This is a genomic window from Kluyvera sp. EC_51, from assembly GCF_019584505.1.
GTDB lineage: Bacteria > Pseudomonadota > Gammaproteobacteria > Enterobacterales > Enterobacteriaceae > Kluyvera > Kluyvera sichuanensis.
On sequence record NZ_VDAG01000108.1, the window covers coordinates 1 to 54,592 of the forward strand.

Consider the following 54,592-nt stretch of genomic DNA (forward strand, 5'->3'; position numbering starts at 1 on the left):
TTACGCACCACCCCGTCAGTAGCTGAACAGGAGGGACAGCTGATAGAAACAGAAGCCACTGGAGCACCTCAAAAACACCATCATACACTAAATCAGTAAGTTGGCAGCATCACCGATAATGAGCTTTATTTTTAAATTCGCCTGTCAGTACGACTGCTCATCGCATCAATGATGCTTTCCCTGCGTGGGAAGTTTATGGTTACAAGCTCAGCGCAGTTGTTATGGTCAAAAGACAACCATGCCCTCAGGTTCAACCTGCATGATAGCTGAAGCAACATTAGCCAACTAAGCCGGATAATTCCGATAACATCCCGGTTTCGAGCGAAATAACCATACAGTCAGTAACGACAAAAACCCTCTTCCGATGGTTTTTCTGCCGCTATCATTCGCTATATCCCTTCTAACGTCCCCTAACTGGCTCAGGATAATATCCCTTTCACGTTGAAATAATCTGTTAACTTAATGACTTGTTATCAATCACGTTCCCTGTAAACTGATTATTCAGCTCGTCTGGTAAATGGATATTTGCATCGCATCATTGTGGTCACGATTAAATCGCTACCCGCCTGGCATTTAATTAAAAAAATAAAAATTCATGTGGTTTAATGTTACAAATGAAAACAAAATCGACAGAAAAGCAAAATAAAGACTCATTTATTACATCTCGTTACATAATACTCTGTCTGGGTATTCTGTTTTGCCTTGCCGTTTTACTGGTGCGAGTGGCGGATCTGCAATTTTTAAATCACCCGATGCTGGCACGCGAGGCCGATCAACGTTCGCTGCGTACCGTGGTGCTGCCAACAAACCGTGGAACGCTGGTAGACCGGAACGGTGAAGCACTGGCGATGAGCGTACCTTCGCGCGATGTGGTGGTCGATCCGGTAAAAGTGGTTGAGGATAGCCCTAATTTCCGCGATCCCAAATGGCAGTACCTCGCCTCGGCGTTAAATACCACGCCAGACCAAATTGCGAGCAAAATTTATCAGAACGCGCACCGTCACTTTCTTTTTCTCGGACGCAAAGTTGAGCTCGGTATCGCCAAAGATGTTGCTGACCTCCATATAAAAGGCATCAGCGAAATTTACGACGACAGCCGCTTCTATCCAATGGGTGAAGCCTCCGCCCCCTTAATTGGCATTGTCGGTGCGGATAATACCGGCCTGAACGGGGTGGAAAAAGGCTACGACAATATTCTGCAGGGTGAGCCGGGAAAAGAAATTTACCGTAAGGATGCCAATGGCGGCATTATCAGCGTATTAAATTACGATGCGCCAAAACAGGCACCGACGGTGCAGCTCAGTATTGATAAATTCGATCAGTACACGCTTTATAGCAAACTGCGCGACGGTGTCCTGCTGAATAAGGCGGATTCCGGCGCGGCGGTATTGGTCAAAATTGATACCGGCGAAATCCTCGCGATGGCCTCTTACCCTTCTTACAACCCGAATAACTTTGATAACGCCACCCAGACGCAGATGCGCGATGTGGCGATCAACGACAGCTTTGAACCGGGCTCTACGGTGAAACCGCTGGTGATTATTGAAGGGCTGGAACGCAATATCATCCAGCCTAATACGCTACTGAACACCACGCCGTATAGCGTGAATGGGCACCTGATCCGTGACGTCGGCCATTGGCCGCAGCTCACACCAACCGGTATTTTGCAAAAATCGAGCGATATCGGCGTATCCCATATTGCCCTGGCGATGCCGGCACAGGCGCTGGTCGACACCTATCAGGCGTTTGGCCTCGGTAAACCAACCGATCTTGGCCTGAGCGGCGAAAGCGTGGGCTACTTCCCGCTCCACCGCCAGCAGTGGGCTGACATTGAACGTGCTACCTTCTCATTCGGCTATGGTCTCCGCGTCACGCCGCTGCAAATTGCCCGAGAATACGCCACGATGGGCTCCTATGGCGTCTATCGCCCGTTGTCGATAACCAAAGTCACGCCGCCGGTCATGGGTCAGCAGGTCGCCGATCCGAACATTGTCAAAACCGTAGTTCATATGATGGAGAGCGACGTGCTACCCGGCGGCAGTGGCGTGAGAGCGGCCGTGCCTGGCTATAGATTGGCAACCAAAACCGGTACGGCAGAGAAACTGGGCGACAGCGGTAAATACGATGGCGGCTACGTGAACTACACCGCGGGCGTCGCACCGGTCAGCCATCCAGAAGTGGCGCTGGTGGTGGTGGTAAACAACCCAACCGCAGGCACCCACTTTGGTGGCTCGGTGGCAGCGCCTATCTTTGGCAATATCATGGGGCCAGTGCTGAAGAATATGAATATCGCGCCGGATGCGCTGTTACAGTAATGAGGCAGGAAACGGTATGGCTCCCCGGAATGGGAAGCCATACCGGCCGGTTAGACTAGACGACGGCGGTGGTTAAGCGCGACGAGCAGCATAAACGACCTTGCTCATCGAAAATTTCAATCTGCCAGACCTGATGACGACGACCCGCGTGCAGCGCTTTGCATACGCCGCGTACGCGCCCGCTGCGGGCCGAACGAATATGGTTGGCGTTCACTTCCAGCCCTACCACCCGGTCTTCCCCTTCGGTGCACAGATAGCCCGCCACCGAACCCAGCGTTTCCGCCAGCACCACTGAGGCACCGCCGTGCAACAGCCCAAACGGCTGGTGCGTACGGCGATCCACCGGCATCGTCGCCGCAATCGAATCGCCATCGATATGGTCAAACTGAATATCCAGCAGCCCCACCATATTGCCTTCACCCATCGCATTGAGGGCTTCGAGCGTTGTTTGTCGTTTCCAGATCATCCCATCATCTCCAGCAGCGCTTGCAGTGGATGGCGCACGCCGTTACCTTCCACACGTTTCACCTGGCTTCGACAAGAGTAGCCGGTCGCCAGGCAGCGATTACGGGGAAGCTTTTGCATCGCCTGATGCCAGGAAAGCTCGTAAATGCCCAGTGAATTGGCGTGGTTTTTGACTTCATGTCCATAGGTTCCTGCCATACCGCAGCAGCCTACGCTGACGTTCTCAAGCTTCGCGCCGAAATGGGCAAAGATTGAAGCCCACTGCTTAGGCGCGGTTGGCAGCGCCGTCACCTCGGTGCAGTGACCAAACAGATACCAGGGTTCACCGGACGGCAGCGCATTTTCTTTGCGCTCCAGCACCTGCGGTAGCCATTCGTGCACCAGCATGACGTTGAAGTCACCGCGCGTATCACCAAGCACCTGCTTGTACTCATCGCGATAGCAAAGCACCAGCGCTGGGTCGACCCCGACCATCGGCATATCCAATTCCGCCACACGGTTGAGGTAATCAGCGGTTTTTTGCGCCGTCTTCGTAAAGCGGCTGACGAAGCCTTTAATATGCTGTGCCTTGCCGTTCGGCGAGAACGGCAGCAGCACCGGCTGGAAGCCCAGTTTTTCAACCAGACGGACAAAGTCTGCCACCACCTGCGCATCGTAGTAGCTGGTGAACGGATCCTGCACCACCAGCACGGTCTGCGCTTTTTGTTCAGGCGCCAGCGACTCCAGTTGTTCAAGCGTCATATTTGCCGAACGGTGGGTCACCATCTGTTTTTGCAGCGACGGTACCGAAAGCAGCGGCAGATCGATCATGCCGATATGCTTTTCCGACAGCTTACGTACCAGTGGCTGGCTCATAAAGAAGTTGAAGGTTTTCGGCGCGCGTGCCATCAGCGGCGCATAGCTTTCAACCGTTGCCACCAGGTGATCGCGCACCGGGCGCAGGTAGCGGGTGTGGTAGAGCTGCAGGAAGCGAGAGCGGAACTCCGGCACATCAATTTTTATCGGACACTGAGTGGAACAGGCTTTACAGGCCAGACATCCGGACATTGCCTCTTTCACTTCATGCGAGAAATCGTATTCCCCTTTGCGGGCATGCCAGCTATTGCGCGTCCGTTCGATCATCGAGCGCAGGCTGGCGCGTTTCTCCGGCAGCTCTTTTTCCAGCAGCAGTGGGTCTACACCACGATCCGCCAGCAAACGCAGCCATTCACGCACCAGCGTCGCGCGGCCTTTCGGCGAATGCATACGGTTGTTGGTGATTTTCATCGACGGACACATCGGGCTTTTGGCATCAAAGTTGAAGCACAGGCCGTTGCCGTTGCACTCCATCGCCCCACGCCATGCCGAACGAACCGTCACCGGGATTTGGCGATCGTAGGTGCCGCGTTTTACCGCATCCACCTTCATCATTGGCGAATCCACGCCTTCCGGCGGGCAGATTTTCCCTGGATTCAGGCGGTTATCCGGGTCAAAAGCCGCTTTTACTTTGCGCAGTTCGCCGTAAAGCTGTTCGCCAAAGAACGCTGGGCTGTACTCGGCGCGGAAACCTTTGCCGTGCTCGCCCCATAACAGGCCACCGTACTTCGCGGTCAGCGCGACCACATCGTCGGAGATCTGTTTCATTAAGATCTCCTGCTGCGGGTCGCACATATCCAGCGCCGGGCGCACGTGCAGCACGCCAGCATCGACGTGGCCGAACATGCCGTAGCTCAGGCCATGGCTATCGAGTAGCGCGCGGAATTCAACAATATAGTCCGCCAGATGTTCCGGCGGCACACAGGTATCTTCCGCAAACGGAATCGGCTTGGCGGCCCCTTTGGCGTTGCCGAGCAGTCCGACCGCTTTTTTACGCATCGCGTAAATACGCTCGATGCCGTCCAGCTCGTTACAGCGCTGCCAGCCGATAACGCCCGCTTCCTGCTGGGCAATCAACTCGTCTAGCCGCTGGCAAAGCGCCGACACCTGGCCTTCAATCAGTGCTTCATCGTCGCCCGCGAACTCGACGATATTCAGGCCCAGCATCTCTTTGTCCGGCACGTCAGTAATCAGTTCATTTACCGAGTGCCAGACGATATCTTCCCGCGCCAGGTTTAGCACCTTTGAGTCCACCGTTTCAACGGACAGCGCACGCGCTTCAACCATAAACGGCGCGTTACGCAGCGCAGAATCAAAGGAGTCATATTTGATATTGACCAGCCTGCGCACCTTCGGCAGCGGCGTGATGTCCAGCCGCGCTTCAGTGATAAAGGCCAGTGTGCCTTCTGACCCCGTCAACACGCGCGTCAGGTCAAACTCGGTCATCTCGTCATTAAAGACGTGGCGCAGGTCGTAGCCCGTGAGGAAGCGGTTCAGTTTCGGGAATTTATCGATAATCAGCTGACGGTTTTCCCGACAGCGTTCATAAACGGTTCGGTAGATACGCCCCGCCGCCGACTGTTCTTTCGCCAACGTTTCAGCCAGCGCCACCGGCACCGGCTGGGTATCGAGAATATCGCCGCCCAACAGCACGGCGCGCACGCCTAGTACATGGTCAGACGTTTTACCGTACACCAGAGAACCCTGCCCGGAGGCATCGGTATTAATCATCCCGCCCAGCGTTGCGCGGTTACTGGTCGACAGCTCAGGGGCGAAAAAATAACCATGAGGTTTTAAATACTGGTTAAGCTGATCTTTAATGACTCCCGCTTCAACGCGCACCCACCCCTCTTCCGGGTTGATCTCAATAATGCGGTTCATGTAGCGAGACATGTCAATAATGATGCCCTGATTCAGCGCCTGGCCGTTGGTGCCAGTACCGCCGCCGCGCGGGGTGAAAATCAGGGACTGGAAGCGCTCTTCTGCCGCTAAACGGGCCAGAAGCGCAACGTCTGCGGTCGAACGCGGGAAGATCACCGCATCGGGAAGAAGCTGGTAGATACTGTTATCGGTCGCCATCGTCAGCCTGTCGGCATAGCGGGTGGCGGTGTCGCCGGTAAAGCCTTGTTGCTCCAGTGCTTGCAAATAATTCAGCACCAGCTGAACTACGCCAGGTGCCTGGGAAATCTGTGGGATCATTACTTGTGACCCTTTCTGAATGTTGTGTTGTACGCACAACATCTTGCCGGTTTACGCGAGGCAACAAGCGGCAAAGATGATGTGTAGAGAGTTATTAATCGTTTGCGTCGTGCAGTTATTCTTTTATCACATTTTTTTCTTATACGCCCGGTAGATTTTGTCGCAGAATCAGCGCCGGGAATTTATTGATATTATTATCAATGAACGGATTTACGCTGCGTCAACACGCTGACAAGCAACTGAAGGTAAAACTCATTTATGAACACGAATCCTCGGCCTCGTGATATTCCACAAATACTGCTATCCGTGCTGTTTTTGGCACTGATGATCATCGCCTGTTTATGGATAGTTCAGCCGTTTATTCTGGGCTTCGCCTGGGCATCGACTATCGTTATTGCCACCTGGCCGGTCCTGCTCTGGTTCCAGCGCAAACTTTTTGGCCGCCGTTCTTTGGCCGTACTGGTCATGACGCTGCTGCTTTTTTTACTGTTCGTTATCCCCATCGCGCTGCTGGTTAACAGCCTGGTTGATGGATCCACACCGCTGGTTCACGCCATTACCAGCGGTACGCTGAGCCTGCCCGATCTGGCCTGGCTGAACAGTATTCCCTTTGTGGGTGCCAAACTCTACAGTGGCTGGCACAGCCTGCTGGATATGGGCGGCAGTGCGCTGATGGCGAAAGTTCGCCCGTATATCGGCACCACGACCACCTGGTTTGTCGGTCAAGCCGCGCACGTCGGACGATTCCTGATGCACAGCACCCTGATGCTGCTGTTCAGCGCCCTGCTGTACTGGCAAGGTGAAAAGGTGGCGTTTGGTATGCGTTACTTCGCAACCCGCCTGGCGGCAAAACGCGGCGATGCGGCGGTGCTGCTGGCGGGCCAGGCGATTCGCGCCGTGGCGCTGGGCGTGGTCGTCACCGCGCTGACGCAGGCGGTGCTTGGCGGCATCGGCCTCGGTATCTCAGGTGTACCTTACGCTACGCTGCTGACCGTGGTGATGATCTTTTCCTGCCTGGTGCAGTTGGGGCCGTTGATCGTACTGGTACCATGCATTATCTGGCTCTACTGGACGGGTGATACCACCTGGGGCACGGTGCTGCTGGTCTGGAGTTGTGTGGTTGGGACGATGGATAACGTGATTCGCCCGATGCTAATCCGTATGGGTGCTGACCTGCCGATGATTCTGATCCTCTCCGGCGTTATCGGCGGCCTGGTCGCATTCGGCATGATCGGCCTGTTCATTGGCCCGGTGCTGCTGGCCGTCTCCTGGCGTCTGTTTGATGCCTGGCTGCACGAAGTGCCGCCGCCGTCACGAGACCCGGATCAGGTTCTGGAAGAGCTGGCCGAGCTTGAGCAGAATAACTATCCAAAACCGTAAGGTAAAAAAGGCGGGGCAACCCGCCTTATACTTAAGCAAAATTCACCGTTACCCCTTCTTGCCCAGCGCCTTTCCTTCGCTTCCTGCGACATGCTACGGAAATTATTCACATTTCTTTAACTATTGAGACGAATCTGATCGACGCTAAAACCGGGCATGGCCTAGTATAAGTTCCAAGGTACTAGATCAACCCCTTGATTTATATATCCCCTGAGAGAAACACCGAATTGCTGTGTGTAGTCTTTGCCCAACTCCCACGTTGGGCTTTTTTTTGTCTGTCATCTGGCAAAATCCCGGCGTCAGCGCCCTACACCGACTCCGGGCATAAGAGGAAATTAACGTACTTCGCAGCGGCTCATCATGCGCCAGTCAAATGGCAGCATGCGAGTTTCACCCGTCACCTGCACCGTTGCTCGCCCATGAATCTGCGCGCACGAGCTGCCCACCTGCAGTTCGAACTCACCGGGCTCAACAATGCGCTGACCGTCGTAGCTAGTGAAATTCAGCATATCAACCGGCACGGTGAAGGTGAGCGTGGCCTGTTCATTCGGTGACAACGTCACACGCTGGAAGGCTTTTAACTCCTGTAATGGGCGCACCATTGAGGCAACCTTGTCCCGCACGTACAGCTGAACCACGTCGCTGCCGCTGTGCTCGCCGTTATTTTTAACCGTGACGCTAAGGGTAATTTCACCGTCGATAGCGACCTGGTTTTGCAGTAACTGCGGCGTCCCGTAGCTAAATTCGCCCCAGCCCTTACCATAGCCAAACGGGTACAGCGTGCCGAAGTGGAAGGCAAACGGCGTGCCGCCGCTTTTCAGCTTGTGGTTATAGTAAAACGGCATCGCTCCTGCACTTTTCGGTACACTGACCACCAGACGCCCTTGCGGTTCGGCACGACCGGTTAAGACATCGGCAACAGCCCAGCCACCCTCCTGACCCGGCGCCCAGGCCAGCAGTAAGGCCGCCACTTTGGATTCTAACCCCTGAAGGTTGTATGGCCGACCGCCGGTCATCACCACAATTACCGGTTTACCGGTATCCACCAGCGCCTGCAGCAATTGTTGCTGCACGCCCGGCAGGTTCAGGCTGTCGGTATCGGAACCTTCCCCGACGGTGCCACTCTGGAATAGCCCGGCCAGATCGCCCACGCAGGCCACCACCACATCGCTACCCTTCGCGGCGCGCACCGCCTCCGGGATCAGACTCAGATCGTGCGAAACTGGAGAAGACTGCATCGGTTTACCAGAGCTATCTCCTGGGAAGACCGGCGCACCAGCCATACGCTGTTCAATGATATGACAGCCTTTGGCATAGCGGACGTGGTCATCCCCCAGATAATGGCGCAGCGCCGCCAGCGGCGTAGTAACCTGTGAGGTTTTCTCCATCATGTCGCTGATGATCAGATGCACCGGGAAACTGTAGCCGCTTAACAGCGCCAGCGGATCATCCGCCGTCGGGCCCACTACCGCCAGCGTCGGTTTACCGGTCAGCGGTAGGGCCTGACGATTTTCCAGCAGCGTCATGGAACGTGTAGCAACTTCGCGCGCCACCTTCCGGGTGGCATCAGACTGCAGCGAAATGGCGTCTTCATCGGTATACGGATGCTCAAACAGGCCGAGACGGAATTTCTCCGTCAGAGTACGCGCCACAATCTCGTCGATTTTCTCCGGCGTCATCAACCCGCGAGCGACCGCCTCCGCCAGATGACGCGCACAGTCGTCTTTTGGCAGTTCAACGTCCAGCCCGGCGTTGAATGCCAGCGCCGCCGATTCCGCCGCATCCTGCGCAACGCCGTGATGCTGATGCAGCAGGCTCACCCCGCCGTAATCCGCCACCACAATGCCGTCAAAGCCCCAGCGCTCACGCAGAACGGTGGTCAGCAGGAAGCTGTCACTGTGGCCCGGTTGATTATCAATATCATGATAGGCCGGCATCACCGAACCAGCATTGGCCTGCTTGACCGCCATTTCAAACGGCAGCAGGAAGGTATCGTTCAGTTCACGAAAACCCAGATGTACCGGCGCATGGTTACGCGCCCCTTCGCTAAACGAGTGACCAACGTAGTGCTTCAGCGTCGCCAGCACGTCTCGCTTTTCGCCCTGCAGGCCCTCAACATAGGCACACGCCATCACCCCCACCAGCCACGGGTCTTCGCCAAAGGTCTCTTCCGTGCGTCCCCAACGAACGTCGCGGGAGACATCAAGCACCGGGGCGAGCCCCTGCTTGCAGCCGGTAGAGCGCGCTTCTTCGCCGATTTGCTGGGCGGCACGCTTAACCAGTTCCGCATCCCAGGTGGATCCATAGTTCAGCGAGGACGGGAACAGCGTCGCGTCTTTACACAGCAGCCCAACCAGGCACTCTTCGTGGAACAGCGCGGGAATGCCTAGCCGCGTCTCTTCCATCATCATTTTTTGCAGACGGTTAGCCGCCCGAACGCCAGTTTTGGCATCCACAATATGGGTGCCCAGCGGGCGGGTGATTTGCCCGACGCCGAGTTTTAAACGCTCGTGCAGCGACGTCTGCTCGCTGACGCCAGCAAACTCATCGCTCATATCCGTTCTTTCACGGTGATTGCCGTCTTCCGATAGCACCAGCCACCAGGCATGCATCTGGGCATATTTTTCTTCGGGGGTCATGCGCGCCAGTAAGTCTGCCACGCGTTCCTGAATCGGGCGCTGAGGGTCTTTATAAATCGGGGTCATAGCCGTTCTCCTGAGTCGCTGATAAGTACCCGAAATCATTGGCTAATGATGAGGGGTAAGCACACGGTGTTAACATTTGCGAATCAGTATTCAGAAGTGATGCGTGGGGAACAATTGTAGAAATTGCCAGCAGATTTATGATTTTTGGTTTTCTTACCGGAGTGTGATCCGCCGCAACCCTATAGGTAAAAAAATCCCGGGACGATGCCCGGGATTTCAGTACGCGATGGCGTTACTTGTTCAGTTCCGCCAGGCTCAGCCAGGTCTGTACGACGGTGTCCGGGTTCAGCGACAGGCTGTCGATTCCCTCTTCCATCAGCCAGGCGGCAAAGTCTTCGTGGTCAGAAGGACCCTGACCGCAAATACCGACATATTTCCCCTGCTTCTTCGCAGCGCGAATCGCCATCGACAGCAGCGCTTTCACCGCGTCGTTGCGTTCGTCGAACAGCGCAGAGACAACGCCGGAGTCACGGTCAAGACCCAGCGCCAGCTGCGTCATGTCGTTTGAGCCGATGGAGAAGCCGTCAAAGTGCTCAAGGAACTGGTCCGCCAACAGGGCGTTAGACGGGATCTCACACATCATGATGATTTTGAGTCCGTTCTCACCGCGTTTCAGCCCCTGACGCGCCAGTTCGTCCACTACCGCTTTCGCCTGCTCCACGGTACGCACGAACGGCACCATGATCTCAACGTTAGTCAGCCCCATGTCGTTACGCACGCGCTTCACCGCATCGCACTCCAGCGCGAAGCAGTCGCGGAAGCTATCGGAAACGTAGCGACCAGCGCCACGGAAGCCCAGCATCGGATTCTCTTCTTCCGGCTCGTAACGCTCGCCGCCCACCAGGTTGGCGTATTCGTTCGATTTGAAGTCAGAGAGACGGACGATAACGCGTTTCGGGTAGAACGCCGCACCCAGTGTCGCGATCCCTTCGGTCAGACGGCCTACGTAAAACTCTTTCGGCGAGTCGAAGCCTTTCATCATCTCGCGGATTTCGTTTTGCAGCTTAGGCTCCTGGTCATCAAACTCCAGCAGCGCACGTGGGTGCACGCCGATCATACGGTTGATGATGAACTCCAGGCGCGCTAGACCGACGCCCTCGTTCGGCAGGCAGGCAAAGTCGAACGCACGGTCAGGGTTGCCGACGTTCATCATAATCTTCAGCGGCAGATCCGGCATGGTATCGACGCTGGAGCTTTTCACGCTGAAGTCCAGCAGGTCGGCGTAGACGTAGCCAGTGTCGCCTTCGGCGCAGGAGACGGTGACTTTCTCATCATCCTTCATGCGCTCGGTGGCGTCACCGCAGCCCACCACCGCTGGAATACCCAGTTCACGGGCGATAATCGCCGCGTGACAGGTACGACCGCCACGGTTGGTCACAATCGCCGCCGCTTTTTTCATGATCGGTTCCCAATCCGGGTCGGTCATGTCGGTGACCAACACATCGCCAGGCTGGATACGGTTCATTTCGCTGATATCGTGAATGACTTTCACCGGGCCTGCACCGATGCGATGACCGATGGCACGGCCTTCAGAGACAATACGCCCCTGGGAGTGCAGCGTGTAACGTTCCATCACCTGACCACGGGAACGCACGGTTTCCGGGCGAGCCTGAACGATAAACAGTTTGCCGGTGTGGCCGTCTTTTGCCCACTCGATGTCCATAGGACGACCGTAGTGTTTCTCGATCTGCACGGCCTGCTTCGCCAGTTCCTGCACTTCATCGTTGGTCAGTGAGAAAATGTCACCCTGCTGCTGCGGCACATCTTCAATACGTACCTGCTTACCGTGCTCCTGCGTAGGCGCGTAAACCATACGGATCTTTTTCGACCCCATGGTACGGCGCACAATTGCCGGGCGGCCTGCGGCCAGCGTCGGTTTGTGGACGTAGAATTCATCGGGGTTGACCGCGCCCTGTACGACCATCTCACCTAAGCCCCACGCAGAGGTGATAAATACCACCTGATCAAAGCCGGATTCAGTATCAATAGAGAACATCACACCAGAAGACGCGAGGTCAGAACGTACCATTAGCTGAACGCCAGCAGAGAGCGCGACGCCGCGGTGGTCATAACCCTGGTGAACGCGGTAGGAGATGGCACGGTCGTTGAACAGCGAAGCAAACACGTGCTTCACCGCCACCAGCACCGCTTCATAGCCCTGGACGTTAAGGAAGGTTTCCTGCTGACCGGCGAAGGACGCATCCGGCATGTCTTCCGCAGTGGCTGAGGAGCGCACGGCAAAAGAGGCGTTGGCGTTGTCGGCAGCCAGTTGGTTGTAGGCTTCGTGAATAGCCTGTTCCAGTTCGCTCTGGAAAGGTGTGTCGATGATCCACTGGCGGATCTGCGCGCCGGCTTTCGCCAGGGCGGTAACGTCGTCAATATCGGTGTTATCCAACAGTTGATAGATCTGCTGGTTCACGCCGCTCTGGTCGAGAAACTGATTAAACGCATCGGCAGTGGTGGCAAATCCGTTGGGTACAGAAACACCCATTCCGGACAGATTCGTAATCATTTCACCCAAGGAGGCATTTTTGCCTCCAACTCTGTCTACATCATTCATGCCGAGTTGGTTGTACCAAAGCACCAGCGGTGACGAGCCATTGTTGGACATCGAACAATCCTTTTTTGATTAAAGAAGCAGTGATAAGTAACGACTGACTACTTAAATTATCCTCGCATATTTAAACGGCTGAAAAAAACGGTGAATCGTGTAAGCAAATTATTTTTTTTACTTTTTCGGATTGATTCCAGGTTATTCATAACCTACTGATTCAGCTGAAAAGGCACAGCAACCAGCGGTCTATTGGTAGCTTTTGGAAATTGAAACGACCATTTCATTAAAAATAAAAATACCGTTTCATTTTTAAATTTAAGACAAATACCACGGGCTTGTGTTTAAATTTAATTTACCCTTTCAGGCAATTAATGGGAGTCAAGCAATATGGATAACGCAGTCGACAGGCAGGTGTTTTATATTTCTGACGGTACCGCCATCACGGCGGAAGTCCTCGGCCACGCGGTGATGTCACAGTTTCCGGTAGCGATAAACAGCATCACCCTGCCGTTTATCGAAAGCGAGAGTCGCGCCAGGGCGGTAAAGGAGCAGATTGACGCTATCTACCAGCAAACCGGTATTCGCCCGCTGGTCTTCTATTCCATCGTTATTCCCGAAATTCGTGACATTATTCTGCAATGTGAAGGGTTTTGTCAGGACATCGTTCAGGCGCTGGTGGCGCCATTGCAGGAAGAACTGAAGCTTGACCCGACGCCTATCGCCCATCGCACCCATGGCTTAACGCCTGGTAACCTGACCAAGTACGACGCCCGTATTGCCGCCATTGATTACACGCTGGCGCACGACGACGGTATCTCGCTGCGCAATCTCGACCAGGCGCAGGTTATTCTGCTTGGCGTGTCGCGCTGTGGAAAAACCCCTACCAGCCTATACCTGGCAATGCAGTTTGGTATCCGCGCCGCCAACTACCCGTTTATTGCCGACGACATGGATAACCTCGTGCTGCCCGCGTCGCTCAAGCCGCTGCAGCATAAACTCTTCGGGCTGACCATCAACCCTGAACGCCTGGCAGCCATCCGCGAGGAGCGCCGGGAAAATAGCCGCTATGCGTCAATGCGCCAGTGCCGAATGGAAGTCGCCGAGGTTGAGGCGCTGTACCGCCGACATCAGATCCCGTGGCTGAACAGCACCAACTATTCGGTTGAAGAAATTGCCACTAAAATCATGGACATCATGGGATTAAGCCGCAGAATGTACTAATACACTAGTACAATGAATCGAATTTGTTTATCATAGCAGTGTGATTGAGCGCACATTACGCGCCGCCCTTGAATTTAGCGGGGATTGGTTTATCGTGATGTGCATCACTTCCCAGCATATTGACTGGCGAAGCAACAAATTTCTGAGATATCCATGAATAAGACCGATGAACTGCGTACCGCTCGCATTGAGAGCTTGATTACGCCTGCTGAACTTGCTCAGCGCCACCCTGTATCAGCGGACGTTGCTGCGCACGTTACCGCTTCACGCCGTCGCATTGAAAAAATCCTCAACGGCGAAGATCGCCGTCTGCTGGCGATTGTCGGCCCTTGTTCCATTCACGACCTCGATGCTGCAATGGATTACGCTCGCCGTTTACAGGTGCTGCGTGAAAAACATCAGGGCGAACTCGAAATCGTGATGCGCACCTATTTTGAAAAACCGCGCACCGTGGTTGGCTGGAAAGGACTGATCTCCGATCCGGATCTAAACGGCAGCTACCGCGTGAATCACGGCATTGAGCAGGCACGCAAATTACTGCTGCAGGTGAATACCCTCGGCGTGCCGACGGCAACCGAGTTCCTCGATATGGTGACCGGTCAGTTTATCGCCGATCTCATCAGCTGGGGCGCTATTGGTGCTCGTACCACGGAAAGTCAGATCCACCGCGAGATGGCCTCTGCGCTCTCCTGCCCGGTCGGCTTTAAAAACGGCACCGACGGCAACACGCGGATCGCGGTGGATGCCATTCGCGCCTCCCGCGCCAGCCACATGTTCCTGTCGCCGGACAAAAATGGCCAGATGACCATTTACCAGACCAGCGGCAACCCGTACGGGCATATCATCATGCGCGGTGGCAAAAAGCCGAACTACCACGCCGACGATATTGCCGCAGCCTGCGATACGCTGCACGAATTCGACCTGCCGGAGCATCTGGTCGTCGATTTCAGCCACGGCAACTGTCAGAAACAGCACCGCCGTCAGCTGGAAGTGTGCGATGACATCTGTCAGCAGATCCGCAACGGCTCCTCGGCGATTGCCGGGATCATGGCCGAAAGCTTCCTGCGCGAAGGCACACAGAAAATCGTTGCCGACCAGCCACTGACCTACGGTCAATCGATCACCGACCCTTGCCTGAGCTGGGAAGATACCGAACTGCTGCTGGAAAAACTGGCTGCAGCCGTCGCCACCCGCCTGTAGTCTCCCCCGCCCGCTGTTTTACAGCGGGCAATAAATCCCTTATCACACAAAATGATAAATAACGCTTGCGGTTAATATAACGATTACTGATAATGGTTATCATTGTTACATTGATTTTCATTATGAAAAATGTCGCTAATGGATACGTGCGCAGCAGTGGAACCGCAAAAGGATAACACCCCTCGTCCTCTCCCTAACGATCGTCGGATTGATAGCCTTGCGCTATTAGGTCAGGAAGGTCGAGTCATCATCGAACACGGTGAACAGCAATATTTACTGCGCCAGACTCAGGCGGGAAAACTCATTTTGACGAAATAGCTGCGCCACCACCGGCAGCACAGCGTATTGATTAACTTGAACAGCTTACTTCCAGCCGTTTACCCCAGTCCGGCGGACGGCGGCTATAGTCATCTTCACGGTCGCTCCACGGATCGCGAAGCGCTTCATGCAGACGGTGCAACTCCTGATAATCGCCCTTTTCGGCCTGTTCAATGGCACGCTGCGCCAGCCAGTTACGCAGGACAACGGTAGGATTCACCTGCTTCATCGCCCGTTGGCGCTGGGCATCATCAACCTGCTCCTGCTGCAAGCGCGTGCGATACTGTGTAAACCACGCATCAAAGGCTGCGCGGTCAATAAACTCATCGCGCAGCGGTGAAGCAGCGTTCTGTTGCTCGGTTTCGCTCAGCATACGGAAGGTTCGCGTGTAGTCACTGCCCTCACGTTCCATCAGCGCGTACAGCCCGTTTAGCAGATCATTATCGCCGTTCTCTTCGCTGAAGAGTCCAAGCTTCTGACGCATCCGCTGACCGTATTCCCGGAACAGCACCGACTGATAGCTATCCAGCGCCGCGTTGAGCGTATCCACGTCAATCAACGGCGACAGCGCCTGCGCCAGACACTGCAGGTTCCACAGACCAACCGCAGGTTGATTATCAAAGCGATAGCGTCCCTGGTGATCCGAGTGGTTACAGATGTACCCCGGCTGGTAATCATCAAGAAAACCGAACGGTCCGTAGTCCAGCGTCAGGCCGAGAATCGACATATTGTCAGTATTCATCACCCCGTGGGCGAAGCCGACCGTTTGCCAGCGGGCAATCATGCGGGCAGTACGGGCGACCACGTCCTTGAACCACAAACCATAGCAGTCCGGCTCATCCTGTAAATGTGGCCAGTGGTGGCGAACGGTGTATTCCGCCAACTGACGAACGCGGTCCATCTCCCGGCGATAGTAGAAATGTTCGAAGTGGCCAAAGCGAATGTGGCTTTCGGCGATACGCATCAGCATCGCGCCAGACTCTATGGTTTCACGATAAACCGGCGTGTCGCTGGTGACGATCGCTAGCGCACGGGTGCCCGGAATGCCCAGGTAGTGCATCGCTTCAGAGGCCAGACTTTCCCGCAGCGTGGAGCGTAATACCGCGCGCCCATCCCCCATTCGTGAATAGGGCGTCAGCCCGGCACCTTTCAGGTGCCAGTCAACCGTTTTACCGTTTTCCAGCTGTTGCTCACCGAGCAGGATCCCGCGACCATCGCCTAGCTGACCGGCCCAGACGCCAAACTGGTGTCCGCTATAGACCTGCGCCAGCGGCAACATGCCCGGCAAGAGCGTTTCACCGCCCCAGACGCCAGCTCCGTGTTCAGGGGCAAATAGAGAATCAGGAACAGCGAGTTCGTGCGCCAGAGGCGCGTTATGCCAGATGAGACGGGCATTGGTTAACGGCGTCGGCTGTAGCGCACTGTAAAATCCCGGCAGCTCATCGCGCCAGCGAGTGTTAAATGACAGGTTCATGGTTCCTCCTGCCCGTAGTGTATTGGGTTACGGTACGTTAAACACCCGAGGAAACGCAGGGTTATTGTTGCACTAATGTTATTAATGAAGATTCCGATACCACCGGCCACAGCGTACCGAGCATCGCGCTAAATCCATAAGGAATAACGCGCTGGCGGATATTTTCATCATCAATGCCTGACACCATAATTCCCTGACAGTAAGGCTGAATCTGGCTCACAATGGCACGCATAAACGGCTCAAAAGAGAGTGATTTCAGCTGACGCTGCACAAAGCTCTTATCCAGCACGATGCGTTTGAATAGCCCGGCAAACACGGCCTTCGTGGACGCATTTCCCGCGCCAAAGTCGCTGAGTGCGAGCGGAAAACGTTGGCTCAAGCGGGTGAGCGAATGGTTTTCATCAATATCATTCAGACCTGGATACTGCTCACTAACGGCCAGTTCAAGAAAAGGTAAACGCTGAACGCTGGCGGCCAGTTCATCGTCGCTGAGTAGTGCTTCAACCACGCCCGGCGGGATCATTATCCATGCGGTTAAATTATGCTGCATAAAGAACAGCTGACAGGTGGTCAGCAAGGCCAGTTTTTCCTGAAACAACGTTATTTCTTGTTGTTGAGTAAGACGGGGTAACACCAGACTCGTGGGAATTCGGACGTGGTTATTAAGGCCTGTAAACTGGCACACCACCTTCAGACCAACAAGTTGCCCCTCGCTATTTCGGGCGGGAAGAAAATACAACTGAGAAGTATATGTATTATCCAGCGATACAATCATTGCGACTGCCCTTCACTTAAAGCCATGTCCGGGTTCCTGACGTCACAAAGCAAAAAACCTGCGGTGATGGAGACGGTATCTATTCCTTTCATCGGTTCCTTTTTATTTCATCAATCCGTCACTGGATCGTAATGATTGTAATCGAAAGTAATGGAATAACACAATCAACCTTAAGTTCTATGATCTTGCCTAACAAAATTATGAATATAGCAGGCTACTTATTATAAATTTCACAACCTATTAAAAGAAAAGGAGGCATTTCGCCTCCTTTTCTTTTTGATTAAATTCGCCTGGCTTGCCAGAAATTTTTTCGCCAGTAGACGTTATCCAGCGAGGACCGCGTCACGCCCTGGCTGGTCGAGGCGTGAATAAACTGGTTATCGGTATCGTAAATACCAACGTGTAGCCCACTTTCACCCGCTCCGGTTTTGAAAAAGACCAGATCACCGGGTAACAGATCGCCTTTGTCTATCTCAGTACCAATCTTCGCCTGTTGCCGCGTCTCCCTCGGCAGCTGCATTTCAAACTTATCGCGGAAAGTCATCAGCACAAACGCCGAGCAGTCCACACCACGGCGAGTCATGCCTCCGTAGCGATAAGGTGTACCGTGCCAGTTTTGTAGCTGGTCATTAAGACCGGCAATCACGGCAATAGAATCCGAAAGTCGGGGATTCGGCGGCGGCGCACGGTGGCTGCTACACCCTGCTAAAATGAATGCCACAAGAAAAAGAGTCCAGAAACGCATATCCAGCGCATCCTCTGTTTTTTAATCAGCTAACAAATTATATCGATTCGCGATCGGCTGGCAAGCAATGCCTATAGCGGCAAGAAAAGTATGGGTTAATTTTCGCCGTCATTGTCATAAATGAGCATTTGGTGACCAGCTATTTCCAGTTTCTGGAAAGTCATATTATAAGCGGCGGCTAAATAATCAGCCTGCAATACGCTTTCAGTTTCGCCACTGGCAATCATCTGCCCTTCACATAATAACCATGTGCGGTCAGCATGGCGCAGCGTGTAGTTGAGATCGTGACTGCTCATCACCACGGCGACGCCCGCAGCACACAACTCCACCAGCAACTTATCCAGCGCCGCCTGCTGGGCAACATCGAGGCTGTTCATCGGTTCATCCAGTAGTAATAGCTGACCGTCCGGGTTAGCAGCGGGATGAATCTGTAAAATCACTGCCGCCAGCCGTACGCGCTGCCACTCTCCGCCAGAGAGTTGGCTGACGTTACGCCCCAGCTTATTGCTTAGCCCCAGCGCCTGCGCCACGTAAGCAGACAAGGAAGCGTCCTGAGTCGTTGATTGATGCAGCATCAGAAACTGCCAGACCGGCATAGCGAACGGTGCAGACTGGTGTTGGGAAAGATAGGCACGATGACGTGCCAGTTGGGCGGCGGACCAGTCATCCAATGACTGACCGTTGAGCGTTATCACCCCTCTCCCCCGGCTGAGCCCGGCCACTCTCGTCAGCAACGTGCTTTTCCCGGCACCGTTTGGCCCCACCAGATGCACCATTTCACCGCGCTTAACGTCGGCGGTAATCCCCTGGAGTCTGCCGTTTTCACTGACGTCCTGAAGCTGCATCAAGGGCATCATGACTGCGCGAGAGCCTGCTTAATGGCTGAGGTCAGAATAGGATCGTCAGGCGTCATATCAGGAGAGAAACGATTAATCACCTCACCATCGCGACCAATTAAAAACTTCTCAAAGTTCCACAGGATATCGCCGGGCTGTGCGGGCGCACGGCCTTTGCTCGCCATACGCTCGTAGAAACCGCTGCCTTCTGGCGCAATGGCGTCTGGCGCTGCGCGCGTCAGCAGGCTATAGAGCGGATGGCGCTGCTCGCCGTTCACCTCAACTTTGCTAAACAGCGGGAAAGTCACGCCGTAAGTGGTGCTGCAGAAAGTTTTGATCTCTTCTTCGCTGCCCGGTTCCTGGCCCAGGAATTGATTACATGGGAAGCCCAGCACGGTAAAGCCTTCCCCCTGCAAAGACTCCTGCAGCGCTTCCAGCTGCTCATACTGCGGCGTCAGGCCACATTTCGAGGCCACGTTAACAATCAGCAGTACCTTGCCCTTATAGCCTTCCAGGGTGGTTTTTTCACCATCAATGGTGGTCACGGGGGTATTCAGAACATTGGTTTGCATAGCATCCTCTTTTCAGCGTGTTTGGGGTCTTATCGCCCGGCCTTTCATAATAGCCAGAGACGCGGGCGCGACACCAAGGCTTTTTAGCCAGGATGTTAATTCAGTATTTACCCGATTTAAGCAGCAGCCAGATAAACACCGGTGCGCCCAGGGTGGCCGTGACCACGCCAATCGGTAACTCAGCGGCGGACAGCGCCAACCTCGCCACGATATCCGCAAACAACAACGTGCTGGCCCCAGCCAGTGCGCTAGCTGGCAGCAGCACCCTGTGGTCGGTCAGGCCGCACAGGCGCAGCATATGCGGTACCACCAGCCCGATAAAGCCGATAGCGCCTGCCAGCGCCACACTGACGCCCACCAGCCAGCCGGTCGCCATCACCAGCAGTTTACGCCACAACGCGATAGGTACCCCAAGCTGGCGCGCGGAGGTTTCACCCAGCGCCAACAGGTTTAGCGGCTGCGATTGCCAACAAAGCCAGATTATCACCGGAACCAGTGCCCCCATCAGCCAGAGTTGCTGCCAGTCAACGCCGCCAAAACCGCCCATCATCCAGTACATCAACTGGCGCAGATCGAACGAGGTTGAGAAATAGACGGCCCAGGTCATCAGTGCGCTACAGATAATCCCAAGCGCAACCCCGGCAAGCAGCAGACGGCTGGTCGATAAATGTCGGCGAGCGAAGCGCATCAGAATCGTGGTGATGGTCAGGGCCCCAACGATCGCTGCCAGTCCTGGTCCCCAGGCCGGTAGCAGCCCTTGCCCCAGCATCACCGCGGCAATCAACCCTACACCTGCCCCGTTTGAAACCCCAAGCAAACCCGGCTCAGCCAGCGGGTTCTCAAACAGCGCCTGCATCACGGTACCGGACAACGCCAGCGCGGCCCCCACCAGCACCACCGCCAGCGTACGCGGCAGGCGGATTTGCCAGATAAAGAGCTGCCCTTTCGCCGTGAACCATTCACCTGGTGCAATCCATTGGTCGCCGGCGCACAGGCCGATAGCCAGCATAAACAGGAGAAGAAGCGACAGCGCGATGAGCCAGCGGCGGTGAAGCCGCTGCTGTTGGGATGCATAAACCAGCATAGTTATCCGTAAGCTCGTAGAGAAGCGTCTGATTTTACGGTGGTTCCGCCACCAGGAAAAGAAAAAGGCCGCATGCGCGGCCTTTTTAGTTAGTTCAGATTACTCTTCTTTGGGTGTTGCGTTTTCGACCCGGCTTTTTAACTTCTGTCCTGGTCTGAAGGTCACCACACGCCGGGCTGTAATGGGAATATCTTCACCCGTTTTAGGGTTACGTCCCGGGCGTTGGTTTTTGTCACGCAAATCAAAGTTACCAAAACCGGAGAGTTTTACCTGCTCACCGTTTTCAAGAGCGCGACGGATCTCTTCGAAAAACAGCTCCACCAGTTCTTTGGCATCCCGCTTGCTAAGCCCAAGCTTATCAAACAGATATTCTGACATTTCAGCTTTTGTAAGCGCCATAGGTTCAATCCCTCAATGATGCCTGGAATCGCTCTTTTAATGCCTCTACACATTTGGCGACGGTAGCGGCAATCTCCTCTTCTTCGAGTGTACGGCTGGTATCTTGTAGGATCAGGCTGATAGCAAGGCTCTTATAGCCTTCCGCAACACCCTTACCACGGTACACGTCAAATAAGTTTACGCCAACTACCTGATTTACGCCAACTTTCTTACATTCGTTTAAAATATCTGCTGCAGGTACGTTTTCAGCAACCACAACCGCGATATCACGACGGTTTGCCGGGAAGCGTGAAACGTCACGAGCCTGAGGAACCACGCGGTCTGCGAGCTTGTTCCACTCCAGTTCAAACACCAGAGTACGGCCGTTCAGATCCAGCTTACGTTCCAGTTCCGGGTGAATAACACCAATGAAACCAACGCGTTCACCTTTCAGATAAATCGCCGCAGACTGGCCCGGATGCAGGGCTGGGTTCGCTTCTGCCTTGAACTGAATTTCAGATAATTTACCGGTCAGGTCGAGAACGGATTCCAGATCGCCCTTCAGATCATAGAAATCAACGGTCTCTTTTGCCAGGTTCCAGTGCTCATCGTAGCGGTTACCGCAGATAACGCCACCCAGCATCACGTCCTGACGGATGCCCAGCGGTGCCTGAGTGTCCGGTACAAAGCGCAGACCGGTTTCAAAGATACGTACGCGGCTCTGCTGACGGTTCTGGTTATAAACCACGGTAGACAGCAGGCCGGTCCATAGGGACAGACGCATGGCCGACATTTCGCTGGAAATCGGGTTTGGCAGAATCAGCGCTTCTTCACCTGGGTGAACCAGCTGCTGAACTTTTGGATCCACGAAGCTATAGGTAATCACTTCCTGATAGCCTTTGTCGTTAAGCATGGTTTTCACACGCTTCAGCGACAGGTTAGCTTCTTTATGGCTGCCCATCACCAGACCAGCCTGTACCGGCTCGTTCGGGATGCTGTTGTAGCCGTAAACACGCGCCACTTCTTCGATCAGGTCTTCTTCAATTTCCATATCGAAGCGCCAGGTCGGTGCAACCGCCTGCCATTCGTCATTCCCCACTGTCACTTCACAGCCCAGACGAGTCAGAATATCGGTCACCTGTTCATCGGCAATATGATGACCAATCAGACGATCCAGCTTGCTACGGCGCAGGGTGATGGTCGCACGCTTCGGCAGCGTAGCGTCGTTAGTCACATCGATGATTGGACCCGCTTCACCGCCGCAGATGTCGAGGAGCAGGCCGGTAGCGCGTTCAATCGCTTTGTACTGCAGTACCGGGTCAACGCCGCGCTCATAACGGTGAGATGCATCGGTGTGCAGGCCATGACGGCGTGCACGGCCGGTAATAGACAGCGGGCTGAAGAATGCGGATTCCAGCAGCACGTTTTGCGTTTCATCGTTCACGCCAGAGTGCTCGCCGCCAAAGATACCGGCCATCGCCAGCGCTTTGTTATGGTCAGCAATCACCAGGGTATCGGCGTTCAGCTTCGCTTCGGTGCCGTCGAGCAGAACCAGGGTTTCACCCTCTTTTGCCATACGTACAACGATGCCACCTTCAATGCGATCTTTATCGAACGCATGCATTGGCTGGCCCAGTTCAAGCAGGACGTAGTTGGTGATATCAACAACTGCATCGATGGAACGAATACCGCAGCGACGCAGTTTTTCTTTCATCCACAGCGGGGTTGGCGCTTTAACGTTGATGCCTTTAACCACACGGCCGAGGTAACGTGGACACGCATCGGCAGCATCAACCTGAATTGGCAGCACGTCGGCAACGGTGGCGGCAACGGCGTTGATTTCCGGCTCGTTCAGCGGCAGCTTGTTCAGCACGGCAACGTCGCGCGCAACACCGATAATGCCTAAGCAGTCGGCGCGATTCGGGGTCACGCTGATTTCGATGGTGTTGTCATCAAGCTTCAGGTATTCACGGATATCGGTACCCAGCGGCGCGTTGGCCGGCAGTTCGATAATACCGCTATGGTCGTCGGAAATGCCCAGCTCAGAGAACGAGCACAGCATCCCTTCAGACGGCTCACCGCGCAGCTTAGCGGCTTTAATTTTGAAGTCACCTGGCAGTACGGCACCGATGGTCGCTACGGCAACCTTAAGGCCCTGACGGCAGTTTGGCGCACCGCAGACGATATCCAGCAGACGTTCGCCGCCTACGTTCACTTTCGTCACACGCAGTTTGTCTGCATTCGGGTGCTGGCCGCACTCCACCACTTCACCAACAACCACGCCGTTAAAGCTACCGGCAACGGCTTCTACGCCGTCCACTTCCAGACCAGCCATGGTGATTTGGCCCGACAGCGCTTCGCTATCAATCGCCGGATTCACCCATTCGCGTAACCACAGTTCACTGAATTTCATTGTTTTATCCTGCCCTTATTTAAACTGTTTGAGGAAACGCAGATCGTTTTCGAAGAATGCACGTAAGTCGGTGACGCCGTAACGCAGCATGGTCAGACGCTCCATGCCCATACCGAAGGCGAAGCCGGAATAAACTTCCGGATCGATACCGACGTTACGCAGGACGTTCGGGTGCACCATGCCGCAGCCCAGAACTTCCAGCCATTTACCGTTTTTGCCCATCACATCCACTTCAGCGGAAGGTTCGGTGAACGGGAAGTAGGACGGGCGGAAACGAATCTGCAGATCTTCTTCAAAGAAGTTACGCAGGAAGTCGTGAATCGTGCCCTTCAGATTAGTGAAGCTGATGTTCTTATCAACAATCAGACCTTCCATCTGATGGAACATTGGGGTGTGCGTCTGATCGTAGTCGTTACGATATACGCGGCCCGGCGCGATAATACGGATTGGCGGTTCCTGATCCTTCATGGTGCGGATCTGTACGCCGGAGGTCTGCGTACGCAGCAGACGGGTAGCATCAAACCAGAAAGTGTCGTGGTCAGCGCGTGCCGGGTGGTGCGCGGGAATATTCAGCGCATCGAAGTTGTGATAGTCATCTTCGATTTCCGGACCCGTCGCCACGGTAAAGCCGAGCTCACCGAAGAAACTTTCAATACGGTCGATGGTGCGAGTAACCGGGTGTAAACCACCGTTTTCGATACGACGGCCCGGCAGGGAGATGTCGATGGTCTCTGCGGCCAGACGGGCGTTCAGTACGGCGCTTTCCAGATCGGCTTTACGCGCGTTCAGTGCCTGCTGCACCTGCTCTTTCGCTTCGTTGATAACGGCACCCGCTGCTGGACGCTCTTCTGGCGGCAGTTCACGCAGTGTGGTCATCTGAAGGGTCAAGTGCCCTTTCTTACCCAGATATTCGACGCGGACATTGTCTAACGCGGCAACATCTGAAGCCTGGTTAATGGCTGCCTTGGCACTGGCAACCAGCTCTGCGAGATGTGACATGGTTTTCCTCATTATGTCGGTGCAGACACCGGTTTGGTGGACTTAATCTCGAATTCAGATACAAAAAAAGCCTCCATCCGGAGGCTTATTGGCGCTGATTTTTCGTTTCTTCTTTCACGCGCAAGCCTCCTGAGTTCAGGTGCTAAAGTAAAAGAAGAAGCGGAAAATAGCAGCATTCATGCTTGCGTTACCTTGTGTGGTAATAACCGTAGAGTCTTTATTGAAAGGTCTACGCTGATAAATGTCAATGCATTGATACGGTTAAAATGAAAAGAGGGAGACTAGCTCCCTCTTCCAACTGGCTTATGCCAGTGCTGCTTTCGCTTTTTCGACCAGAGCGGTGAACGCTACTTTGTCGAATACTGCGATGTCAGCCAGGATCTTACGGTCGATTTCAACAGAGGCTTTTTTCAGGCCGTTGATGAATTTGCTGTAAGAAATACCGTTCTGACGTGCTGCTGCATTGATACGTGCAATCCACAGCTGACGGAACTGACGTTTACGTTGACGACGGTCACGGTAAGCGTACTGACCAGCTTTGATAACAGCCTGGAAGGCAACGCGGTATACGCGAGAACGCGCACCGTAGTAGCCTTTAGCTTGTTTCAGAATTTTTTTGTGACGTGCACGAGCAATTACACCACGTTTTACGCGAGCCATGTGAGCTCTCCTGTATCTATATTCTTAGTAAAAAAAATTAAACGTTAACGGCTTATGCGTACGGCAGGCACGCGATAACCAGACCCAGATCGCCTTTAGACACGAGGCCTTTTGGACGCAGGTGACGTTTACGTTTAGTAGATTTTTTGGTCAGAATATGACGCAGGTTTGCGTGCTTACGCTTAAATCCACCACCACCGGTTTTTTTGAAGCGCTTAGCAGCACCGCGTACGGTCTTAATTTTAGGCATCTTAATAACTTCCACTTCGCATTGTTAATAAACGAAACGTAGGCGAACAATATCAGTGAAGCCCTAAGGCTCCACCAACATTGCTACTTGAAGGCCTTACTGTTTCTTCTTAGGAGCGAGCACCATGATCATCTGGCGGCCTTCGATCTTCGTAGGGAAGGATTCGACTACTGCCAGTTCACTCAGATCGTCACGGACGCGCGTAAGCACTTCCATACCGATTTGCTGGTGGGCCATTTCACGACCGCGGAAACGCAGTGTGATCTTAGCCTTATCGCCATCTTCGAGAAAGCGAACCAGGCTGCGGAGTTTTACCTGGTAATCGCCATCATCGGTCCCAGGACGGAATTTAATTTCCTTAACCTGGATAACTTTTTGCTTCTTCTTCTGTTCCTTAGAAGACTTACTCTTTTCATAAAGGAACTTGCCGTAGTCCATGATACGACAAACTGGCGGTTCGGCGTTAGGGCTGATTTCAACTAAATCTACTCCGGCCTCTTCAGCCTTTTCGATAGCTTCTCTCAGACTCACAATACCCAAAGCTTCGCCTTCCAGACCTGTCAAGCGAACTTCCAGGGCGCGAATCTCGCCATTGATACGATTCGGACGTGCCGTTTGAACTCGTTTTCCGCCTTTAATACCTTATTCCTCCAGTTGTTGAAGACTGCGGCTGCGAATCTCTTGTTGCAGCTTCTCAATCACTTCACTTACGTCCAGGCTGCCCAGGTCTTTACCACGGCGGGTGCGAACGGCAACTTTGCCAGCTTCCACCTCTTTGTCACCGCAGACCAACATATAAGGGACACGACGTAAAGTGTGCTCGCGGATTTTAAAGCCAATCTTCTCATTTCTCAAGTCCGCTTTTACACGAATGCCAGCATTTTGCAGTTTACGGGTCAATTCGTTAACGTATTCAGACTGAGAATCAGTGATATTCATCACCACAACCTGCACAGGGGCAAGCCATGTTGGGAAGAAACCAGCGAACTCTTCGGTCAGGATGCCAATAAAGCGCTCCAGAGACCCCAGAATTGCGCGGTGAATCATCACCGGTACCTGACGCTCGTTGTTCTCGCCTACATAAGAGGCGCTCAGACGAGACGGCAGAGAGAAGTCCAGCTGTACAGTACCGCACTGCCATGCACGATCGAGGCAGTCATACAGGGTAAATTCAATTTTCGGACCGTAGAATGCGCCTTCACCCAGTTGATATTCAAACGGGATGTTGTTTTCTTCCAGCGCAACCGCCAGATCCGCTTCAGCACGGTCCCACATTTCATCGCTGCCGATACGTTTTTCCGGACGCGTTGAAAGTTTGACCACGATTTTTTCGAAACCGAAAGTGCTGTACATATCATAGACTAAACGAATGCATGCGTTCACTTCATCACGCACCTGCTCTTCCGTACAGAAGATATGGGCGTCATCCTGAGTGAAGCCGCGTACACGCATCAAGCCATGCAGTGCACCTGACGGTTCATTACGGTGGCAGCTACCGAACTCCGCCATACGCAGCGGCAGGTCGCGGTAGGATTTCAGACCCTGGTTGAAGATCTGAACGTGGCCTGGGCAGTTCATTGGCTTGATGCAGTATTCACGGTTCTCTGAAGAGGTGGTGAACATCGCATCTTTGTAGTTGTCCCAGTGGCCGGTTTTTTCCCACAGCACACGGTCCATCATGAACGGGCCTTTCACTTCCTGATACTGGTACTCTTTCAGCTTAGAGCGTACGAAAGTTTCCAGTTCACGGAAGATAGTCCAGCCATCGTTATGCCAGAACACCATACCCGGTGCCTCTTCCTGCATATGATACAGGTCGAGCTGCTTACCGATTTTACGGTGATCGCGTTTTGACGCTTCTTCCAGACGCTGCAGATAAGCATTGAGGGCTTTTTTGTCCGTCCATGCAGTACCATAGATACGCTGCAGCATCTTGTTGTTGCTGTCGCCGCGCCAGTAAGCACCGGCGGTTTTCATCAGCTTGAAGTAGTGACAGAAACGCATATTCGGCACGTGCGGACCACGGCACATGTCGACGTACTCTTCGTGATGATACAAGCCAGGCTTGTCATCATGCGCGATGTTTTCATCGAGGATGGAAACTTTATAGTTCTCACCACGTTTGACGAAAGTTTCGCGGGCTTCGTGCCAGCTCACTTTCTTCTTGATGACATCGTAGTTTTTCTCGGCGAGCTCGTGCATACGTTTTTCGAGCGCGTCGATGTCTTCCTGGGTCAGCGTATGGTCAAGATCAACGTCATAATAGAAACCGTTGTCAATCACCGGGCCGATAGCCATTTTAGTGTTTGGCCAAAGCTGTTTGATCGCATGACCAAGCAGGTGGGCACAGGAGTGACGAATGATTTCCAGACCGTCTTCATCTTTTGCGGTGATGAGCGACAGGGTGGCATCGTTTTCAATCAGATCGGAAGCGTCAACCAGCTCACCGTTTACGCGCCCAGCGATGGTGGCTTTTGCCAGGCCAGGACCGATGTCCAGAGCAACATCCATTGGGCTAACGGCGTGGTCGTAATGGCGTTGGCTGCCATCAGGAAGAGTAATTACAGGCATTTAATGTCCTTATTTGCAGTGGTGCCCCACACGAAAGAGCACATACAAAACTATATGATTAAATTTATCAACAGGTTATGGATTGATTTCTGCTTCACTCTGCAAAAAATGAGGAGTGTGTACAAATTATGTACCCTGCTCCGCCTGCATCCGCCTGCCGATAACACCGTGGGTTAGTTTACACATCATCAGGACATGATAAAAGCCGCAATTACCCTATGGGGTACACACTGCTATCTTTACCAACAATTCTGATACACTACGTTTAATCTTAATGACATAGAGACAGAAAATGCCATCACATCGATTCGCGAAAAAACACTGGAAAATGGTACTGGTACTGATCGCTATCTGCGGCGCAATGCTTCTGCTCCGATGGGCGGCGATGATCTGGGGATAATGACGAGGGCGTTACGGTTAATAACGTGAGGCATTGAAGCCAATTTAACATTCTGGCCAGCACATTAAAATATATACAGAAAATGCTGTTAACGCAGATTAATTGACAATACGTGCGGCTAAATCCAATACAGATTTACATGTAAAATACAAAAATTGAAATTTGAATTTAAAATAATAGCAGCAAGAAAAACCGGTACCACTCTACCCGGTTTTCTCTGCCGGTATTAATAACTGAACAAAAATCAAATTATTACAGCACAGAAATATTAGGACCAACCGCCCGCAACCAGGGTGTGTACGTTAAATGCGTCATCCATAGACTGACCGGTAGACTGTGAGCCTGGCGCCATGTTAGAGCCTGCTTCAACGTCGTGCGCATTGGAGATACCGATGTGCTGTGCGGTAGTGGTGTTTGTAGAACTGGCAGGTTGAGTTACTGGTTCGGCAGCAAATACGCCGAAAGAGAGTGCTGACAGCAAAATAGCTGCAGATGCGATTTTGATATTTTTCATAATGTTTATTCTCTGACTTGATTAAGACTTTAGAACGCTAAGGCATCATTCCGCCCTTGAACATAGTCTAGATCCAGATCACACTTTTGCCTAGTCAAAATATTTAGCTATTCGTGTCAAATTTACTGAATATATGTCAGAAAGGTCGAATATGGAGATATTATGGAGAACTTGTATTTTTAATAAAATAAAACAGCCGTTGTTTTTAATAATAACACAAAACGATAAATTGAAAATACAGGCCGGGGATTCCCCAGCCTGTAAATGATTACATCGTGTAACCCAGGGTCAGCGATGTACGGCGATCGGTATGATTCGGCGCCGTTGCTGGTGGCTCAGAGTTCCAGGTCACGTTGTAAGCCACTTTCAAACCAAAGTGTGCGTTAATCGCAACGTTCAGCGCGGTTTCTGAGTTCACGGTGGTATCTTCAGCCCCAAGGACGGAAACGCCCTGAGTGAATTTAGCCGTGTCGGTCATCTGCCAGGCGTAGGTAGCGGAAGCGTAGCCCAGCGGCTGGGTTTCCGTATTGCCATCGGTATATTCGTCATAACGAACACCAGGACCGAATTCAAAACGGAAGCTGTGGATTGGCCCGTTCAGGAACTGGCGACCATAACCTGCCGTAAACACGTCGCGCTCATGGTAACCATTATAGCGATCGGTTAACCAGCTAGCCTGACCAAACAGGTAGTCTTCGTGTGTCATATTGTAACGGCTACGACCACCGACGGAGTATTTCTCGGAAGAACGTTCATCATTTGCAGAGGTGTTGCTGGCAGCGCCCCACAAGGACCATGCCGTCTCGCTACCGTACCATGTGAGCGTGGAATCTGCAGTCGCTGACGTACTTTTAGTGTTGCCAGACTGCGAGAGATAGCCCGCATTGACGTTGCCTTCAAAAGGCTTTTTAGCGGTAGTTGGGTCATCCATGACAGTAAAAACGGTATCACTGGCGGTTGCATACATAGACGCAAACACGCCCCCCAGCAGCACAACCGCTACCGGTACTGTCTTCAAAAGCTTCATTTATTAAAGGTCCGTACAACAAAATAGGAGACGATTCCGTCCCGGGAAACTTTCGCGAGGATCAACGATGGGGTGGTCCGTAGAAAGGCAACAAATTATAAAAAGGCACGTATAACATAGCAATCTATTCTTCTTTCATTTTTTGAATAAGAGCCCTCTCAAAGCACGTTTTATTTCATAATAAAAAACGACGACTTCTTTACACTTTTCTATAAAAATCAGTCCGTTGTTACTTTTCTTATCGATGAACCAGTGCCAGACTTAAACCCAACTGTGTTCAGAGCCGTTTGCCGGCTCATAAAGGGAGGTTATCGCTATGGTCCAGATCTACACGCTGACGCTCGCCCCTTCACTCGACAGCGCCACCCAAACGCCACAAATCTATCCGGAAGGTAAACTGCGCTGCAGTTCCCCTGTGTTTGAGCCCGGCGGCGGCGGCATTAACGTTGCCCGCGCAATTACCTTTCTCGGAGGCCGAGCTACCGCCATCTTCCCTGCCGGTGGTGCCACCGGCGAGCACCTGGTCGCCCTGCTCCAGCAGGAAAATGTTCCCGTTGAAAGTATCAATGCGCACGAGTGGACCCGCCAGAACCTTCACGTCCACGTCAATACCAGCGGCGAGCAATATCGCTTTGTCATGCCCGGTGCGACGCTCAACGAAGATGAACTGCATCAAATTCAGCAAAAGATCCTGCTGATTGCGCCTGACTCTCTGCTGGTTATCAGCGGCAGCCTGCCGCCCGGCGTTTCCCTGGAGCAGTTCACGACGCTCATTAAAACGGCTCAACACCATGGGCTGCGGTGCGTTATCGACAGCTCTGGTGATGCGTTGACCGCTGCGTTAGCCATTGGTCAAATCGAGCTGGTTAAACCGAATCAGAAAGAGTTGAGTGCGCTGGTCCAGCGTGAACTCATCCAGCCTGATGACGTCCGCAATGCCGCGCAGGAGATTGTCCGCAGCGGTAAAGCGCGTCGGGTGGTGGTGTCATTAGGGGCTCAGGGGGCGCTGGCAGTGGACGAGCAAAACTGCGTCCAGGTTGTTCCCCCGCCGATTAAAAGCCAGAGCACCGTGGGTGCGGGGGATAGCATGGTCGGCGCGATGACCCTGAAACTTGCTGAGCACGCTAGTCTTGAAGAGATGGTTCGCTTCGGGGTTGCCGCAGGCAGCGCTGCCACGATCAACCAGGGCACTCGCCTGTGCTCACGGGAAAATACCCAAAAAATCTACGATTATCTGCAACAGCACTAAATGTTCAAAAATCGGACTCGCGGAGCCCGCCGCGAGTCGCGAAATTGCCGTTATCGGCTATGCTAACAAAACTCCATTGTTAACAATGGTGTGCATCGCGATGGTGGAACCAACCATTGCCACGGGTGAGCCATCATGCGTTTGTCGCAGAAGGCATACGACCTTGCCTCTGCTTTCTACACTCTTTTTACCCGTTGTGCGGTCTAGCTCGTATTTTTACCCGGTCTTTATGCGCTAACCTTATGATATGGCAGAAAACATGGGGAGAGACATCATGTGGCAAGCGATCAGTAACCTGTTAGGCGAGCAACTTGGAAGTGGCGAAATCGATCAGCGTACTGAACTGCCCGGCGGAGAGATCCATGCCGCATGGCATATGCGCTATGCGGGTCGAGATTTTTTCGTCAAATGCGATGAACGAGAATTACTGCCCATTTTTACTGCGGAGGCCGACCAGCTTGAGCTGCTCTCTCGCAGCAAAACCGTGGCCGTCCCTGAAGTCTTCGTCGTCGGCTCCGATCGCGACTACAGCTTCCTGGTCATGGAGTATCTCCCGCCGCGTCCGCTGGATGCGCATAATGCTTTCTTGCTGGGGCAACAGTTGGCCCGCTTGCACGAATGGAGCGATCAGCCGCAGTTTGGTCTCGACTTCGACAACGACCTATCCACCACCCCGCAGCCCAACGCCTGGCAACGGCGCTGGTCCAACTTTTTCGCCGAACAGCGTATTGGCTGGCAGCTGGAATTAGCAGCAGAGAAAGGGATGGAGTTTGGGGATATCGATGCGATTGTCGACCACGTCCAGCAGCGCCTGAGTTCCCACCAGCCGCAGCCGTCTTTACTGCACGGTGATTTGTGGTCAAACAACTGCGCGCTGGGGCCAAACGGGCCATATATATTTGACCCTGCCTGTTATTGGGGAGACCGCGAGTGCGACCTTGCCATGTTGCCGCTGCATCCTGACCAGCCGCCGCAAATCTACGATGGCTATCAGTCCGTCTCACCGCTGCCGGCCGATTTCCTTGAACGCCAGCCGGTGTATCAGCTGTATACCCTCATTAACCGGGCCATTCTGTTTGGCGGGCAGCATCTGGTGATCGCGCAAAAGGCGCTGGATAACGTCCTTGCCGTATAACGACAAAGCCCCCTTTCGGGGGCTTTGCTTTAGTTCATCTGTACGCCCTTCAGGCGGAACTCAATATTCATAATCAGCCCCGTTCCCGGCTTACCAGATTCGTAGCGCCATTTGCGCATCGCCGTTTTCACGTCACGTTCAAACATGTTAGATGGCTGAGCGGAGAGAATTTCTACATTTTCAACGCGGCCATCGGCGGTCACGTCAAACTTCACTCGCACCTTGCCTTCAATACGTAATGCCTGCGCACGCGTTGGGTAACCCGGTTGCGGACGATTTAGCGCACGTGGGCCCGTTGGCGTATTCACCGAAGGCGCACTTGCCCCCGGCAGATTGTTAGCAACGGAACGCGCAGGCGGCGCATCGTTGTTCACCGTAGAAAGCGGACGCTGTTCAACCGGCTTAACTTCCGGTTTCGGCTGCTCGACCTTTTTCACCGGCTTCGGTTTAGGTTTCGGCTTAGGCTTCGGTTTATGAATAACGACCGGAGCCTGCGGTACTTCAGGGATCGGTTCCGGCTCTGGTTCGGGTTCAGGCTCGACGACCGGTTGTGGCTGAACCACCGCCTGTGGCGGCTCTAAATCGGCAGGCGCGACCATGGTAATGGTAATCGGCTGAGCGGGTGCGGGCAGTTCAATAACCTGATGTACCGAGGTATAAAGCAGACCAGCGACGACGGCACCGTGAATACCAACAGAGAGTAACGTCGGCCACGGAAAGCGGCGAGGTAAATCAAGGGTCATTGCAGTCATAGTCGTTACAGTTGAAAAATGAGACCCCGATTTTAAATGCAAATGACAATCATATTCAATAAGACATCTTATCTTCGATCAATTTTTTCCCCTTCCTGCCTAAAAAACCCCCGCCAAAACACAACTTTTCACGCCGCTAAAACTTTGCATTGCAGTCGCTGACGCTTTCCCTTACCGTAATTCGCAAATTATTTAAACAGGAGTTCCGCCCGTGCTTTACGTCATCTATGCCCAGGATATCGCCGACTCTCTTGAAAAACGTCTTTCCGTACGCCCTGCCCACCTCGCTCGCCTGCAGCTTCTGCACGACGAAGGCCGTCTGCTGACCGCAGGCCCAATGCCTGCCGTTGATAGCAACGATCCGGGCGCCGCCGGTTTCAGCGGTTCAACGGTTATTGCAGAATTTGAATCACTGGAAGCCGCGCAGTCATGGGCGCAGGACGACCCGTACGTTGCCGCGGGTGTATATCAGCAGGTTTCAGTAAAACCTTATAAGAAAGTATTTTAATAAAAGCAGGCTGGCACCTGCTTAAAAACTGAGGGCACCCTGACGGTGCCCTTTTTATATCATCAGAGATCGTAGATGGCGAACAGCAGGCAATTGCGCTGCCGACCGACAAGGCACTTTCTGATGGAGTGGATACGCATATTGCGGCGCGACTGAGCTTCCAGCCAACGCGACTTGCGACGGCTCGCTTGTCTCAGCATCCGCCAGCGTCCCACTTCCGGTCTACTACGCTTCATTTCTAACGCTCTTTCAAAAAAAGACGGACCATTATAGCCCCTCGCTTAGTGCTGACCAGCGCTTTCTCATGGTGTTTTTATTTGCCAGACGCCTCCTGATGCGTAAACTCTTAACAACTGGCATTCAAAAGGATTTTCGACATATGACAACCGTCTACACCGTAGTGAGTTGGATGGCAATTTTGGGGTATTGGTTGTTGATAGCCGGGGTAACGCTACGTATTTTAATGAAGCGCCGCGCCGTACCCTCAGCGATGGCCTGGCTGCTGGTTATCTATATTCTGCCGCTGGTTGGGATCATCGCCTACCTCTCTTTAGGGGAGCTCCATCTCGGTAAACGCCGCGCCGAACGCGCCCGCGCCATGTGGCCGTCGACGGCGAAATGGCTTAACGATCTCAAAGCCTGCAAACATATTTTTGCCGAAGACAACAGCCAGGTCGCCTCTTCGCTGTTCAAACTGTGCGAACGCCGCCAGGGCATTGCTGGCCTTAAGGGCAATCAGCTACAGCTGTTAACGGAATCCGATGATGTGATGCAGGCCATCATCCGCGATATTCAGCTCGCACGGCATAATATTGAGATGGTCTTCTATATCTGGCAGCCCGGCGGCATGGCCGATCAGGTTGCCGAGTCGCTGATGGCCGCTGCCCGACGCGGCGTGCACTGCCGCCTGATGCTCGACTCCGCCGGGAGCGTGGCATTTTTCCGCAGCCCATGGGCGGCGATGATGCGCAATGCGGGCATCGAAGTGGTGGAAGCCCTCAAAGTTAACCTGATGCGTGTTTTCCTGCGCCGTATGGACTTACGCCAGCATCGCAAAATGATCATGATTGATAACTATATTGCCTACACCGGCAGTATGAACATGGTCGACCCGCGCTTCTTTAAACAGGATTCCGGTGTCGGGCAGTGGATTGATCTGATGGCGCGAATGGAAGGCCCTATCGCCACCGGCATGGGGATTGTCTACTCCTGTGACTGGGAGATAGAAACCGGCAAGCGCATTTTACCGCCGGCCCCAGACCTCAACATTATGCCGTTTGAAGAGGCCAGCGGGCATACCATCCAGACCATCGCCTCAGGCCCGGGTTTCCCGGAAGATTTGATTCACCAGGCATTGCTGACGGCGGCATACTCTGCCCGTGAGTATCTGATCATGACCACCCCCTACTTCGTGCCGAGCGAAGACCTGCTGCATGCCATCTGTACTGCGGCTCAGCGTGGGGTTGATGTCAGCATTATTCTGCCGCGTAAGAACGATTCGGTGCTGGTAGGTTGGGCAAGCCGCGCCTTCTTTACTGAACTGCTGGCAGCTGGGGTGAAAATTTATCAATTTGAAGGTGGCCTGCTGCACACCAAGAGCGTGCTGGTCGATGGAGAACTGAGCCTGGTCGGCACCGTTAATCTTGATATGCGCAGCCTGTGGCTCAATTTCGAGATCACGCTGGTGATTGATGATGCCGGATTCGGCGCCGATTTAGCCTCCGTGCAGGACGACTACATTTCCCGCTCCCGGTTACTGGATGCGCGGTTATGGGTTAAACGTCCCTTCTGGCACCGCATTGCCGAACGTCTGTTTTACTTCTTCAGTCCGTTGCTGTAAAACGTGCCCAACAGAACTCAACAGGTAGCCATCATGGATATGGATTTAAATAATCGTCTTACCGAAGACGAAACGCTCGAGCAGGCTTACGACATTTTCCTCGAGCTGGCGGTTGATAATCTCGACCCCGCCGATGTTCTTCTGTTCAACCTGCAGTTTGAAGAGCGCGGCGGTGCCGAGCTGTTCGACCCCGCGGAAGACTGGCAGGAACACGTTGATTATGACCTGAACCCGGACTTCTTTGCGGAAGTGGTTATTGGTCTGGCGGACACCGACGGCGGCGAACTGAACGATATCTTCGCGCGCGTTCTGCTGTGCCGCGAAAAAGATCACAAGCTCTGCCATATTCTGTGGCGCGAATAAGTTATATGTTGATCAAAGGGCAGCGTAACGCTGCCCTTTTTTATGCCCCAAGCTCACGGGGAAGCGCTGTTCCACATCCATTGCAGTAACGCGCTTTCGGATCGTGATCTCGCTGTTTGCAGTGCGGACATACGCGTTCATGGCGGCGTTTTTGAAACTCGCTGGTCATCTGCGCGGTGATAATCCCGGTTGGGATAGCGATGACAGAGTAGCCGATTAAGATAAGAATCGAGGCCACCGTTCTGCCCGGTGCGGTATGCGGCGTAATATCGCCATAGCCAACCGTTGTCACCGTGACAATCGCCCAATACACCGAGGTGCTCAGCGTGGTAAAGCCGTTTACCGGCCCTTCTATGCCGTACATCAGCGCGCCCGCAACGACCATGACAATGCCAATAAAGGCGTAGAACAGAATCAACTGATGCCGCGAATTAACGATAGCACTCCACAAACTGTTCAGCGCAGGCATCAAGCGAAGCAGTTTCAGAATACGTAATACGCGGATCACGCGCATCGCGCGCCAGGCGAACAAATATTCCACGCCAATCTCTGGCCACAGTAAAATAACGTACAGCGGCAGAATGGTCGCGAGATCGATAAACCCCCAGAAGCTGAACACGTAGCGCGCCGGTTGCGGCCAGCAGCACACCCGCAGAAGGTATTCCAGGGTAAACATAAGGGTAAATCCGACTTCCAGCAGCATGAATGCATGCCATTCGTCGAACGTCAGATGGTAGGTTGTGCCAATCCCTGATTCGATAAAAATAACAATAACGCTTAAGAGCGCAAACAGTCCGCACAGCGCTTCAAACCGTCGGCCGGTGCGCGTACGTTGATCGAATAAGAAATGATAAAGACGATGGCGCAAAGCGCTAATAGCCACCACGTTATCTCCTCGTCAAAATAAAAGGGCTGGCAACTTGCCAGCCCTGACGATTATAACGGGTCAACCTTGAGACAGGAAACCGCGTGACGGAAACTCCCTTCCAGAAGTGGACGCGTTTTCGCACATTCTGGCCCTGCCAGCGGACAGCGCGTACGGAATACGCAGCCTGACGGCGGGTTAATCGGCGACGGCAGTTCCCCTTCCAGCAGTTGGATAGTTTTGTTCTGCTCTAGATCCGGGTCCGGAACCGGCACCGCGGACATCAGCGCCCTGGTGTACGGATGAAGTGGATTGTTGTACACCTCATCGTAGGTACCAAGCTCCACCGCGTGCCCCAGATACATCACCAGTACGCGGTCAGAGATATGCTTCACCACCGCCAGATCGTGGGCGATGAAGATAAGCGACAGCCCCATCTCACGTTGCAGTTGCTGCAGCAGGTTCACCACCTGCGCCTGGATTGAAACGTCCAGCGCCGACACCGGCTCATCACAGATGATCAGCTTCGGCTCGAGGATCAGCGCGCGGGCAATACCGATACGCTGACACTGACCACCGGAAAACTCATGCGGGTAACGGTTGACGAGGTTCGGCAGCAACCCCACCTTCATCATCATGGTTTTCACTTTATCGCGCACTTCCTGACGCGGCATCTTCGGATAGTAGGTGCGCAGCGGTTCGGCGATGATCTCGCCGATGGTCATACGCGGGTTCAGCGAGGCCAGCGGATCCTGGAAAATCATCTGGATATCGCTACGCACGGCGCGCCACTCATCCGGTTTCATTCCCAGCAGGTCTTTACCAAGCCAGGCCACTTTGCCTTCCGTTGCCTTCACCAGGCCGATAATGGCGCGCGCGAAGGTTGACTTCCCGCAGCCTGACTCACCCACCACGCCCAGCGTTTCGCCTTCATACAGACGCAGGGTCACGCCGTCGACTGCTTTCAACGTTTTTGGCGGCTGCCAGAACCACTGTTTCCCATCTTTGATCTCGAAGTGGACCTTTAAGTCCGCAATTTCGAGCAGCACTTTTCTTTCGTCAGTCACGGCGCTCATACCAGTTCCCCCACGTTTCTAAAGCAGGCACGTAAACGGCCCGGCGCAAACTCTTCCAGCGGCGGCGCGCTATTGCAGGCCTCCATCGCATGTGGACAGCGAGGTTGGAACGGGCAACCGGTCGGCAGGCGCAGCAGGTTTGGTGGGTTACCAGGGATAGTCAGCAGCGACTCACCCTCGGCATCAAGACGTGGAACGGCATTCAGCAAGCCAATAGAATACGGGTGTGCAGGCTGATAGAACACATCGCGCGCCTTACCGTATTCCATGGTCCGCCCGGCGTACATCACCAGCACCTTATCGCAGATCCCGGCAACAACGCCCAGATCGTGGGTGATCATGATAATCGCCGTATTGAACTCGCGCTTCAGCTCGTTCAACAAGGTCATAATTTGCGCCTGAACGGTCACGTCCAGCGCGGTGGTTGGTTCATCGGCAATCAGCAGTTTTGGTCGACACAGCAGCGCCATGGCGATCATCACGCGCTGACGCATACCGCCGGAGAACTCGTGCGGGAACATTTTCATGCGCTTACGCGCTTCCGGCATTTTGACCGCGTCCAGCATTCTGACCGACTCTTCAAACGCTTCGGCCTTGCCCATGCCTTTATGCAGCATCAGGACTTCCATTAACTGCTCGCCGACGCGCATATACGGGTTCAGCGAGGTCATTGGGTCCTGGAAAATCATCGAGATCTGCTCGGCGCGCAGCTTGTTAAGCTGATGTTCAGGCAGGTTAAGGATCTCTTTACCGTTAAACAGCGCCGAACCGCCAATACGCCCGTTACTGGCCAGCAGCCCCATCAGCGCAAACGCAGTCTGCGACTTACCGGAACCCGACTCGCCAACAATCCCCAGCGTTTCGCCCGCACGCAGGCTGAAGTTGAGGTCGTTCACGGCGGTCACATCGCCGTCCGGGGTTTTAAAGGTGACGCGCAGGTCTTTAACGCTAAGCAACCGCTCAGATGCCGTTGCCGTTTCAATTGTGCTCATGGCAACTCTCCTTAACGGTCTTTCGGGTCGAGGGCATCACGCAGGCCATCGCCGATAAAGTTAAAACAGAACAGGGTCACAACCAGGAATCCCGCCGGGAACAGCAGCAGCCACGGCGATACTTCCATTGAGTTCGCGCCATCGCTTAATAACGCACCCCAGCTACTCAACGGCTCCTGGGTACCCAGGCCGAGGAAGCTCAGGAAGGATTCAAACAGGATCATGCTCGGCACCAGCAGCGAAGCGTAAACCACCACCACACCCAGCACGTTCGGCACGATATGGCGAACCACGATATTGACGGTCGATACACCGCCGACCTGTGCCGCTTCGATAAACTCCTTGCGCTTAAGACTGAGGGTCTGGCCACGCACGATACGCGCCATATCCAGCCAGGACACCATCCCGATAGCCACGAAGATCAGCAGGATGTTTTGCCCAAAGAAGGTCACCAGCAGGATCACAAAGAACATGAACGGGAAGGAGTTGAGGATTTCCAGCAGGCGCATCATCACCGAATCGACTTTACCGCCCAGATAACCGGACAGTGAGCCATACAACGTGCCCACAATCACGGCCACCAGCGCCGCAGCGATCCCGACCATCAGGGAAATACGCCCACCGATAGCGACGCGAACCAGCAGGTCACGCCCGGAGGAGTCGGTGCCGAAGTAGTGCCCTGAGGCCATATCCGGCGCGTTGGACATCATGCCCCAATCGGTGTCGAAGTAGGAGAACTGCGACACGACAGGTGCCAACGTTACGAACAGTGCAATCAAGACCAGCACAACCAGGCTGGCAACCGCCGCGCGGTTGTGCATGAAGCGTCGACGCGCATCCTGCCAGAGGCTACGCCCTTCAACTTCCAGCTTCTCACTGAAGTTTTCCAGCGCCTCGCTGTTTTTTTTACTTAACATCATGGCGAACTCCAGCCTTAGTAACGGATTTTCGGGTCAATCACGGCGTAGAGTACATCTACCACCGCGTTAAACAGGATCGTCAGTGCGCCAACCAGAATGGTCAGGCTCAACACCAGGGAGTAATCGCGGTTAAGCGCCCCGTTAACGAACAGCTGTCCAATCCCCGGCAAACCGTAGATTGTCTCGATAACCATCGAACCGGTAATGATACCGACGAAGGCTGGCCCCATATAAGAAAGCACCGGCAACAGCGCAGGTTTTAACGCATGGCGGAAAATAATCCGACGCATCGGTAACCCTTTCGCCCGTGCGGTACGGATGAAGTTTGAATGTAAAACCTCAATCATTGAGCCGCGGGTAATACGCGCAATGCTGGCAATATAGGCCAGAGAGAGCGCTACCATCGGCAGGATCATGAATTGAATCGCCCCGCCGTTCCAGCCCCCACCGGGTAGCCAATGCAGCGTGATCGCGAATATCATCACCAACAGCGGTGCGACAACGAAGCTCGGTATGACCACCCCGGTCATTGCCACCCCCATTACCGCGTAATCCCATTTGGTGTTCTGTTTTAAAGCCGCAATAACCCCGGCAGTCACTCCGAATATAACGGCCAGCAGGAACGCCGCGGCGCCCAATTTAGCCGATACAGGGAAGCTCACCGCCACCAGATCGTTAACGGTATAATCTTTGTATTTAAAGGAAGGGCCGAAATCACCGTGAGCAAGCTGCTTCAGGTAATTACCGTACTGAACCAGAATTGGATCGTTTAAATGATATTTCGCTTCGATGTTCGCCATCACTTCCGGCGGGAGCGTACGCTCACCCGTAAACGGGCTTCCCGGCGCAAGGCGCATCATAAAGAAGGAAATAGTAATAAGAATAAATAGCGTCGGAATCGCTTCCAGACAGCGGCGTAATATAAATTTTAACATTGCCCGTACCTTCTGGCATGTGCCTTTGCACTGCTCTCAAATAAGACACGATGGGGCGAGCCAGTACTCGCCCCACGTATTGCCATTAATGCTTGATAACGTAGAGATCTTTAGTATAAACGTTATCCATCGGGTCTTTACCGGTGTAGCCGCCAACCCATGGTTTCACCAGACGGGCGTTCACATAGTAATAGACCGGTACGATCGCGGTATCTTTATCCAGCTGTTGTTCAGCTTTCGCATACGCGGCAGTACGCTGCTCTTCGTTAGACGCTTTCACTGACTCAGCCATGATCTTATCGAACGCTTCGCTCTTATAGTGCGCAGTGTTCATAGAGCTACCAGACAGCATGGTGTTCAGGAAGGAAGTTGGTTCGTTGTAGTCCGCACACCAGCCAGCGCGTGCTACGTCGTAAGTCCCCTGGTGACGCGTGTCGAGGAAGGTTTTCCATTCCTGGTTCACCAGCTTCACTTCTACGCCCAGGTTTTTACGCCACAGCGAGGCCGCCGCAATCGCCAGCTTCTTGTGCAGATCGGAAGTGTTGTACAGCAGGTTGAAGGTCAGCGGCTTATCCGCGGTATAGCCCGCTTCGGCCAGCAGTTTCTTACCTTCTTCGTTACGTTTTTCCTGTGACCACTTGAACCATTCTGGTTCGGTCAGCTTCGCGCCATCGGTATACGGAGGGGTATAACCATAGGCTGGCAGGTCGCCCTGGCCTTTCACTTTGTTGGCGATAATATCGCGATCCAGACCCAGCTTCAGCGCGGTACGAACACGTGCGTCGGTAAACGGTGCTTTCTGGTTGTTAATTTCATAATAATAAGTACACAGATACGGATCGACGTGAACTTCGTTCGGGATCTCTTTTTTCAGCTTCTGGAACAGTTCAATTGGCAGCTGGTTATAGGTCATATCCAGCTCGCCGCTACGATAGCGGTTAACGTAGGTAACTTCAGAAGACGTTGGCAGCCAGGTGACTTCATCAACGACGGTTTTGGCGTTATCCCAGTACTGTGGGTTACGTTCCATCACGATACGCTCGTTAACAACCCAATCTTTCAGGGTGTATGCGCCATTGGTCACGATGTTGCCAGGCTGGGTCCATTTTTCGCCGAATTTTTCAATCGCTGGCTTGTAGACCGGAGACATTGCTGGGTTAACCAGCAGTTTATAGAAGTAAGGCACTGGCTCACTCAGAGTGACTTCCAGCGTGTGGTCATCTAACGCTTTCACGCCCAGCTCGCTCGGCGCTTTTTTGCCGTCGATAATATCATCAACGTTCACGATATGACCGTACTGCGGATAGCTGGCGTATGGGGATGCGGTTTTCGGATCCACCAGACGCTGCCAGCTATAGACGAAATCTTGTGCGGTAACCGGTTGGCCGTTAGACCATTTAGCGTCTTTACGCAGATGGAATGTCCAGACTTTAAAGTCTTTATTATCCCAGCTTTCTGCAACGCCCGGAATCGGGTGACCGTCTTTCGGAGAGGTATTCAGCAACCCTTCGAACAGGTCGCGGCTAATATTTGCCTCTGGAACGCCTTCAATTTTATTCGGATCGAGGGACTGTGGTTCTGCACCACTGTTACGCACCAGCGTCTGCTTGCTTGCCAACTGTACGCCTGCAGGAACATCTGCAGCCATGACATTACCCGCGATCAGTGCGGTAAGAATGCCTGCCGCAACCAGGCTTTTTTTTGTGATGATGGACATTGTGTTGATACTCCGTTCATTATTATTACTGACTCACGCCAGCCTGTTTAATCCCGTTTCGGGTTCCCGTACAGCGCAGGAGATTTTTGCGTCTGCCGGGTCGTTTTACTGCTGCTATCACCGACTTTTTTATTACGGTTGCTCTTATTGGCAACCTGACGTCGATTCATTAAAAGCTTCCCCCCTGTCGGGAAACTTTTCTTATCCGTTAATAACTGCTTACAACCAGAAACAGTTACCGTTTACAAAATTTTATCTTGCGAATAACTCAGGCCGGAAAGTACCAAATGCCTATCACTGCCGCCAATATAATTTGCAAATTTGTTAAGCAATTCTCTTTTGCTCAACATACTGTGCGCTGCCCGGTAGCGTAATCGCAAAATTAACCTATCTGAAATCAATATTTTTCAATTAGATAGATTAAAACCAGCGCCCTGCACATGTGCGCTCTGCAAAGGTGTGCGTTTTTTGTACGAAAATTTAACAGTTGCTTATTTTTTAGCACATAACTCTGCGTTGAAACTGAAATTACTAATATCATTTCAATTATCTAACAGCAAGCGCCAGAGTATGGTGTGAGAGAAATAACATATGAGTTGCTGAGAAAGCAGACAGGTGGAGAGAGTATCTGATTGATTAAAGTCAATTTTTTAAAACATTCAAATTAATTATGTATAGCTTACAACAAAAGTTTAAGAATATGTTTTTCCGATAGTCACGGCGGTAATCGCGACCACAACGCCACTACCGCCGCAGCATAATTAACCGACCAGGCCGGGAAAGATAGATTTGATGCCGGTCACAATAAACTCAATACCGAGCGCCATCAGCAGCAGACCCATTATACGCGTCACCACGTTGATCCCCGTCTGCCCCAGCATACGCACTAACCACGGCGAAATACGGAAAATCCCCCAGCAGCAGTATGCAAACAGCGCGATGGACAGCGAGAAGCCAAGTAAATAAGGAAGAGAGTGGAAGCGCGTACCCCACACAATGGTCGAACTGATCGCCCCCGGCCCGGCCATTAACGGCAAAGCCAGCGGTACCACACCCAGGCTTTCGCGCACCGAGGTTTCCGATTTCTCCTGCTTATTCTGTTTGTCCTCTCCTAGCTTGCCGCTAATCATCGACATCGCGATGCTCACCACCAGAATCCCACCGGCGATGCGGAAGGAATCAATGGAGATCCCAAACAGTTGCAGAATCAGGTCGCCAAGGAATAAAGACGTCAGCAGGATAATGGCGACGGAAAGGCTCGCCGTCAGGTTGGTTTTATTTCGCACCATCGCCGTCTGATTGCTCGTCAGACTGATGAAAACAGGAATCAGCCCCACCGGGTTGACCAGCGCAAACAGGCCGATAAAGAACTTAAAGAAGATAGGAAAATCAAACAGCGTTTGAATCACGTTAACCCCAGAGCATCATTAAAAGTTAGTAGTTGACGAACGGCAAACCATAATTTGCGCTGACAATACCCTGTTTAGGCTTTAGGTTCATCTGAATTATCCATAAAACCGGGTACAAAACAGAGTGTTACCGAGTTGTATAAAATATGCTAATGTTAAGCCCACAACTACTCACGATTGATTAACGGCATTTATAATTTGCTAAAAGCGCCCTGCTGAAAGGTGTCAGCTTGGCTTAAACTTGATTTAGATCATGCAAATCGTACTCAGAAGTGGGTAATCTGCTTACACCGAAAGGGAAACGCCTTCATAAAAATAGCGTATCCTGGCCGGTGAGCTCCTTGGCTAAATCGAAGCTCTTTTAGTAAATCAGTGAATCAGTTCGTGGATAACACCTTGTTTCCTTAACTTTTTCGCCAGCTGCAGGCGATTTGTCTATACTGACTTGTCGAGCAGATGATTCACTAAAAAAGTTTAACATTATCAGGAGAGCATTATGGCTGTTACTAATGTCGCTGAACTTAACGCACTCGTAGAGCGCGTAAAAAAAGCCCAGCGTGAATATGCCAGTTTCACTCAAGAGCAAGTTGACAAAATCTTCCGCGCCGCCGCTCTGGCCGCTGCAGATGCTCGAATCCCTCTCGCAAAAATGGCCGTTGCCGAATCCGGCATGGGTATTGTTGAAGACAAAGTGATCAAAAACCACTTCGCTTCAGAATATATCTACAACGCCTATAAAGATGAAAAGACCTGTGGTGTTCTGTCTGAAGACGACACTTTCGGTACCATCACCATTGCTGAACCAATCGGCATCATCTGCGGTATCGTACCGACCACTAACCCAACTTCTACCGCTATCTTCAAATCGCTGATCAGCCTGAAGACGCGTAACGCCATCATCTTCTCTCCGCACCCACGTGCTAAAGATGCAACCAACAAAGCAGCAGATATCGTTCTGCAGGCTGCAATCGCTGCTGGCGCACCAAAAGATCTGATCGGTTGGATTGACCAACCGTCTGTAGAGCTGTCCAATGCACTGATGCACCACCCAGATATCAACCTGATCCTCGCGACCGGTGGTCCAGGCATGGTTAAAGCAGCATACAGCTCCGGTAAACCAGCTATCGGCGTAGGCGCAGGTAACACTCCTGTGGTTATCGACGAAACCGCTGATATCAAACGTGCTGTGGCATCTGTTCTGATGTCTAAAACCTTCGATAACGGCGTAATCTGTGCTTCTGAACAGTCCGTTGTTGTTGTTGACTCCGTTTACGATGCTGTTCGCGAACGTTTCGCAAGCCACGGCGGCTACATGCTGCAGGGCAAAGAGCTGAAAGCCGTTCAGGACATCATCCTGAAAAATGGCGCGCTGAACGCCGCTATCGTTGGTCAGCCAGCATACAAAATTGCTGAACTGGCGGGCTTCACCGTACCGGCAACCACTAAGATCCTGATTGGTGAAGTGAAAGTGGTTGACGAAAGCGAACCGTTTGCACACGAAAAACTGTCTCCAACTCTGGCGATGTATCGTGCAAAAGACTTCAACGATGCTGTTGAGAAAGCTGAGAAACTGGTTGCGATGGGCGGTATCGGTCATACCTCTTGCCTGTACACCGACCAGGACAACCAGCCAGAACGCGTTGCTCACTTCGGTCAGAAGATGAAAACCGCGCGTATCCTGATCAACACCCCTGCTTCCCAGGGTGGTATCGGTGACCTCTACAACTTCAAACTCGCACCTTCCCTGACTCTGGGTTGTGGTTCATGGGGTGGTAACTCCATCTCTGAAAACGTTGGTCCTAAGCACCTGATCAACAAGAAAACCGTTGCTAAGCGAGCTGAAAACATGTTGTGGCACAAACTTCCGAAATCTATCTACTTCCGTCGTGGCTCACTGCCAATCGCGTTAGATGAGCTGATTACCGATGGCCACAAACGCGCGCTGATCGTGACCGACCGCTTCCTGTTCAACAATGGCTACGCAGACCAGATCACTTCTGTACTGAAAGCAGCTGGCGTTGAAACTGACGTGTTCTTCGAAGTTGAAGCTGACCCGACTCTGACCATCGTTCGTAAAGGTGCAGAGCTGGCGAACTCCTTCAAACCAGACGTGATCATCGCACTGGGCGGCGGTTCCCCGATGGACGCAGCCAAAATCATGTGGGTCATGTACGAACACCCAGAAACTCACTTCGAAGAACTGGCGCTGCGCTTTATGGACATCCGTAAACGTATCTACAAGTTCCCGAAAATGGGCGTGAAAGCGAAAATGGTTGCTATCACCACCACTTCCGGTACCGGTTCTGAAGTGACGCCGTTTGCGGTAGTAACCGACGACGCAACTGGCCAGAAATACCCACTGGCTGACTACGCGCTGACTCCAGACATGGCGATTGTTGATGCCAACCTGGTTATGGATATGCCGAAGTCCCTGTGTGCTTTCGGTGGTCTGGATGCGGTGACTCACGCCCTGGAAGCTTACGTTTCCGTGCTGGCTTCCGAGTTCTCCGACGGTCAGGCTCTGCAGGCTCTGAAACTGCTGAAAGAAAACCTGCCAGCGTCCTACCATGAAGGTTCTAAGAACCCGGTAGCTCGTGAGCGCGTTCACAGTGCAGCCACCATCGCAGGTATCGCGTTTGCGAACGCCTTCCTGGGTGTATGTCACTCCATGGCGCACAAGCTGGGCTCTCAGTTCCACATTCCTCACGGTCTGGCGAACGCCCTGCTGATCAGCAACGTTATTCGTTATAACGCGAACGACAACCCAACCAAACAGACTGCATTCAGCCAGTACGACCGTCCACAAGCACGTCGTCGCTACGCTGAAATCGCTGACCATCTGGGTCTGTCTGCACCGGGCGACCGTACCGCAGCGAAAATCGAAAAACTGCTGGGCTGGCTGGAAGAGATCAAAGCTGAACTGGGTATTCCTAAGTCTATCCGTGAAGCTGGCGTACAGGAAGCTGACTTCCTGGCACACGTTGACAAACTGTCTGAAGATGCGTTTGATGACCAGTGCACCGGTGCTAACCCGCGTTACCCACTGATTTCTGAACTGAAACAGATCCTGATGGATACTTACTACGGCCGTAACTTCGTAGAAGGCGCTGTAGAAGAGAAGAAAGAAGCCGCTCCAGCTAAAGCAGAGAAAAAAGCGAAGAAATAATCCGCTCATTTCTGGCTGAAAAGCGAAATGAACAAGCCCCATCATTGATGGGGCTTTTTTTATGCCTGATAAACGGTATAAAAAAAGCAACACGTTCCCTGCCCGTCTCTAAAACGGCAGGAAACGCATCAGGAAGGGATTAACAAGAACGGCAGGTATGATTGTGTTGATCCTGGATAACGGCCAGAGAGCCCTCTTCCAGCGCTTCTTTGTAATGCTTACGGCAAACGGAGACATAGCGCTCATTACCGCCAATCACCACCTGCTCACCTTCGTTGTAGGGACGCCCTTCTTGATCGAGGCGCAGCACCATGCTGGCCTTACGCCCGCAGAAGCAAATCGTTTTTAATTCAACCAGCTTATCAGAGAGCGCCAGCAGGTACTGACTACCGCTAAACAGTTCGCCACGGAAATCGGTTCTTAGGCCATAGCACAATACCGGAATATCCAGATTATCCACCACGTCAGAGAGCGCGTAGACCTGCTCACGCGTCAGAAACTGGCATTCATCCACCAGCACGCAATTAACCGCCTCACGAGCGTTCTCAGCGTTAATTTCATCGAATAACTGGCTGTTTTGATTAAACAGCTTTGCAGGCGATGAGAGGCCAATACGCGAACTGACCTTACCCGCACCAAAGCGATCGTCTATTTCAGCGGTATAAACGATGGTGCGCATCCCCCGCTCCTGGTAATTGTACGACGACTGTAAAAGTGCCGTCGATTTGCCCGCATTCATTGCTGAGTAGTAGAAATAAAGTTGTGCCATTGGCTGAGGAGTCCTAATCGATGCGTTTTTTAAACGGAGCGCAGTGTACCATATTAGCCCCCTGGCTTCCTGTGTCATCTGGACGTTATGTATACCTCCACATAGGGAGAATCACAGCGTACGGGTATACACGACGCTGACTGAGAATATTAAACAATACCTCAACGCCGTCTTGCATAATGTTGCAGCACCCCCCCGTAACATCATCATTCAACTGAACTATTTAATCGTTTGCCCCCCTGCGCGCACGTAGGTGTAATGATCACAGGGTAAAAAAATAGCTAGCCAGATTAATAGTTGAAAAGATTAATGAGTTCAGCAGAGAAAATGTGATCCACCACAATTTGTGTAGCGAAGTCCTTACCATTGTTATCTGCAAATTAAACGTAACTTTCCGAAAATAACATCGTCATAACTATGGACATAACCCCGCAGCCCCGTATACCGTACGACGCAATTGCCCTTTTCATCCATTGAACTTACTTACCGTGCGTATACAATTTATCGCCGCGTGCTATCAATCAAATAGATGAATGAAGGTTAGCAGCAGAAAGCCTGGAGGGCACAAAGCGGTAAGGATCCATCCCCTTTATCCACGATAAAACCGTGTTCGGCAAAGGATGCATTCTGGCTAATACATAAGGTTGATATTTATCCATACGGAGTATATTTATGTGGGTAAACCGTCCTGCATCCCGCGTGTAATCACGTGTTGCCCTTCAACAATAAGCGCAGCGCGGCAGTGGGTGTTCGTCAGCAATTTAACTTATACATATTAAATATCGTACCAAATAACAGGTTATTTTGAATTCCTTACATTCTTCCCTATTGCACAACTGATTTTATCGCTCTATTATTACCTCAACAAACCACCCCACAATATAAGTTTGAGATTACTACAATGAGCGAAGCACTTAAAATTTTGAACAACATCCGTACTCTTCGTGCGCAGGCAAGAGAATGCACCCTTGAAACGCTTGAAGAAATGCTGGAAAAATTAGAAGTTGTTGTTAACGAACGTCGTGAAGAAGAAAATGCGGCAGCTGCTGAAGTTGAAGAGCGCACTCGTAAACTGCAACAATATCGCGAAATGCTGATTGCTGACGGTATTGACCCGAACGAACTGCTGAATAGCATGGCTGCTGCTAAAGTTGGCACTAAAGCTAAACGCGCTGCTCGTCCGGCTAAATATAGCTACGTAGACGAAAACGGCGAAACTAAAACCTGGACTGGCCAGGGCCGTACTCCAGCAGTTATCAAAAAAGCAATGGAAGAACAGGGCAAATCCCTGGACGATTTCCTGATCTAAGGTTAATCCATCCTGCTTCGTAAAAATCCCGCTTCGGCGGGATTTTTTATATCTGAAAAACACCGGCGATGATAACAAGCAGGCATAATGGCGCTCGTTTTTTATCCATTAGTGTTATTCAGATATAAAAAAGCCGGGTTTCCCCGGCTTTAGCAACATTCGTTAAATTACTTCGCAACGCCCAACGTGTCTTGCAGCCAGGCTTTGAAATCTTCGCCCAGCGTATTGTGGCGAATACCGTATTCAACAAACGCCTGCATATAACCGAGTTTATTCCCACAGTCGTGGCTTTTGCCTTTCATGTGATACGCTTCAACCGTTTCTTTTTCGATCAGCATATCAATAGCATCGGTTAACTGAATTTCGTCGCCGGCACCCGGAGGGGTTTTTGCCAGCAGCGGCCAGATTTCAGCGCTCAGGACATAGCGACCAACCACGGCCAGGTTAGACGGCGCAACGTCCGCTTTTGGCTTCTCAACCACGCCAACCATCGGGACGCTATCGCCTGGGTTCAGAGCGGCACCTTTACAGTCAACCACACCGTACGCCGTCACGTCTGCTACCGGCTCAACCATGATCTGACTTGCGCCAGTTTCATCGAAACGCGCAATCATATCAGCAAGGTTGTCACGGCTCAGATCGGATTCATATTCATCCAGAATCACGTCTGGCAGAATAACCGCAACGGGTTCATCACCCACGACCGGATGCGCACACAGCACCGCATGGCCCAGGCCTTTCGCCAGCCCCTGACGCACCTGCATGATGGTCACGTGTGGTGGACAGATAGACTGCACCTCTTCCAGAAGCTGACGTTTTACGCGCTTCTCCAGCATGGCTTCAAGCTCGAAGCTGGTGTCAAAGTGGTTTTCAATGGAATTCTTGGAAGAATGGGTAACCAGTACAATTTCAGTGATACCAGCTGCAATACACTCGTTCACAACATACTGAATTAAAGGCTTATCCACCAACGGCAGCATTTCTTTAGGGATTGCTTTCGTTGCTGGCAGCATCCTTGTACCTAATCCCGCCACCGGGATTACAGCCTTTCTTACTTTCGAATTTAGGGCAGCCATTCAAATCTCCTGAACTGTTCAAACTTTGAACTTGCTCGTTAATTAATAACGCAATAAGTATATCATCACAGCCACATGAGGCTGCTCCGAAAAGAATGCGTTAACCTCGAATTAAGATTAATACTCGAAGAAGTCGAGCTGTAGGAGGGAACGCCGCTCATAAACTCAGGTTACAGATTGAAACACTGTCACAAAAGTAATGAACCTGACCAACGCACCAGCACGCTGAAACATGACGAGTATATCCACATCAATTTGCCAGATAGTATCACTACGGCAGATAAGCTGTTAAAGCTATCCCTGTAAAAAAATGCGTTTGCTCATTCCGCAGACAACATTAAGCGTAAACGGCCGCCATTACCCCAAATCTGACACTGCCATGAAGCGCAGCGTTGACTTATTTGATTGAGATAGGCCGTTCCTAACGTCCCCAAAGGAACGCCATTGCTTATTTGTATTTGATGCTCACCGGTATTTAAGGTTCCATTCAAACCGGCCGACACGAGGATAAGATTTTTTAATCCGCTATGGTAATAACCAACCAACAGTGGGAACTGACCTGGAAGATTTGCCTGGCGAAGAAGTTGGTTGACCTGTTTTAACAAACTGCCCAATTCCGGCAACCGTTGCCCCTGGTGGGAAAGCTGCTCCTGAAGCAGGCCATTAAAAAGCACGCGAAGTAATAACGCCGCCAGCACGCCATTATCCCCTGCCCGGGTGACATCCAGGCAATAAAAAGCCAAATCGTGTTCTGATAGCGGCGCAATATCGAGCACCAACCCCGGCGCGTCCACCGCCATTAATTGGCGATAATTTATACGACAGCGTGAAATAACCTGCTGAACCGGCGGCTGCAACTCCTGTAAGAGCTTAGCCGCGGCAGCAGGATTGTTAACCAACGCGTCCCAGTCTTCAAATAACCGCTCTTCTTCTTCTACCCGGGAATTAAACATATTGGGATAAAGACAGGCCAGCACCGTCTCACGCAGTCGGTTCAGGTCTTTCACCGGTTTTAATAAGACGTCCTGTACGCCAAGACGTAGCGCTTTGGCAATATCGGCCATATTTTCAGTGGCGGAAATAATCAGGATTGGAATCTGCTCACCGGCGTTGCGGACGTGCTCTACCAGCTGCAGCCCATTCATGCGGGGCATCGCGAGATCGCAAATCATCAGGTCAGGTTTTTGCAGCGCCATCTGCGCCAGAGCGTCGACGCCGTCCTGCGCCACCAGCGTTTTCGCGCCCAGTGACGAAAGCCATGAGTCCATAAGTGAGCGGAAAACGGGTTCGTCTTCGACTATCAAAATCTGTTTTCCCGCCAACGGCTGCGTCATGATGTCTCCCCTGCCCGACGATAATTAAATAGTGGCATGCTATTGTGATAATCGCCTGTCAGAATATGCTGAAGTAGTCGAAAAAAATGCCTTAAGTCGAACTCTGTACCAAAGGCAAAAGCTCATCTGTCTTTTTTTCAACCGCTTGTTGACCCGCGGCTATTGCAGATGAGGCTCGATGAAAATCCAGTGTCGAGATCTGGGGGCAAAACGGCTGTAATAAAATATCCGGCGGGTCACCCGCCATGCGGTTTCGCTTAAGTCTGTTTTCCAGAACCTGGATTGAGGTCGTCATGATTTCCATCGCCGTCGGCGCTACCACCGAACGACGCGCTGCGGCGCGACCGAGTCGGGCACGCAGACGCTCATGCCATGATAGCTCATCTGCTGATTCATTCATCTCTTCATCGGGCTGAATATGGACGGACAGGAGATCCTGCTGCATAAGATGTGCGTCATGTTGCAAATCAACCGCTATCACAATATCGGCACCCAGCGCACGGGTCAGCGAAACGGGAACCGGGTTAACCACCGCGCCGTCAACCAACCAGTAGCCGTTATGTAGCACCGGCGCCATCAAGCCTGGGATGCTGCAGGATGCGCGTACCGCCATGTGCAGGTCGCCTTCGGTAAACCACAGCTCACGCCCGGTACTCAGATTAGTCGCTACCGCCGCAAAACGCCTCTCGCACTGTTCAATCACTTCATTAGGCATGATTTGCCGATACTGATTAAACACCCGCTCGCCGCGTAAAAGCCCACCGCGCCGCCAGGAGAGATCCATCAGGCGCAAAACGTCCCAGTAACTGAATGAACAGACCCACTCTTCCAGTTGAGGAAGCCGGTTGCTGGCATACGCCGCCCCGACCAGTGAACCGATGGAACACCCTGCAACAATATCAATCTCGATGCCCATCTTCTGTAGCGCTTTAATGACCCCAATATGTGACCAGCCTCGCGCAGCTCCTGAGCCTAATGCCAGGCCAATTTTGATTTTTCTCATTGCGACCGATGAACATCCTCTTACTGATAGCGTGGCATCATTGCCAGCGCTCGGTTAACATAGTGCTATCGGGCGTTAAAACGCCGTTAATTATCGATTCAGGAGTTGTCTTTGTCTGAACAGTGCCCTTGTGGCAGCGCTCTCGAGTATAGCTTATGTTGCCAGCGTTATCTGTCCGGTAACGAATGTGCCGCCGAGCCGTCACTGCTGATGCGCTCGCGCTACACTGCCTTTGTTAAGCGGGATGCCGATTACCTGGTGAAAACCTGGCATCCCTCCTGTCAGGCTGGAACCTTCCGCGACGACATCCAGAACGGATTTGGTCAAACCGAATGGCTGGGGCTGACCGTCTTCGCGACCGAGCCAGGCCGTTCGCCTGATGAAGGCTTTGTCAGCTTCGTGGCCCGTTTTCGTGAAAATAACAAGAATGGTGCCATCATTGAGCGTTCGCGATTCTTAAAAGAAAACGGCCAGTGGTACTATATTGATGGCACCCGTCCATTAATTGGCAGAAATGACCCCTGCCCCTGTGGCTCAGGGAAAAAATTTAAAAAATGCTGCGGGCAATAAGCCCGGAACAGCTTCGCAAACATCATCAACAGGATTTACCCGGCAATGCATTCCATTCAACGTAAAGTTCTTCGCACCATCTGCCCTGACCAAAAAGGGCTTATCGCGCGTATCACCAATATCTGCTACAAGCACGAGCTGAATATCGTGCAGAACAACGAGTTTGTCGATCACCGTACCGGTCGCTTCTTTATGCGTACCGAGCTGGAAGGCATCTTTAACGACTCCACCCTGCTGGCAGACTTAGACAGCGCGCTGCCGGAAGGCTCCGTTCGCGAATTAAATCCAGCCGGTCGCCGTCGTATCGTGATTCTGGTCACCAAAGAGGCTCACTGCCTTGGCGATCTGCTGATGAAGGCCAACTATGGCGGCCTGGACGTCGATATCGCTGCCGTGATTGGCAACCACGACACGCTGCGTTCGCTGGTTGAGCGTTTCGGTATTCCATTCGAGCTGGTCAGCCATGAAGGGCTAGCGCGTGAAGAGCACGACAAGCTGATGGCGGATGCCATTGAAGCGCACCAGCCGGACTACGTGGTGCTGGCGAAATATATGCGCGTGCTGACGCCTGAATTCGTTTCTCGCTTCCCGAACAAGATTATCAACATCCACCACTCGTTCCTGCCAGCGTTTATCGGTGCGCGTCCGTACCATCAGGCCTACGAGCGCGGCGTGAAGATTGTTGGCGCTACGGCGCACTACGTGAACGATAATCTGGACGAAGGCCCAATCATTATGCAGGACGTGATTCACGTCGATCACACCTACACGGCGGAAGATATGATGCGTGCCGGCCGCGACGTGGAGAAAAACGTTCTCAGCCGTGCGCTGTACCAGGTATTAGCACAGCGCGTCTTCGTGTACGGTAACCGAACGATTATTCTTTAATCGCTAGCGAAATGAATTGATTAGCTTTAATCCGTTACGGACAAAAAGCATGCAAACAGTTCATTTTCGGTAAACGAATGCTTTACAGCGGCGCGTCATTTGATATGATGCGCCCCGCTTCCCCAGAAGGAAGCAGGCCAGTAAAACCAAGCTTTACCCCGTGGTGGGGTTCCCGAGCGGCCAAAGGGAGCAGACTGTAAATCTGCCGTCATCGACTTCGAAGGTTCGAATCCTTCCCCCACCACCATTATTCACTACAGCGATGTAGTTACCTCGGTGAGCAATGCAGATGTTTGCACTTATCGGGGAAGGGTGAGAACCTTCGATTAAGGTTCGACCCGAGCGAAAGCGAGAGAACGTTGCCAAAGGCAACGGCCCGAAGGGTGAGGAGCGAAGCGACGAATAATCCTTCCCCCACCACCATCTCCAAGCTTTACCTACAATTTGAATTACCCCTGGTGGGGTTCCCGAGCGGCCAAAGGGAGCAGACTGTAAATCTGCCGTCATCGACTTCGAAGGTTCGAATCCTTCCCCCACCACCATCTTCTTTAGTACCTCATCTAATATTAAAATCCCCCTTAGTTATCTCTTTTAATTTTCTAAATCTATTTGTCTCTCTGCCATATTTATCCCGGCGGCGCTGCGCTTGGCCGGGCTACAAATGCGTTAATGTTCTTGAAGCCCGGCCAAGCGCAGGTACAAACCGGAAACATAGGTAACACTTTAGACCGGATACATGGGTAACAGTTATAACTGGCATAGAAGAGGAGACTCGCTATGCCCTGGACTGAGACCCGACCTATGCA

General features: G+C 52.7%; 50 protein-coding genes, 2 tRNA genes, 2 other RNA genes and 1 other annotated feature. Of the genes, 19 read left to right on the forward strand and 35 right to left on the reverse strand.

Going from position 1 to position 54,592, the window contains the following annotated elements; translation table 11 throughout:
* Nucleotides 1-59, reverse strand: a 59-nt coding sequence (locus tag FHC49_RS24805; RefSeq protein WP_097491765.1) for an IS1 family transposase, incomplete at its 3' end; no start/stop codon positions are given.
* Nucleotides 60-614: 555 nt separating this feature from the next.
* Between FHC49_RS24805 and FHC49_RS21220 the strand changes: the two genes are divergently transcribed.
* The gene (locus tag FHC49_RS21220) at nucleotides 615-2,315 is read left to right on the forward strand and encodes a penicillin-binding transpeptidase domain-containing protein (protein ID WP_370631784.1); all 1,701 of its coding nucleotides are present in this window, start codon (nucleotides 615-617) and stop codon (nucleotides 2,313-2,315) included.
* 55 nt (nucleotides 2,316-2,370) lie between these two features.
* Here FHC49_RS21220 and menI read toward each other — a convergent pair whose 3' ends face one another.
* Nucleotides 2,371-2,781, reverse strand: coding sequence for a 1,4-dihydroxy-2-naphthoyl-CoA hydrolase (menI, locus tag FHC49_RS21225; protein WP_220440805.1), 411 nt, complete (start codon nucleotides 2,779-2,781; stop codon nucleotides 2,371-2,373).
* Nucleotides 2,778-5,834: an FAD-binding and (Fe-S)-binding domain-containing protein gene (locus tag FHC49_RS21230; protein WP_220440806.1), complete on the reverse strand. Its 3,057-nt coding sequence runs from the start codon at nucleotides 5,832-5,834 to the stop codon at nucleotides 2,778-2,780. The genes menI and FHC49_RS21230 overlap by 4 nt, the downstream gene beginning before the upstream one ends.
* A 258-nt stretch (nucleotides 5,835-6,092) precedes the next feature.
* On the opposite strand from FHC49_RS21230, the gene ydiK reads away from it, so the two are divergent.
* Nucleotides 6,093-7,214: an AI-2E family transporter YdiK gene (gene ydiK, locus FHC49_RS21235; protein ID WP_185668638.1), complete on the forward strand. Its 1,122-nt coding sequence runs from the start codon at nucleotides 6,093-6,095 to the stop codon at nucleotides 7,212-7,214.
* 175 nt (nucleotides 7,215-7,389) lie between these two features.
* Nucleotides 7,390-7,489: antisense sRNA RprA (gene rprA / locus FHC49_RS21240), an RNA gene on the forward strand.
* A gap of 60 nt (nucleotides 7,490-7,549) precedes the next feature.
* On the opposite strand, the gene FHC49_RS21245 is transcribed toward rprA, so the two are convergent.
* Nucleotides 7,550-9,919, reverse strand: a complete 2,370-nt coding sequence (locus tag FHC49_RS21245) for a glycoside hydrolase family 3 N-terminal domain-containing protein (protein ID WP_220440807.1) — start codon at nucleotides 9,917-9,919, stop codon at nucleotides 7,550-7,552.
* A 232-nt stretch (nucleotides 9,920-10,151) separates the two neighbouring features.
* Complete coding sequence (gene ppsA, locus FHC49_RS21250; RefSeq protein ID WP_220440808.1) at nucleotides 10,152-12,530, reverse strand: phosphoenolpyruvate synthase; 2,379 nt, start codon at nucleotides 12,528-12,530, stop codon at nucleotides 10,152-10,154.
* Nucleotides 12,531-12,860: 330 nt separating this feature from the next.
* On the opposite strand from ppsA, the gene FHC49_RS21255 reads away from it, so the two are divergent.
* The 3 genes from FHC49_RS21255 (at nucleotide 12,861) to hemP (ending at nucleotide 15,212) form a co-directional block, all read left to right on the forward strand.
* Nucleotides 12,861-13,694: a pyruvate, water dikinase regulatory protein gene (locus FHC49_RS21255; RefSeq protein WP_123652716.1), complete on the forward strand. Its 834-nt coding sequence runs from the start codon at nucleotides 12,861-12,863 to the stop codon at nucleotides 13,692-13,694.
* Between the two features lie 153 nt (nucleotides 13,695-13,847).
* Complete coding sequence (aroH, locus tag FHC49_RS21260; protein ID WP_185668634.1) at nucleotides 13,848-14,894, forward strand: 3-deoxy-7-phosphoheptulonate synthase AroH; 1,047 nt, start codon at nucleotides 13,848-13,850, stop codon at nucleotides 14,892-14,894.
* Between the two features lie 129 nt (nucleotides 14,895-15,023).
* Nucleotides 15,024-15,212 carry a hemin uptake protein HemP gene (hemP, locus tag FHC49_RS21265; protein WP_185668633.1) on the forward strand — a complete coding sequence of 63 codons (189 nt, stop codon included), beginning with the start codon at nucleotides 15,024-15,026 and terminating at the stop codon, nucleotides 15,210-15,212.
* Nucleotides 15,213-15,243: 31 nt separating this feature from the next.
* Here the strand turns inward: hemP and selO are convergent, their stop codons facing one another.
* The 14 genes from selO to thrS all read right to left on the reverse strand — a co-directional run bounded on the left by selO (nucleotide 15,244) and on the right by thrS (nucleotide 27,969).
* On the reverse strand, nucleotides 15,244-16,686 hold the full coding sequence (gene selO, locus FHC49_RS21270; protein ID WP_220440809.1) for a protein adenylyltransferase SelO: 1,443 nt from the start codon (nucleotides 16,684-16,686) through the stop codon (nucleotides 15,244-15,246).
* Between the two features lie 61 nt (nucleotides 16,687-16,747).
* Entirely contained in the window at nucleotides 16,748-17,461 is a 714-nt protein-coding gene (locus FHC49_RS21275) for an EAL domain-containing protein (protein ID WP_220440810.1), read from the reverse strand.
* A 280-nt stretch (nucleotides 17,462-17,741) separates the two neighbouring features.
* Nucleotides 17,742-18,206: an NlpC/P60 family protein gene (locus tag FHC49_RS21280; protein WP_185668630.1), complete on the reverse strand. Its 465-nt coding sequence runs from the start codon at nucleotides 18,204-18,206 to the stop codon at nucleotides 17,742-17,744.
* Between the two features lie 95 nt (nucleotides 18,207-18,301).
* Complete coding sequence (gene btuD, locus FHC49_RS21285; protein ID WP_370631785.1) at nucleotides 18,302-19,063, reverse strand: vitamin B12 ABC transporter ATP-binding protein BtuD; 762 nt, start codon at nucleotides 19,061-19,063, stop codon at nucleotides 18,302-18,304.
* A complete protein-coding gene (locus FHC49_RS21290) occupies nucleotides 19,060-19,614 on the reverse strand; it encodes a glutathione peroxidase (protein ID WP_185668628.1) in 555 nt (184 codons plus the stop codon). The genes btuD and FHC49_RS21290 overlap by 4 nt, the downstream gene beginning before the upstream one ends.
* A gap of 100 nt (nucleotides 19,615-19,714) precedes the next feature.
* Nucleotides 19,715-20,698, reverse strand: coding sequence for a vitamin B12 ABC transporter permease BtuC (gene btuC, locus FHC49_RS21295; RefSeq protein ID WP_220440811.1), 984 nt, complete (start codon nucleotides 20,696-20,698; stop codon nucleotides 19,715-19,717).
* 99 nt (nucleotides 20,699-20,797) lie between these two features.
* Nucleotides 20,798-21,097, reverse strand: coding sequence for an integration host factor subunit alpha (gene ihfA, locus FHC49_RS21300; protein ID WP_003030571.1), 300 nt, complete (start codon nucleotides 21,095-21,097; stop codon nucleotides 20,798-20,800).
* A gap of 4 nt (nucleotides 21,098-21,101) precedes the next feature.
* A complete protein-coding gene (gene pheT, locus FHC49_RS21305; protein ID WP_220440812.1) occupies nucleotides 21,102-23,489 on the reverse strand; it encodes a phenylalanine--tRNA ligase subunit beta in 2,388 nt (795 codons plus the stop codon).
* Between the two features lie 15 nt (nucleotides 23,490-23,504).
* Nucleotides 23,505-24,488, reverse strand: coding sequence for a phenylalanine--tRNA ligase subunit alpha (gene pheS / locus FHC49_RS21310; protein ID WP_185668625.1), 984 nt, complete (start codon nucleotides 24,486-24,488; stop codon nucleotides 23,505-23,507).
* Nucleotides 24,489-24,548: 60 nt separating this feature from the next.
* Nucleotides 24,549-24,673 (reverse strand) — a sequence feature (Phe leader region).
* Nucleotides 24,624-24,668: a pheST operon leader peptide PheM gene (gene pheM, locus FHC49_RS21315; RefSeq protein ID WP_001386830.1), complete on the reverse strand. Its 45-nt coding sequence runs from the start codon at nucleotides 24,666-24,668 to the stop codon at nucleotides 24,624-24,626. It overlaps the preceding feature by 45 nt.
* A 118-nt stretch (nucleotides 24,674-24,791) precedes the next feature.
* Nucleotides 24,792-25,148, reverse strand: a complete 357-nt coding sequence (gene rplT, locus FHC49_RS21320; RefSeq protein WP_000124850.1) for a 50S ribosomal protein L20 — start codon at nucleotides 25,146-25,148, stop codon at nucleotides 24,792-24,794.
* Between the two features lie 52 nt (nucleotides 25,149-25,200).
* A complete protein-coding gene (gene rpmI / locus FHC49_RS21325; protein ID WP_003030583.1) occupies nucleotides 25,201-25,398 on the reverse strand; it encodes a 50S ribosomal protein L35 in 198 nt (65 codons plus the stop codon).
* A 96-nt stretch (nucleotides 25,399-25,494) separates the two neighbouring features.
* Complete coding sequence (gene infC / locus FHC49_RS21330) at nucleotides 25,495-26,037, reverse strand: translation initiation factor IF-3 (RefSeq protein ID WP_071828920.1); 543 nt, start codon at nucleotides 26,035-26,037, stop codon at nucleotides 25,495-25,497.
* Between the two features lie 3 nt (nucleotides 26,038-26,040).
* Nucleotides 26,041-27,969, reverse strand: a complete 1,929-nt coding sequence (gene thrS / locus FHC49_RS21335; protein ID WP_035896278.1) for a threonine--tRNA ligase — start codon at nucleotides 27,967-27,969, stop codon at nucleotides 26,041-26,043.
* Nucleotides 27,970-28,261: 292 nt separating this feature from the next.
* Between thrS and yniD the strand changes: the two genes are divergently transcribed.
* Nucleotides 28,262-28,369, forward strand: coding sequence for a small membrane protein YniD (gene yniD, locus FHC49_RS21340; protein ID WP_185668624.1), 108 nt, complete (start codon nucleotides 28,262-28,264; stop codon nucleotides 28,367-28,369).
* Between the two features lie 268 nt (nucleotides 28,370-28,637).
* On the opposite strand, the gene FHC49_RS21345 is transcribed toward yniD, so the two are convergent.
* Together FHC49_RS21345 and FHC49_RS21350 are read right to left on the reverse strand one after the other, a co-directional pair.
* The gene (locus tag FHC49_RS21345; RefSeq protein WP_185668623.1) at nucleotides 28,638-28,883 is read right to left on the reverse strand and encodes a hypothetical protein; all 246 of its coding nucleotides are present in this window, start codon (nucleotides 28,881-28,883) and stop codon (nucleotides 28,638-28,640) included.
* Between the two features lie 268 nt (nucleotides 28,884-29,151).
* Entirely contained in the window at nucleotides 29,152-29,910 is a 759-nt protein-coding gene (locus FHC49_RS21350; protein ID WP_185668622.1) for a YdiY family protein, read from the reverse strand.
* Nucleotides 29,911-30,226: 316 nt separating this feature from the next.
* Here FHC49_RS21350 and pfkB point away from each other — a divergent pair, with 316 nt between their 5' ends.
* Together pfkB and FHC49_RS21360 are read left to right on the forward strand one after the other, a co-directional pair.
* On the forward strand, nucleotides 30,227-31,159 hold the full coding sequence (gene pfkB / locus FHC49_RS21355; protein ID WP_220440813.1) for a 6-phosphofructokinase II: 933 nt from the start codon (nucleotides 30,227-30,229) through the stop codon (nucleotides 31,157-31,159).
* A gap of 274 nt (nucleotides 31,160-31,433) precedes the next feature.
* Nucleotides 31,434-32,294: a fructosamine kinase family protein gene (locus FHC49_RS21360; RefSeq protein ID WP_185668620.1), complete on the forward strand. Its 861-nt coding sequence runs from the start codon at nucleotides 31,434-31,436 to the stop codon at nucleotides 32,292-32,294.
* Between the two features lie 29 nt (nucleotides 32,295-32,323).
* Here the strand turns inward: FHC49_RS21360 and tonB are convergent, their stop codons facing one another.
* Nucleotides 32,324-33,037 carry a TonB system transport protein TonB gene (gene tonB, locus FHC49_RS21365; protein WP_220440820.1) on the reverse strand — a complete coding sequence of 238 codons (714 nt, stop codon included), beginning with the start codon at nucleotides 33,035-33,037 and terminating at the stop codon, nucleotides 32,324-32,326.
* Between the two features lie 220 nt (nucleotides 33,038-33,257).
* Between tonB and FHC49_RS21370 the strand changes: the two genes are divergently transcribed.
* Complete coding sequence (locus FHC49_RS21370) at nucleotides 33,258-33,554, forward strand: YciI family protein (protein WP_064545104.1); 297 nt, start codon at nucleotides 33,258-33,260, stop codon at nucleotides 33,552-33,554.
* Nucleotides 33,555-33,616: 62 nt separating this feature from the next.
* On the opposite strand, the gene FHC49_RS21375 is transcribed toward FHC49_RS21370, so the two are convergent.
* Nucleotides 33,617-33,790, reverse strand: a complete 174-nt coding sequence (locus tag FHC49_RS21375; protein ID WP_123652457.1) for a YciY family protein — start codon at nucleotides 33,788-33,790, stop codon at nucleotides 33,617-33,619.
* A 143-nt stretch (nucleotides 33,791-33,933) separates the two neighbouring features.
* Between FHC49_RS21375 and cls the strand changes: the two genes are divergently transcribed.
* Nucleotides 33,934-35,394: a cardiolipin synthase gene (cls, locus tag FHC49_RS21380; protein WP_185669960.1), complete on the forward strand. Its 1,461-nt coding sequence runs from the start codon at nucleotides 33,934-33,936 to the stop codon at nucleotides 35,392-35,394.
* Nucleotides 35,395-35,427: 33 nt separating this feature from the next.
* On the forward strand, nucleotides 35,428-35,757 hold the full coding sequence (locus tag FHC49_RS21385) for an HI1450 family dsDNA-mimic protein (protein WP_185669961.1): 330 nt from the start codon (nucleotides 35,428-35,430) through the stop codon (nucleotides 35,755-35,757).
* Between the two features lie 40 nt (nucleotides 35,758-35,797).
* Here the strand turns inward: FHC49_RS21385 and FHC49_RS21390 are convergent, their stop codons facing one another.
* From FHC49_RS21390 to FHC49_RS21420, 8 genes are all read right to left on the reverse strand, one after another.
* A complete protein-coding gene (locus FHC49_RS21390) occupies nucleotides 35,798-36,640 on the reverse strand; it encodes an ion transporter (RefSeq protein WP_317983868.1) in 843 nt (280 codons plus the stop codon).
* 53 nt (nucleotides 36,641-36,693) lie between these two features.
* On the reverse strand, nucleotides 36,694-37,698 hold the full coding sequence (oppF, locus tag FHC49_RS21395) for a murein tripeptide/oligopeptide ABC transporter ATP-binding protein OppF (RefSeq protein WP_220440814.1): 1,005 nt from the start codon (nucleotides 37,696-37,698) through the stop codon (nucleotides 36,694-36,696).
* Nucleotides 37,695-38,690 carry an ABC transporter ATP-binding protein gene (locus FHC49_RS21400; RefSeq protein ID WP_220440815.1) on the reverse strand — a complete coding sequence of 332 codons (996 nt, stop codon included), beginning with the start codon at nucleotides 38,688-38,690 and terminating at the stop codon, nucleotides 37,695-37,697. The genes oppF and FHC49_RS21400 overlap by 4 nt, the downstream gene beginning before the upstream one ends.
* An 11-nt stretch (nucleotides 38,691-38,701) precedes the next feature.
* Nucleotides 38,702-39,610: an oligopeptide ABC transporter permease OppC gene (gene oppC, locus FHC49_RS21405; RefSeq protein WP_185669965.1), complete on the reverse strand. Its 909-nt coding sequence runs from the start codon at nucleotides 39,608-39,610 to the stop codon at nucleotides 38,702-38,704.
* A gap of 14 nt (nucleotides 39,611-39,624) precedes the next feature.
* Nucleotides 39,625-40,545 carry an oligopeptide ABC transporter permease OppB gene (gene oppB / locus FHC49_RS21410; RefSeq protein ID WP_035896056.1) on the reverse strand — a complete coding sequence of 307 codons (921 nt, stop codon included), beginning with the start codon at nucleotides 40,543-40,545 and terminating at the stop codon, nucleotides 39,625-39,627.
* Between the two features lie 85 nt (nucleotides 40,546-40,630).
* Nucleotides 40,631-42,262, reverse strand: coding sequence for an oligopeptide ABC transporter substrate-binding protein OppA (gene oppA / locus FHC49_RS21415; protein WP_185669966.1), 1,632 nt, complete (start codon nucleotides 42,260-42,262; stop codon nucleotides 40,631-40,633).
* 47 nt (nucleotides 42,263-42,309) lie between these two features.
* Entirely contained in the window at nucleotides 42,310-42,432 is a 123-nt protein-coding gene (locus tag FHC49_RS24490) for a hypothetical protein (RefSeq protein WP_255581436.1), read from the reverse strand.
* Nucleotides 42,433-43,023: 591 nt separating this feature from the next.
* Complete coding sequence (locus tag FHC49_RS21420; protein WP_220440816.1) at nucleotides 43,024-43,671, reverse strand: YchE family NAAT transporter; 648 nt, start codon at nucleotides 43,669-43,671, stop codon at nucleotides 43,024-43,026.
* Nucleotides 43,672-44,167: 496 nt separating this feature from the next.
* Here FHC49_RS21420 and adhE point away from each other — a divergent pair, with 496 nt between their 5' ends.
* The gene (gene adhE, locus FHC49_RS21425) at nucleotides 44,168-46,837 is read left to right on the forward strand and encodes a bifunctional acetaldehyde-CoA/alcohol dehydrogenase (protein ID WP_185669968.1); all 2,670 of its coding nucleotides are present in this window, start codon (nucleotides 44,168-44,170) and stop codon (nucleotides 46,835-46,837) included.
* Between the two features lie 139 nt (nucleotides 46,838-46,976).
* Here adhE and tdk read toward each other — a convergent pair whose 3' ends face one another.
* Entirely contained in the window at nucleotides 46,977-47,606 is a 630-nt protein-coding gene (tdk, locus tag FHC49_RS21430) for a thymidine kinase (protein WP_185669969.1), read from the reverse strand.
* Between the two features lie 901 nt (nucleotides 47,607-48,507).
* Here tdk and hns point away from each other — a divergent pair.
* Nucleotides 48,508-48,915, forward strand: coding sequence for a histone-like nucleoid-structuring protein H-NS (gene hns, locus FHC49_RS21435; RefSeq protein ID WP_185669730.1), 408 nt, complete (start codon nucleotides 48,508-48,510; stop codon nucleotides 48,913-48,915).
* A 167-nt stretch (nucleotides 48,916-49,082) separates the two neighbouring features.
* On the opposite strand, the gene galU is transcribed toward hns, so the two are convergent.
* From galU to rssA, 3 genes are all read right to left on the reverse strand, one after another.
* Nucleotides 49,083-49,991, reverse strand: coding sequence for a UTP--glucose-1-phosphate uridylyltransferase GalU (gene galU, locus FHC49_RS21440; RefSeq protein ID WP_185669729.1), 909 nt, complete (start codon nucleotides 49,989-49,991; stop codon nucleotides 49,083-49,085).
* Between the two features lie 320 nt (nucleotides 49,992-50,311).
* On the reverse strand, nucleotides 50,312-51,325 hold the full coding sequence (gene rssB / locus FHC49_RS21445) for a two-component system response regulator RssB (RefSeq protein ID WP_220440817.1): 1,014 nt from the start codon (nucleotides 51,323-51,325) through the stop codon (nucleotides 50,312-50,314).
* 91 nt (nucleotides 51,326-51,416) lie between these two features.
* Nucleotides 51,417-52,328 carry a patatin-like phospholipase RssA gene (gene rssA / locus FHC49_RS21450; RefSeq protein ID WP_185669727.1) on the reverse strand — a complete coding sequence of 304 codons (912 nt, stop codon included), beginning with the start codon at nucleotides 52,326-52,328 and terminating at the stop codon, nucleotides 51,417-51,419.
* A gap of 111 nt (nucleotides 52,329-52,439) precedes the next feature.
* On the opposite strand from rssA, the gene FHC49_RS21455 reads away from it, so the two are divergent.
* The 5 genes from FHC49_RS21455 to FHC49_RS21475 all read left to right on the forward strand — a co-directional run bounded on the left by FHC49_RS21455 (nucleotide 52,440) and on the right by FHC49_RS21475 (nucleotide 54,328).
* Nucleotides 52,440-52,898, forward strand: coding sequence for a YchJ family protein (locus FHC49_RS21455; RefSeq protein WP_220440818.1), 459 nt, complete (start codon nucleotides 52,440-52,442; stop codon nucleotides 52,896-52,898).
* A gap of 45 nt (nucleotides 52,899-52,943) precedes the next feature.
* On the forward strand, nucleotides 52,944-53,786 hold the full coding sequence (gene purU, locus FHC49_RS21460) for a formyltetrahydrofolate deformylase (protein ID WP_185669725.1): 843 nt from the start codon (nucleotides 52,944-52,946) through the stop codon (nucleotides 53,784-53,786).
* A 162-nt stretch (nucleotides 53,787-53,948) separates the two neighbouring features.
* Nucleotides 53,949-54,033, forward strand: a tRNA-Tyr gene (locus FHC49_RS21465).
* Between the two features lie 44 nt (nucleotides 54,034-54,077).
* Nucleotides 54,078-54,209: non-coding RNA, RtT sRNA (locus tag FHC49_RS21470), on the forward strand.
* Between the two features lie 34 nt (nucleotides 54,210-54,243).
* Nucleotides 54,244-54,328, forward strand: a tRNA-Tyr gene (locus FHC49_RS21475).
* Nucleotides 54,329-54,592: the final 264 nt, after the last annotated feature.

Coding starts and splice junctions, on each gene's coding strand:
- pheT (WP_220440812.1), bottom strand. CDS start 23,489: ATGAAATTCAGTGAACTGTGGTTACGCGAATGGGTGAATCCGGCGATT.
- FHC49_RS21400 (WP_220440815.1), bottom strand. CDS start 38,690: ATGAGCACAATTGAAACGGCAACGGCATCTGAGCGGTTGCTTAGCGTT.
- thrS (WP_035896278.1), bottom strand. CDS start 27,969: ATGCCTGTAATTACTCTTCCTGATGGCAGCCAACGCCATTACGACCAC.
- purU (WP_185669725.1), top strand. CDS start 52,944: ATGCATTCCATTCAACGTAAAGTTCTTCGCACCATCTGCCCTGACCAA.
- selO (WP_220440809.1), bottom strand. CDS start 16,686: ATGAACCTGTCATTTAACACTCGCTGGCGCGATGAGCTGCCGGGATTT.
- cls (WP_185669960.1), top strand. CDS start 33,934: ATGACAACCGTCTACACCGTAGTGAGTTGGATGGCAATTTTGGGGTAT.
- oppF (WP_220440814.1), bottom strand. CDS start 37,698: ATGAGCGCCGTGACTGACGAAAGAAAAGTGCTGCTCGAAATTGCGGAC.
- galU (WP_185669729.1), bottom strand. CDS start 49,991: ATGGCTGCCCTAAATTCGAAAGTAAGAAAGGCTGTAATCCCGGTGGCG.
- FHC49_RS21350 (WP_185668622.1), bottom strand. CDS start 29,910: ATGAAGCTTTTGAAGACAGTACCGGTAGCGGTTGTGCTGCTGGGGGGC.
- hns (WP_185669730.1), top strand. CDS start 48,508: ATGAGCGAAGCACTTAAAATTTTGAACAACATCCGTACTCTTCGTGCG.
- btuC (WP_220440811.1), bottom strand. CDS start 20,698: ATGCTGGTTTATGCATCCCAACAGCAGCGGCTTCACCGCCGCTGGCTC.
- rssA (WP_185669727.1), bottom strand. CDS start 52,328: ATGAGAAAAATCAAAATTGGCCTGGCATTAGGCTCAGGAGCTGCGCGA.
- tonB (WP_220440820.1), bottom strand. CDS start 33,037: ATGACCCTTGATTTACCTCGCCGCTTTCCGTGGCCGACGTTACTCTCT.
- aroH (WP_185668634.1), top strand. CDS start 13,848: ATGAATAAGACCGATGAACTGCGTACCGCTCGCATTGAGAGCTTGATT.
- FHC49_RS21290 (WP_185668628.1), bottom strand. CDS start 19,614: ATGCAAACCAATGTTCTGAATACCCCCGTGACCACCATTGATGGTGAA.
- ppsA (WP_220440808.1), bottom strand. CDS start 12,530: ATGTCCAACAATGGCTCGTCACCGCTGGTGCTTTGGTACAACCAACTC.
- FHC49_RS21385 (WP_185669961.1), top strand. CDS start 35,428: ATGGATATGGATTTAAATAATCGTCTTACCGAAGACGAAACGCTCGAG.
- btuD (WP_370631785.1), bottom strand. CDS start 19,063: ATGATGCCCTTGATGCAGCTTCAGGACGTCAGTGAAAACGGCAGACTC.
- FHC49_RS21275 (WP_220440810.1), bottom strand. CDS start 17,461: ATGATTGTATCGCTGGATAATACATATACTTCTCAGTTGTATTTTCTT.
- FHC49_RS21255 (WP_123652716.1), top strand. CDS start 12,861: ATGGATAACGCAGTCGACAGGCAGGTGTTTTATATTTCTGACGGTACC.
- tdk (WP_185669969.1), bottom strand. CDS start 47,606: ATGGCACAACTTTATTTCTACTACTCAGCAATGAATGCGGGCAAATCG.
- ydiK (WP_185668638.1), top strand. CDS start 6,093: ATGAACACGAATCCTCGGCCTCGTGATATTCCACAAATACTGCTATCC.
- FHC49_RS21280 (WP_185668630.1), bottom strand. CDS start 18,206: ATGCGTTTCTGGACTCTTTTTCTTGTGGCATTCATTTTAGCAGGGTGT.
- FHC49_RS21220 (WP_370631784.1), top strand. CDS start 615: ATGAAAACAAAATCGACAGAAAAGCAAAATAAAGACTCATTTATTACA.
- oppB (WP_035896056.1), bottom strand. CDS start 40,545: ATGTTAAAATTTATATTACGCCGCTGTCTGGAAGCGATTCCGACGCTA.
- FHC49_RS21245 (WP_220440807.1), bottom strand. CDS start 9,919: ATGACCCCGATTTATAAAGACCCTCAGCGCCCGATTCAGGAACGCGTG.
- adhE (WP_185669968.1), top strand. CDS start 44,168: ATGGCTGTTACTAATGTCGCTGAACTTAACGCACTCGTAGAGCGCGTA.
- hemP (WP_185668633.1), top strand. CDS start 15,024: ATGTCGCTAATGGATACGTGCGCAGCAGTGGAACCGCAAAAGGATAAC.
- FHC49_RS24490 (WP_255581436.1), bottom strand. CDS start 42,432: ATGAATCGACGTCAGGTTGCCAATAAGAGCAACCGTAATAAAAAAGTC.
- rpmI (WP_003030583.1), bottom strand. CDS start 25,398: ATGCCTAAAATTAAGACCGTACGCGGTGCTGCTAAGCGCTTCAAAAAA.
- menI (WP_220440805.1), bottom strand. CDS start 2,781: ATGATCTGGAAACGACAAACAACGCTCGAAGCCCTCAATGCGATGGGT.
- FHC49_RS21345 (WP_185668623.1), bottom strand. CDS start 28,883: ATGAAAAATATCAAAATCGCATCTGCAGCTATTTTGCTGTCAGCACTC.
- yniD (WP_185668624.1), top strand. CDS start 28,262: ATGCCATCACATCGATTCGCGAAAAAACACTGGAAAATGGTACTGGTA.
- oppA (WP_185669966.1), bottom strand. CDS start 42,262: ATGTCCATCATCACAAAAAAAAGCCTGGTTGCGGCAGGCATTCTTACC.
- rplT (WP_000124850.1), bottom strand. CDS start 25,148: ATGGCTCGCGTAAAACGTGGTGTAATTGCTCGTGCACGTCACAAAAAA.
- FHC49_RS21230 (WP_220440806.1), bottom strand. CDS start 5,834: ATGATCCCACAGATTTCCCAGGCACCTGGCGTAGTTCAGCTGGTGCTG.
- rssB (WP_220440817.1), bottom strand. CDS start 51,325: ATGACGCAGCCGTTGGCGGGAAAACAGATTTTGATAGTCGAAGACGAA.
- FHC49_RS21360 (WP_185668620.1), top strand. CDS start 31,434: ATGTGGCAAGCGATCAGTAACCTGTTAGGCGAGCAACTTGGAAGTGGC.
- FHC49_RS21375 (WP_123652457.1), bottom strand. CDS start 33,790: ATGAAGCGTAGTAGACCGGAAGTGGGACGCTGGCGGATGCTGAGACAA.
- ihfA (WP_003030571.1), bottom strand. CDS start 21,097: ATGGCGCTTACAAAAGCTGAAATGTCAGAATATCTGTTTGATAAGCTT.
- oppC (WP_185669965.1), bottom strand. CDS start 39,610: ATGATGTTAAGTAAAAAAAACAGCGAGGCGCTGGAAAACTTCAGTGAG.
- pheS (WP_185668625.1), bottom strand. CDS start 24,488: ATGTCACATCTCGCAGAGCTGGTTGCCAGTGCCAAGGCAGCCATTAAC.
- pfkB (WP_220440813.1), top strand. CDS start 30,227: ATGGTCCAGATCTACACGCTGACGCTCGCCCCTTCACTCGACAGCGCC.